The following is a 57,671-nucleotide window of genomic DNA, read 5'->3' on the forward strand; positions in this document are numbered from 1 at the left end:
CTTTCGTCGCGGCGGCGGCCGAACCCGACAACCCCGTGCTGATCTTCACCGGTGATCGCGCGCAGCGTCCCGAGGCCGATGACGTCGCGGCCGTTCGTCCCGAACTTCTTCAGTTTATCCGGGGCCGCCTGCGTGGCGGCGTGGTTCGCCGGCCGGCCAAGGGCAAGGTCAAGGCCCGCTCCAACGTGGTTGTGCCGAGCTTGGTTATTATGGGACGGAAGCGGCCGGCGGTCGTGCTCGGCAACGTCCGCGGCGGCTCGAAATATGTCGACAGGCTCGGCGCCTGGCTGTCGCCCGGCGCGCCAGTCATGGTGCCCTCAGGCAGGCCGAAGGTCGAGATCACCCATGCCGGCAAGGAGATCGTGCGATGATCGCCGGTTTTGGGGCCGCCCCGGACGGTGAGGGGGCGGTGAGGCCCTTGGGTGCCCAACCGCCCCGCGCCCGAAAGCCCAATTTCCTCGCGTCAAACAGCGCCGAGGAGCTGATCCGCCAATGTCGAAGGACGGCGCTGCTCCTGCCGGCGCTCGCCGATGCGCTCGCAGTCCAGAAGGCCGGCCGACCAGGTCGGCTGTTCGACGTCACCACCTATCCAGAGGACGACAGGGAGCTGATCACCCAGATTCTCGGTGAGGGAGAGGTTTCCGGCGTCGCGGTGTTGGGGCATGGCATCACCGCTCAGATGCAGGAGGCTGTCATGGCCGGCGTCTGGCGCATCCGCTTCACCGCCGGCGAGGGCCGGCTCGTTGCCGACTGTATCGAGGTGGGGAGCATTCCCGCCGCTGTCAGGCTTGCCTGTTCCCAATTACCGGCATCAATCAGCCACGGCGCCCCGCCTGCGGGCGCTATGAATGTCATGCCGGTGCTAACCGAGATCGGTGACCGCATCACCCGCCATCGCGACAGCGATCCGGCTCATGTCATCACCTTCTCGCTCTTGCCTATGAGCCCGGAAGACATGACCTTCCTGCAAAATTCACTGGGTGTCGGGCCGGTGCGGCTCACCTCGCGCGGATACGGAACCTGCCGCATCGTCGCGACAGCTGCACGCCATGCCTGGTCGGTGCAGTTCTATAACGCCACTGACACGATTATCCTCGATACGCTGGAGATCTGCGGCATACCCTCAATCGCCATTGCCGCCGAGGAGGATTTCCATGACTCGGAAATGCGTCTCCGTGAGATGGAGGAGGCCTATTTCAAATGAGAGGCTTCGAGAATTTCGGCAAGTGCGAGACCGTGTCCGGCGACCGGATGGAATGCGGTATCTGCTGGCATGTCTATGATCCTGCCGTCGGCGACTTGGTCTCTGAGATCCCACCGAGCACGCCGTTTGCCGAATTGCCCAAAAACTGGTGCTGCCCGAATTGCGATGCGTCGCAATCGAAGTTCATGAGGCTGGGCGATGGTCGCTGACGTCACCGAGGGGGCCGCGCTCGATCCGGCGCTGGCGCTCGGCCAACGGCTCCTGGTGTGCTATCGACACATTCACGCCACCGCCATGACTGACATGCCGATCTGCAATCCCGCGCTCAGGTTCGCCGCTACCGGCTTCCGGACCTATCGCGGCCGCGCCTTCGGCATCGTGACCACACCTTGGTTCATGAATCTCGTGGCCATGGATCTGCCTGACGGGGCACCTGCCGCGCCTGCCGCAAATGGCACTCCCCTGCGTATCGGCCTGCCTGCGGGTGAAGTCGAATTCATCGCCGGCGAGCTCCCTGGGATCGGCCGCGTCGATTCCTGCGCGCTGCTCTCGCCGGCCCTGGAATTCGCCAGGATGGAAGGGGCACTGGCAATCGCGGAGGAGGCCGCCCGCGCGTTCTTCAATCCCGCTACGCTCGAGCCGGCGCCGGCACCTGCCGCTGTCGTCAACCGGCGGGAACTGTTGCGCGGGCATTTCCACAGGTACGAGGAGGCCTCGCGATGACGTTCCTTCGCGGGCCAGGCACGATCAGGATTGACGTGACCGTGTCGCGCGCTGTTGCCTGTTCCGTCGCGGTGAAGGCGAACCGACCACAGGGGCTATCCCGCATGTTCGTCGGCCGCCGGCCAGAGGAGGCGCCCGCACTCGCACGACAGGTGCTTTCACTCTGCGGCTTCTCGCAATCGGTCGCCTCAAGGCTCGCTATCCTCAATGCGGCGGATCTGCCGATGGGTGAAGGGGAGCGCGTCGCCGCCGCAGCGGGTCTGCACGCCGAACGGATCTTCGAAACTCTGCGGGCGCTGATCGTCCATTGGCCGTCGCCCTTACCGAGCGAGCTCGCGACGGTCGTCGGCAGATGTCTGCGAAAGGCACGGGCTGCCTCACAGGCGATCATCGCGCCGGCGAGCAGCGGCAAGATCAACCCACAACATCTCGCTTCGGCGGTCGCCCGCCTCTGCTCAGTGGCCAGGGCGATCGGAATTTCCGACCGGGGCGACATGCCATTGCCGGGCTCGGCCTGTGCTGCAATGCTGCAGCACATAGTCGACGATCGCGTTTTTTCTGGCCGGCGGCCCGATGCGCTGACCGTCGAAGATGACCTGGAGGTCATCGCCCGCCTCTGTGATGAACCCGATTTCATCAACCTGCCGCATCTTCCTGGCCGGGTTGTCGAGACGGGGGCCTACGCCCGGCGCGCCGCCTGGGGATCTGGCGCGGGCTCTTATCTCGCGCATCGCTTCCTGGCCCGGATTGGCGAGGTCAGGTCCTGCCTCGGGCAACTGACGGCTCTCGCCGGCACCGGCGAAAATGACTGGGGCGAACATGACTGGGCAACGCTCGCCTGTGGTGCGCCGACGCCGGGGGCGGGCGGGTATGGAGCCGTGGAATGCGCGCGCGGCCGGCTCTATCATCAGGCCGAGATAGGCGACGACGGCAGGCTCTCGGCCTATCGCATCCTTGCCCCGACGCAATGGAACTTTCACCCTGCCGGCCCTTTCGTCGAAACGCTTCTGGGGTCGCGGATCGGCTCAGACGATTGCGCCGCCCGGTCTGTCTCCCGGCTCGCCGTCCTGTTCGACCCTTGCGTGGGTATCGAAGTCGGCATCCGTGAGGTCGCGCATGCATGAGATGTCGCTGATGGAAAGCGTGATCGATATCGTCTGCGAGACCGCGCGGCTGAATGGCGCAAGGCGGATCAGGTCGGTCCGTCTCGATGTTGGCGTGCTGAGCCACGTCGATCCTGACGCGTTGCTCTTCTGTTACGAAGCGGTGCGGCACGGCACGCTCGCGGGCCGGGCGAAGCTCGAGATCAATCGCATCGCCGGCGAGGGCTGGTGTCTCGATTGCGGCAAGACAGTAGCTTTGCAGGAACGGTTCGGCGCCTGCCCGGACTGCGGGCGGCATCGCGTCCAGATGACGGCAGGCGACGAATTGAAGATCAGGGACATGGAGGTGATTTGATGTGTACCGTATGCGGTTGTGGAACCTTACCCATCGAAGGCCACCATCATGATGCGGGCAGCCATGGTCATAGCCACGGCGGGGGGCTCGATCATGACCATCACCACCACGGCCACGATCATCATTCTGACGATCATGATCACCGCGACGTCGCGCATGATCCCCATCATGCAGAGGACGGCTCGGTCCACCGCAGCGACGGCATTGCGGGCGTGCATGTTCCCGGCATGAGCCAGGAACGGATCATCCAGGTCGAGAGGGAGATCCTCTCCAAGAACGACGCTTATGCCTCCGAAAATCGGAGGTACTTCCTGCGCCAGGGCATCTTCGCGCTCAACTTCGTCTCCAGCCCGGGCTCAGGCAAGACCAGCCTGCTTGTGCGCACGATCAGGGAGCTCAAGGATCGTGTTACGATCAATGTCATCGAAGGCGATCAGCAGACTTCGAGTGACGCGGCCCGCATTCGCGAGACAGGCGCCCGCGCTATCCAGATCAACACCGGCAAGGGCTGCCATCTCGATGCCCATATGGTCGGCCATGCGGTCGAGGACCTCGCGCCCGAGCCGGGCTCTGCGCTCTTCATCGAGAATGTCGGTAATCTTGTCTGTCCCGCCGCTTTCGATCTCGGCGAGGCTCACAAGGTCGTGGTGCTCTCGGTCACCGAGGGCGAGGACAAGCCGCTCAAATATCCCGACATGTTCGCCGCCGCGGACCTGATGATCCTCAACAAGGCGGACCTGCTCCCGCATCTTGATTTCAATGTCGAGCTTTGCATCACCAACGCGCTGCGTGTCAATCCGCGGCTGCAGACCGTGATTGTCTCCGCCCGCACGGGCGAGGGGATGGAAACCTTCTATGCTTGGCTCGAAGCAGCCGCTTTGCGGGGGGCCACGCGGTCGAAGGAGGTATGAACAATGGCGCGGGTGCCCGCAAGACCGATCGCAAGCCGGATCCGGCGGCTGAGGCTGCGGGTGCGCGGCACCGTACAGGGCGTCGGCTTCCGGCCTTTCGTCTACAGGCTAGCGCGCGAGATGCGGCTCTCGGGATTTGTCCTTAATGACAGTGCTGGCGTGCTGGTCGAGATCGAGGGCCTGGACGCAGACCACTTCCCCGAGGCGATCCGAACCCAGGCGCCGCCGCTCGCCCGCATCGAGGCCGTCGACGTGCTGGAGTTGGCGCCGGTCGGCGGCGATCGATTCGAGATCATCGAGAGCCTCGGCGGCAGGGGTGCGACCCGTATCGGCGCCGACGCCGCGATTTGCGGGCAATGCCAGCGGGAGCTCACGGATCCAGGAACCCGGTTTTTCGGCTATCCCTTCGTCAACTGTACCCAATGCGGCCCGCGCTTCACCATTACCCGCGCGCTTCCCTACGACCGGCCTCACACCTCGATGGCCTCGTTTTCCATGTGCGGTGCCTGCGCGGCGGACTATGGCGACCCGGAGAACCGGCGCTTCCATGCCGAGCCCGTTGCCTGTCCCGATTGTGGTCCGAGGCTCAGCCATCCGGTCACCGAGTTGGCGGCGCGGCTCGAAGGCGGCGCGATCATCGCACTGAAGGGGATCGGCGGATTCCACCTGCTCTGCGATGCCCGCAACGATGCGGCGATCGATCTCCTCAGGCTGCGCAAGGGCCGTGACCAGAAGCCCTTCGCCGTCATGGTGCGGGATATGGCGGCGGCACGGCAGCTCGCGCTTGTGACCGATGCCGAAGAGGAATTGCTGACCTCGGTGGCGAGCCCGATCGTTCTGGTCGCGGCCGTTGCCGGAGAACTCTCCACTCTCGTATCTCCCGGACTCGGGCGGATAGGTCTCATTCTCGCCTACGCACCGGCGCACCTCCTCCTTTTCGACGAACTCTCCCGTCTTTCGCCGGAATATCCCCCTGCGCTGGTTGCGACCAGCGCCAACGTCTGTGGTGAGCCGCTCGTCGCCGACAATGCGGATGCGGAACTTCGCCTTTCCGCGATCGCCGATCTGATCGTCACCCATAACCGCGATATCGTCGTCCGCGCCGACGATTCCGTTATGCAGGTGATTGACGGCGCGCCTGCCTTTATCCGCCGCGCCCGTGGCTTCGTGCCAGAGCCCATCGACCTCGGCGAAGACGGACCTTCCGTGATCGCCACCGGTACGGACCTCAAGAACACCGTCTGCATCACGCGCGGACGCGAGGCATTTCTGTCGCAACATGTGGGCTGCCTCGACAATAGGGAGGCGATACGCTTCCAGCGCGAGGCGGCCAGCCATCTCTGTTCGATTCTTGATGTAAAGTTGGAAATCGCGGCCTGCGACCTGCATCCGGATTTCCACTCGGTGCGGATGGCGGAGAGCTTCGGCCTGCCGGTCGTGCTGGTCCAGCACCATCTCGCTCATGTCGCTGCGGTGGCGGCGGAGCATGGACTCGCCGGACCGGTTCTCGGGCTCGCACTCGACGGCCACGGTTTTGGCACCGACGGCCGCAGTTGGGGCGGCGAGATGCTTGCGGTCGACGGACATCGCTGGCTGCGCGCGGGATCGCTTATGCCGCTGCCGCTGCCGGGTGGTGACCGCGCGGCGCGCGAACCCTGGCGCATGGGGGTAGCGGCGCTTCAGTCTGCGGGCCGTATCGACCTGGCGCTGGCGCTCGCGCCAGCGCATTCCGGCGTGGCGCAATTGACGGCGATGTTCAGCCGCGGCATGCGGCCCTCCGTTACGAGCAGCCTCGGCAGGCTCTTCGACGCCGTCGCGGCGATATCGGGGGTTCGCCTCGTCCAGTCCTATGAGGGACAGGCGGCGATGGAATTGGAGGCGCTGGTTCGGGCGCCGCGCTGCCTGCCGGGCGGATATGCCATAAAGGATGGGGTGCTCGACTTCCGCCCGCTCATCCTGCGCTTGGCGGAGGCAGGGATGGACGGCACCGATGCCGCCGACCTCTTCCATGGCACGCTGATTGCCGGCCTCGCGGATTGGTCCGCGAAGGGCGCGGCAAGCCTCGGCACGCGGCAGGTCGCGCTCGGTGGCGGATGTATGACGAATCGCGTCCTTGCGGCGGGTCTAGCACAGGCTCACAGGGAGCGCGGCCTCCAGCCATATCTGTCACGTCTGGCGCCTTCCAATGACGGCGGCGTAGCGCTTGGCCAAGCCGCCCATGCGCGACAAGTCATCATCAACAAGCATGCATCAGCGTTGGAGAGCCAGACATGTGCCTAGCCATACCGGTCCGGGTCACCGAAGTGCTTCCCGACAATATGGCGAAAGTCACGCTCGACGGCGTCTTGAAGGTCATCTCGACGGCGCTGATCGACGATGTCCGGCCGGGCGACTACGTCATCCTTCATGTCGGCTACGCGCTGACGAAGATCAATCCTGAGGAGGCGGAGCGGACGCTGGCGCTTATCCAAGAGGCTGCGATGAGTGACTTGACATGAAGTATATCGATGAATATCGCGATGGACGGCTTGCCAACGGTATTGCCCATCAGATCGCGGCGATCGCGGATGCGGCCCGCGCCTATGACTTCATGGAGTTCTGCGGCGGGCACACGCACACGATCGCCCGCTACGGCCTTGAGGATTTGCTACCCGACAATGTCCGGATGATCCATGGCCCAGGCTGTCCTGTTTGCGTGCTGCCGATGGGTAGGATCGAAGCGGCAATCGCGCTTGCGATGCGTTCCGAGATAACGCTCTGTATCTATGGCGACCTTATGCGTGTGCCGGGCACAAGCGGTTCGAGCCTGCTCAAGGCCAAGGCGGCCGGTGCCGATATTCGCATAGTCTACTCGACGCTCGATGCGCTGAGGATCGCCGAAGCTGAGCCGGAGCGCGAGGTGGTGTTCTTCGCGATCGGCTTCGAGACTACGACGCCGCCAACCGCTCTCGCACTCAAGACGGCGATCGCCAAGAAACTCGGCAATTTCTCGATCTTCTGCAACCATATGCTGACGCCGGCGGCAATCCACAACATTCTGGAAAACCCGGATGCCCGCAAGCTCGGCACGATCAAGATCGATGGGTTAATCGGCCCGGCTCATGTCAGCGCTGTGATTGGCACAAAGCCCTACGAATTCTTCGCCGAGAAATTCTGCAAGCCGGTCGTGGTGGCAGGCTTCGAGCCACTCGACGTCATGCAGGCGATCCTGATGCTGGTGCGCCAGATCAATGACGGCAGGCACGCGGTCGAGAACCAATATATCCGTGCGGTGACCAGACTCGGCAATGAGAAGGCGCAGGCGGAGCTGGCGAATTTCTTCGACCTGCGCGAGAGCTTCGAATGGCGAGGCCTCGGCGCGCTGCCTTACAGCGGGCTGCGGCTCCGGCCACAATATGAAGTGTACGATGCCGAGAAGCGCTTCTCGATGGTGACCTCCAGGGCCAGGGACAATTCGGCCTGTGAATGCGCCGCCATTCTGTGCGGCGTGAAAAAACCCGCCGAATGCAAGCTGTTCGGCACGGTCTGCACGCCCGATACGCCGATGGGGTCCTGCATGGTGTCGTCGGAAGGCGCCTGCGCCGCACACTGGACCTATCGCCGCTTCCGCGCAAAGGGGCGGCTGGCGGATGCCGGGAGGGCGGTCGCATAAACATGATGATCGAGGCCTGCAGGCGAATGCTCAACGTTGAGAACGGCCGGGTCGATCTCTCGCATGGCGCCGGCGGTCGCGCCATGCGACACCTCATCGAGGATATCTTCCACGACGCTTTCGACAATATATGGCTGCGCGCCGGCAACGACCAGTCAGCCTTCGCCGTTTCGGGCGGCCGAATGGTGATGACCACGGACGGCTATGTCGTCTCGCCGCTGTTCTTTCCGGGCGGGGATATCGGCTCGCTCGCGGTGCACGGCACGATCAACGATATCGCCATGGCCGCCGCTCGGCCGCTCTATCTTTCGGCGAGCTTCATCATCGAGGAGGGTTTTCCGCTCGCCGATCTCAAACGCATCGCCGAAAGCATGGGCGTGGCTTCGCGCGAGGCCGGTGTGCCGATTATCACGGGCGATACCAAGGTGGTCGAGCGAGGCAAAGCCGACGGTGTCTTCATCTCGACGGCCGGCGTCGGCATGGTTCCGGACGGGCTCGATCTGCGCGCGGATGCCGCCCGGCCGGGCGATGCGGTTATCATCTCCGGCTCGATCGGTGACCACGGCATGGCCGTGATGTCGAAACGCGAGAACCTGGAATTCGAAGCGGCGATCGTCTCCGATAGCGCCCCCCTGCACGGCCTGGTGGCGGCGATGGCCGAGGCCGGTGGCAGGCTTATCCGGTTGATGCGTGATCCCACGCGCGGCGGCATCGCGGCGACGCTTAACGAAATCGCGAGCCAGTCGAAGGTCGGCTTCCATATCGATGAGAATACTATCCCGGTCAAGCCGGAGGTGGCCGCGGCCTGCGAGTTGCTCGGGCTCGATCCGCTCAATGTCGCCAACGAGGGCAAGCTTGTCGCTGTCGCCGCGCCGGAAGGCGCCGAAGCAATTCTGGCTGCGATGCGTGCACATCCCCTCGGGCGTGAGGCGGCCCTCATCGGACGTGTCGTGGCTGACGACGATTGCTTCGTGCAGATGTCGACCTCCTTCGGCGGCTTCCGGATCGTCGACTGGCTGTCGGGTGAGCAATTGCCCAGGATCTGCTGAGAGAGGCGGCTGTCTACTGCTTCTCTGTTACCGCTTCAATTCTCTATTCCATCGGCTGCATGTCGACTTGCGATCGCTCGGTCTCAGCGCGTGGAGCGCCGCGAGCAGATTGAGGTCAAGGCCGTTGAAACGCATCAGCGTAATGCATCCATGACACAAATGGGTGTCATCCAAAGAATCAATTTTGCCAATCTGTTGAGTGCTATTAGAAAGCGCTGAAACTAACCAAAATCAAGTGCATCGCTCGCGGTAGGTCGATTGTCTGAACGAAGCTTCTACCGGCCGGCATTCCGTCGGCGCCGCGATTGACGACAGCAGGTGACGTGCACCGAAGTAACGATCGCCTGTGCGAGGCGACCGGGAGCTTTGATATGACCTCGCTCAGACGGGGAATTTGAGTACGCCGCGACGGGCGTGGAAGGAACGCGAAGAGGGATATGTGCGGGATTGTGGGTATCGTCGGGCAGCAGCCGGTCTCGGAGCGGCTGGTCGATGCGTTGAAACGCCTTGAATACCGGGGCTACGATTCGGCCGGCGTCGCGACAATCGACGGTGGAGCGCTTGATCGCCGGCGGGCCGAGGGGAAACTCGTCAATCTCGAGGCAAGGCTGAAAGAGGAGCCTCTGGCCGGCACCATCGGCATCGCTCATACGCGCTGGGCAACCCATGGCGCGCCGAACGAACGCAATGCCCATCCGCATTTCACCGACGGCGTCGCGGTCGTCCACAACGGCATCATCGAGAATTTTGCCGAGTTGAAGGATGAACTGGCCGCGGCCGGCGCCGAGTTCCAGACGGAGACCGACACAGAGGTCGTCGCGCATCTCCTGGCAAGGCTTCGCCGGGAGGGCATCGGACGACGCGAGGCGATGTTTGCGATGCTGAGGCGACTGAGGGGGGCCTACGCACTCGCCGTCCTTTTCGAAGACGATCCGTCGACGATCATGGCGGCCCGCAACGGTCCGCCGCTGGCGATCGGCCACGGCGATGGCGAGATGTTCCTGGGCTCCGACGCCATCGCGCTGGCGCCTTTCACCAATGAAATCACCTATCTGATCGATGGCGACTGGGCGGTGATCGGCAAGACCGGTGTCCATATCTTCGACCTGGACGGCAATCCCGTCACGCGGCCGCAACAGGTGTCCACGGCTGCGGCCTATATGGTCGACAAGGGCAACCACCGTCATTTCATGGAGAAGGAAATCTACGAGCAGCCGGAGGTCATCTCCCACGCTCTCGGCCATTATATCAACTTCATCGACAACCGCGTCGAGCCGGTTTCCGACGCCATCGACTTTGCCAAGCTACCGAGCCTGGCGATCTCCGCTTGCGGTACGGCCTATCTGGCCGGGCTGATCGGCAAATACTGGTTCGAACGCTATGCCCGACTGCCGGTCGAGATCGACGTCGCTTCGGAATTCCGATACCGCGAGATCCCGCTGTCGCCGCAATCGGCGGCCCTGTTCATCTCGCAGTCGGGCGAGACTGCCGACACGCTTGCGTCGCTGCGTTACTGCAAGGAACACGGCTTGAAGATCGGTGCGGTCGTGAACACCCGCGAATCGACGATTGCGCGGGAGTCCGACGCCGTCTTCCCGATCCTCGCCGGGCCCGAGATCGGTGTCGCATCGACCAAGGCCTTCACCTGCCAGCTCGCCGTTCTCGCCGCCCTTGCAGTGGGTGCGGGCAGGGCGCGCGGCACCGTCACCGAAGAGGAAGAACAGGCGCTGGTCAGGAACCTTGCCGAAATGCCGCGCATCATGGGGCAGGTGCTCAACAGCATACAGCCGAAGATCGAGTTCCTGTCGCGCGAACTGTCGAAGTGCCAGGACGTGCTTTATCTCGGCCGTGGCACCAGCTTCCCGCTCGCCATGGAAGGCGCCCTGAAGCTCAAGGAAATTTCCTACATCCACGCGGAAGGCTATGCCGCCGGCGAACTGAAGCACGGCCCGATTGCGCTGATCGACGAAAACATGCCGGTCATCGTGATTGCGCCGCATGACCGCTTCTTCGACAAGGCCGTCTCCAACATGCAGGAGGTGGCGGCTCGCGGCGGACGGATCATCCTGATCACCGATGAGAGAGGTGCTGCCGCGTCGAAGCTCGACACGATGCACACGATCGTGCTTCCGAACGTCGACGAGATCATCGCGCCGATGATCTTCTCGCTGCCGGTCCAACTGCTCGCCTATCACACGGCGGTCTTCATGGGTGCGGATGTGGACCAGCCGCGCAACCTGGCGAAATCGGTCACGGTCGAATGATCATCCGGCGGGAAACGGACGAAGTCCGGATTCCATGGCGGGTGCGACGGCGGCAGCGTTGCCGGGCGTCGAAGGAAGTTGCGGATGCGGCGTTTCTTGCGGGGTAATGCCGATCAGCATCAATCGATGTGTCGGTAATGCTCCAGAAGGCAGCTGAATTGAAGTAAGCGTGGGCGCGAATTTCGTTAGCGGGCGATGCGCCCCTGGCCTATGCGACGGCGTCATTTTTGGCCGGTTCATCTCCCCCATAACATCTCTAGAGCGGGATGCGCTCAGATACCTTCGCGCCGCCGCTCTAACTGTTTGTTTTTGCCGCATTTGTGCGACGTCAGGTGATTCCACCTGACTGCAAAATGCTCTAGCTTTAGGCACTGGCAGAATCCGCCAGACGAGGTCCGCCATTGCTCAATCCTCCGTTACGCGGATGAGCAGTTGTCGGCCGGCCGTTGTCGGGGTTGATCAGCTCCAACGCGCGATCGAAGTCACTGGCGCATCTGAAAACCGGTCGCGAGGCGCACCTCCTTGGAAATAGCGCCGGGAACGTCGAACTGGAAGGTATCAACTGGCACACCAGACCCGCACGACCGTGCCACCCGGTCGTACCAGATCAAAGAGGCCGTCAAGGAACCTGCTACCGAGCTTGGCGCGAAAGGCAAGATCGGAATGCCTGGCTCCATGCAGACGCGGTCGCCCGCCGTATGGTGTCGGACATTGGCGCCGACCTCTACGACCGTGCTTGCAGCCTCGTGGCCTTCCGCCATGGGCGCGCACACCAAATAGGGCCTCATCGCGCATTGGGTGCAGTGCAGGTCGCTATCGGAGATACGGCCCGAGCATTGCATGCTTCCTAAATGCCGGGTTCTCCAAGACGACAAAGCTCCAGGGCCCAAGCGCTGCAACCGGGCGGTGCCTCCATCTCAAATGACGGCGAAAAGACAGCACCACGAGGCAGTTGTGCAAGTTACACAACAGGGGCGACAGCTGTCTCAAACAGGGTTCAGCGTCACTTCAGACCGATCTCTTGCCAGCCGAAGCTGCAGGTTCTAACTCCGGTTTTCCCGTTTCTTGCCAAAGCCGGCCGCACGCGCGAGTGCGGAGCGTTGTTGCGCATAGTTAGGAGCAATCATCGGGTAGTCAGCGGGGAGATCCCATCTTGCACGATATTCCTCCGGTGTAAGCCCGTACTTTGCCATCAGGTGCCGCCTCAGAGATTTGAACTTTTGGCCGTCCTCGAGGCAAATGATGAACTCCGGTGTCACCGACTTCTTGATCGGAATGACGGGGCGACGTTCTTGAACGGCAGCTTCGGCCTTGTCTGGCTGCGATGTGCTGCTCAGTGAGGAATAGGTCTGCTCAATAAGATTGGGCAGATCCGCGACACGAACGGCATTGCGGCTCAGATAAGCCGCGACGATTCGGCTCGTCAGCTCGAGCCTCCGTTGCTCATTGCCCGAACTCAATTCGCTCAACGTCTTCTCCTTTGTTTTCATGTCGCAGCTTCGCTCAACGTGCAGGTATTTCGGTCGGAAGGAAGGCGGCGACAGACGCTGGTTTGTTTTTTGGCAGATTCGGATCTTTTTTTGTCTTGATCTGTCCACTTCATTCGCATTGCGCGTCCGATGCGTTTTCTATCATGGTGTCCCCGAAGCACGAGAACATTGCAGAGCGATGGCATCGATATGTTTTCTTCACCGTGTAAGGCAACCGAAGTTGTCATGAAGCTTCCGCCGTCGCTCAAGCGACGCGATGCGAAACGACTCGCTCAGGAAAACATGGCGCGCCTTCTGGAGGAAAGCGGAAACGACCGCGTGCTGCGCAAGCTTGTCGCCCAGCCCATCATGGACGCACCCAGCCCCAGGATTTCCTTGCACCGCAGTCATCACTGACACCGACAACGGGGGCCCGACCGCACCAAGGACGACATCATTGAAATCGGTGTCGTGGCGTTTACCTTGGATCACGGCGACCACCTCGGCGAGGTCACCGCCGTCTGAGGCGCATGCGCCCCCGTTCCCGATGAAATCATGCGCCTGACGGGAACAGCCAACGAGACGGGCGCCGGGCAAACATCAATCTCGGAGCGCTTCGAGCCTTAATTGGTCCGGCCGACCTCGCCATCGCCCACAGTGCCCGCCTCGACCGTCTTGGCGCCACGCCTCTGCACGCCACTTGACTCCTTCGCGGGAGAGGCAGACCAGCAGGAACGATCGGCGGCGTGACAGGTAGTTAGACCGCTGTAGCTCAGCGCCCGTCCAAGATCTTTCCTACCTTCAGCGACAACTCATCGAGCGTTGCCATAACTCGGTTCACCTGCGACAGCGTAGCGGTCATTTCAGGACCGTATCTTGTGACGAGATATTCTCTGTTAGAGGACAGAGTTTCCAGGTGCTTGGCCGTTCGCTTGCGCAAGATCAAGCCGGCGTCACTTGCTCTTCGTGATCGCTCGCCAATGTCGTGCTGAAGGCCACGAATGACCTTAGAGTCATGACCTTTGGCGAGCAGAAATGCGTTGAGGTAGAGCTCAATCGAGTGGAGGGCGAGAAACCGACGCGGAATGTGCTGCTTGCCGCGCGGCGCGTGTTCTTCAATCAATTTAGCGGCCATCCTGTAAAGCCCGGCCAGCTCAAGAATATCGTCGACGCTTGCTGCGTCTCCAGGATACGCTAAGTCCAACGAACGATCTCCCGTCACTGATGGCCGTGCCAAGCGCCACTGCAGTATCCGTCTAGCTTCCGGGTTCATGGAGCGGCGAGAGCTTGAAGGGTCTCACAGCGCAGGTTGCAGTCAAGGATTAGAGGCGCCGCCCAAATGGGTAACTGTGATTCTCAACGCAGGCTACTCACCTGTCAGGCCATCAAACACGTCCAGCAACGCGCGCCATCGCAAGCGCCGCGCCCTCCGCCGTCACAATTACCTGTATCCTCGACACGGAAACCGGCTTCATTCATCCGCAAGGACGTGATCATTGAGATTGGCGCTGTTGTGTGTGCGTTCACAGTCGAGGGAGCCGGCATGGTCCATGCCTGGAATACTCAAGGGCCGCACCCCACGCGAAATCGTCGATCCCGCATTTCGCCTCAATGTGATAAAGATGAAGACATGGAGCTCCAATTGCGAAGCCGGAAATCCTTCTTGCGACATCGCTCGATGTCGGCCCAGGCTAAAGATTAGGTATGCGAAAAGTAGGAGTTTGACGCTCTGTTGACTCTGTAGTTCACTCGGACCAAAAGAGGTGATGGCTAAAGAAGGGAACTGCTGATGGCTGACGAGAGTAACACGGGACCGATTGCTGCGGCTGCAGAGACGAATGCTGAAGTGAAAGCACCAAAATCCAAGAAAACAAGGTCGCCACGGCGCCCGAAGGCGGCTGTTGAACCTGTTCCAGCCCAATCAAAGGTGCCGGCCGCTAAACCAAGGCGGTATAGCGAAGAAGAGAGAAACGAGAAGCTCAAGCTGATCGAGACGCACGTCACCGAAGGCAAAAGCACACTTAAAGACGCCATCGGGAGCGCCGGCATATCGGAGCAGACCTACTATCAGTGGAAACGGACCGCAAAGCCCGCTGGGAAAAAGCCCGAGAAGACTGTTCCGACCGGCGGCGACGAGTTGGCAGATTTCGTTCGGCTTGACGAGGAAAACCAGAGGCTCCGCAAGCTTCTGGCGGAAAAGTTGCGAGCGGAAAATGCTGACCTGCGCAAAAGGCTCGGGCTGGATTAAGCCAGGTCGGGACTGCGCAGGCCGGTGATCCCGGGCCCGAATTTGTCCATAGCGGGCGATCAGTCACGCGAATGTTCCCGCGGTTCGCGCGCTGGTCAGTTGAAGCGCGAGGGGAGGACATATATGGGTCCGCAGCCAGGGGCGCATTGGTGCCGATTGGCATTGGTTTTCTTAGGGATGCTTAGGGTTCAGGGTATATGAAAGTGCCACAACGGAACTTCGTCATTGAATTCAAGTCCGGGCGTCGACAGCCGAAGGCGAGGACAAACTCGATTTGGGGAGACACAGACCTCAAGGCTTTGGCCCGTTCAGTAGAAGAAGAGGCGTCGCATCTGTTCAGTTCAACTGAAGTACCTGTCGCGCGTGACGCAGGTGGAGACATGTTATCTCAGCAGGTCGATTTGACAGGCGGTGGCGATGTTGCACCAGAAGCGCTGCCGTCGGCCGTTGCCGCAGGAATTGAAGTACAAAGGCAGCATGAAGCCGAGCGTCTGCCCGACGAGGCCATTGCATTGGTGCAAGAGATCCAGCCTGTGTCGGAGCCACAAACGACATCAAGGGGCGCTTCTCGAAAACGCGCCAAGCATTCGCCCGCCCGGGCGATTGCGCCTAGTTCGACGCGTGCGCACGAGGATCAACGCCGGCAATCTGCGACGGCTGACGATTCGAGCTCCGTGGACGAAGTGGCAGCCCTGGAGGCAGAAAACCAGCGGCTAAAGAGACTAGTGGCTGAACAGCTTTATGCACAGAACTTGCAGCTCAAGAGGATGCTTGCGCGGTTCGAAGTCTAGACGAGCGGGCCGCGCCGTCACAGCCGCCGCTCGGCGGAAAAGGTGGAAGGGGTGATCCGTTGCCGGGCCGCGCTTGTGGATCCGGGCGGGAAATACGCCCCCCGAAATCCTCGAGCAGGCGGATATTGTGCTGCCCGTCCGCCGGCAGGTAAAAATCTGCCTGCGATCGGAGCGGGCCAACTCATCGTCCTCTCGAAGCAACACTTCCTTCTCCCGGGAGGAGGCCTCTTCCTGAGCGCGCTTGTCGCTTGTCGGAACCGCTCGGCCGCCAGCTCGAAGGGGTGCGAATGTACGCAATCGCCGGTGCTTACAATTGGGGGCCATGCTCGCATCCTGGCGAAGGCGACAATAGAGGCTGCAGCAGTTGGTGCCACCGAATGAACCCAAGGGGACGCAGCTGGCATTGAGTGTGCCGGCGCCCGGGCGGTGGCATGAACGATTTTCGCTGATCCTACCGAGGCGAGGAGGCGAACCGGAGCGAGCCTCTCGATCGGTACTGAAACTTCTCACTGGTAGTGGCAGTAACTGCTGCCACGCCCCATATTCGAAGCGGTGTGATTTATCGGGAAAATTTGATTTCGCTCAAAGACCGGAGGCGACGTATGGGGATCAATTCAGGCGCTTTTGCAACGCCGAAGCCTGTCACATCCAGCAACTAATTTTGTGACATAACGCAACGGAACAGGCCTGGCCGCATTCTGCGACCACTCTCGGCAAGTTAAATATCTGGCCTGCTTCCAAGTGCTAACCAAGAGGAGGAGCGTGATATGGCCTACGCAGATGGAGGCTTTACGCCTGGCAAGGCGGGCACGGTGGAACTGACCGACCAAGGCTCTCCGGCCGCCGCGGATTTCCGCATCGAAAGAAAGGAGGCGCGAAAATGGCGCATCAGCCTCCTTTCGCTGAGGGCACGCCGCTGGTTCGAGATTAACTTCGTCAGGAGCACTCAAGACGGGCACGTGTTCGAGACTGGTCTTGCCGGGGCGAACGCCCTAATCCGAAAGGCGCGAATGGATGGCTTTAGAATCGAATATATCGGGCCGCTTGCACGATCATATTTCTAACACCTTGGCCGTTCTCTGGTCGATTTCACTTCACGTTGGGAAAGCCGCGACACCTCCGAAATTGCTCAGTCGGCGCCGCCGCTGGCCGCGCGAATAGCGGCCAGAAAGATTTCCTCGTTCGATACTCGACCCGCGGCCCTTGCGTAGGCAGAAGCTACCCTGTCCCGGAGGGTGACATGCTCAAGAGCCACGCTGACGGCTGGGAGCGTTTTGACATTGAGCTCTTTGGCTAGGCTTTTTGCCTGTCGAATGAAATCGTCCGGTGGACTTCTACCGAATGTTCGGCTGAACAGGTGCACGAGCCCATTCGTCGTTATCGTGGACAGGTTCAATGCATGCTTTGGCCGGATGGTCCGAACGCGCTCACGGATTGCGCTTGCAGTCAAGTCGGCCGCGGCGAGCGCTGTAGCCAGGTCGAACAGGCGAGCTTTAATCTCTTCCGGCGATCCTTCCGCCTGTAGATGTCGTCGTGTGAGAGTTCGGCCCACGCATCCTGCAGACGGGATCGCACCTGCACCTCGCAAGGAATGAAGTCTCGCGAAGCAGAGTGTTTGCCGACGTCGATGCGAAACTTCACATGAATCCCTCTGTAGCCGGTCGACTTCGGCTTGGCGATCTGGTCGCGAACTTCGATCCTGTCGGGAAAGGGAAGCGACTCCCTCAAGAGTTCGACAAACCGATAGACGTCCTCCAGATTGTTGCAAACCACACGGGACCCGACGAGATCTCGGCATTGCGACAGCGCGTCTTCCGCATCCCAGTTGTTCTTGGCTGCCTTCCGAGCCACGCTCGCGACAGACTTGACCCTAACGGATCGAAGCTCCGCACGAACCAGAGACTTGTCCTCGATCGAGGCGACCGCATTTCGGATGATCGTGCGCAGCCGGCCAACAGCGAAGTCCATCGACTTCCTGCGCTCTTTATAAAGTTGAATGAGCCTTTTGGTCGATTTATTGTCCCACGCCATGCCGTCTTCTTCATCGAGGTTCAAGCCGCCTTGGTGCCGGTTCGCGTCGATACGTCCAGATAGGCATCGAAAGCGGCAGCGATTGCGCGGATCAGGAATCGCCCTTCCTTCCGCAACCGGATGACCCCCGCCACGTTTTCAAGTATCCCGTCGCTCTCTAGCATGGCGAGCCTGTCATTCCCGTCGAGAAGCGCGCCTGGCTCGAAGCCATGTGCGACGGCAAGCGCCGGAACATCGACCCGGAAGTCGCACATCAGGCGCTCGATGATGTCTGCCCGCAGGCGGTCCTCGGCCGACAACCGGTAGCCTTTCACTATGGCAAAGTTCCCGGAAGCGATCCGTCGCGCATAGCGACCCGGGTGTACCTCGTTCTGAACATAGCCGCCTGCCACGCGGCCAATCGCCGATGCACCGAAGCCGATGAGCGTCTCGCAGGCGCTGGTCGTATAACCCTGGAAATTGCGGTGCAATTGCCCGTTTGCCTGCGCAATAGCCAGACTGTCGTCGGGCCGGGCGAAATGGTCGAGTCCGATGCGCCGGTAGCCGGCCGCAAGGAGGTGTTCCGCGATCGCTTCCTCCTGGGCAACCCGACCTTGCGAATTAGCGAGCGCGTTTTCGTCGATCAGCCTCTGATGCCTCTTCAGGAAAGGCACGTGGCCGTAGCCGAAAACAGCGAAACGATCCGGGCCCATCGCGATTGCGGCTCTCGTCGTCTCAATGCAGGATTCGACCGTCTGATGCGGCAGGCCGTAGACAAGATCGAAATTGATGCTGTCGACGCCCGCCCCACGCAGGCGGGAAACCGCATCCATCGTCTGTTCCTCACTCTGGGCGCGGTTTATTGCTGTCTGCACCACCGGATCGAAGCTCTGCACCCCCAAGCTTGCCCGGCTGACCCCCGCTTCTCCGAGTACCGCCGCCATCTCTTGCTCTAGCGACCTCGGATCGATCTCCAACGCGATTTGAACGGTACGATTAAAATCGAAATGCTCACGCAGAAGCCCGACCAACGCCAGCATTGCTTTCGGCTGCATGATTGTTGGCGTTCCTCCGCCAAAATGCACATGGTCGATGTTGAGCCGCCCTTTGGTCCTTGCGGATACGAGACATATCTCCTTGCCCAGCATTTGGAGGTAGTCGTGGATCGGCAGGTCACGCCGAGTGATTGTCGTGTGACAGGCGCAGTACCAGCACATCGACCGACAAAAAGGAATGTGCACGTAGAGCGACGCCGGCTTATCCAGCGGCAGGGTAGCAAGCCAGTCGTCATAAGTGCTGGCGTCCACTGCGGGTGAGAAGCGCGGCGACGTCGGATAGCTTGTGTAACGGGGGAGACGCGCATTGCCGTATTTTGCAACAAGAGCCGATTCCATGCGAAATCCTTCTCCAGAAACAGTTGGATGCGCCGAATTCTAGGCATGAGTTCGCGTAGCGCTTTGATCGAAAGCAAAGTTTGATTTGGACTCTCCTGGTTTATGCCCTGCGATGAAAATGTGCGCACATAGGCGCGCGGAACTTCAAATTGTCAGTTGCCAGGAACATTGTCGTCGTCGCGCCGAACCAGCCCGGCGGTCCTTGGCGTCGCCCTCGAGGTAGAAGGACACTCGACCGAGTCCTGCGAGTGTCCGGGGCGGAGGCTTCCATGATGAAGGCGCTCTGTCCCATCATCGACGGAGAGATATTAAACTCCGAGCCACAGACGGCAAAGTCTCTGGAGATCGCGTTGCCTGTCATCCTGCTTGTCGATGGTATGCCGCCGCTTAAAGAGCAAGGCGACACGCGATCATCAGTTCCGATATTCTCGCTTTGATGGACGGGTTGGCCGCAATCTTGCTTCAGAGAGACCGAGCCTCACCCGACGGCCAGGGAGCCCCCCTTTTAGCCGGCCTAGTAGGCTTAGCGGTGAAACGGAATTTTCGCCGAGGTGCGAATTGGCAACCTTATCTCGAGACGATCAGGGGATTATTGGAGATGTCGGCGACTTTGCAAACCGCAGTGCAGAATTCGGTAGCGTCTGAAAACATTGCAATGAAAAGTCCGGGAGCACACCGCGTTGTAACCTACAAGCCGGGCCAGGAGATTTATGCTGAAGGCGATGCCGTCAACAAGTGGTATCAGGTTGTAACTGGCGCTGTTCGCGTCCGCCGCTTGCTCTCGGATGGCCAACGGCAGGTCGTATCCGTTCATCTGTCAGGGGAGGTGTTCGGTTTCGAAGCGGGATCAACGCATGGCTTCTTCGCCGAGGCGATCGCCAAGACAAGTCTGGCCGTTTGTGAACGGCCCCCGATGGAGGAGCATTCGACGGAAGTGCTTGACGTTGCATTGCGTGTGGCGCCCGGCGGTGGCCAGCGCCAGGGCAAGTTGGAGATCCAACCATGACGTACACAGTCGAGATGATCGTGCTCGCCATCGGTGCCTTTCTGGCGCTGGTCGGCGCCGGCTTCGCTCAGGATCGCCTATTCGGCGGGCATATGTGGGTGCTGTTCTTCGTGCTGCTCGCCGCCACGTGGGCGCTCATGCACCGCACAGATTTCCGTCGGGTTCCCAGGCGTCATACTCCTCAAACGGAATATTTCGACCAGGTGGTCAAGTACGGCGTGATTGCCACGGTCTTCTGGGGCGTCGTCGGGTTCCTCGTTGGTGTCGCCGTGGCGCTGCAACTCGCCTTTCCCGACCTCAATATCGAGCCGTGGTTCAACTTCGGGCGGATGCGCCCGCTGCACACGTCGGCCGTTATCTTCGCGTTCGGCGGCAACGCGCTGATTGCCACCTCGTTCTACGTCGTGCAGCGCACCAGCCGCGCCCGGCTCTTCGGCGGCAATCTCGGCTGGTTCGTCTTCTGGGGCTACCAGCTCTTCATCGTGCTCGCCGCCACCGGCTATCTGCTCGGGATCACCCAGGGGCGCGAATATGCGGAACCGGAATGGTATGTCGACCTGTGGCTGACGATCGTCTGGGTCGCCTACCTGATTGTCTTCCTGGGCACGATCCTCGTGCGCAAGGAGCCGCACATCTACGTGGCGAACTGGTTCTATCTCGCCTTCATCGTCACGATCGCGATGCTCCACATCGTCAACAATCTAGCGATACCGGTCTCATTTCTCGGCTCCAAGAGCTACTCGGCCTTCGCGGGCGTGCAGGATGCGCTGACGCAATGGTGGTACGGCCACAATGCGGTCGGCTTCTTCCTGACCGCCGGCTTCCTGGCGATGATGTACTACTTCATCCCCAAGCAGGCGAACCGCCCCGTCTATTCCTACCGGCTGTCGATCATTCACTTCTGGTCGCTGATCTTCATGTATATCTGGGCCGGTCCGCATCACCTCCACTACACGGCGCTGCCCGACTGGGCGCAGACGCTCGGCATGGTCTTTTCCGTGATGCTCTGGATGCCCTCCTGGGGCGGCATGATCAACGGCCTGATGACGCTGTCGGGAGCCTGGGACAAGATCCGCACCGATCCGGTCGTCCGCATGATGGTCATGGCCGTCGCCTTCTACGGCATGGCGACCTTCGAAGGGCCCATGATGTCGATCAAGACCGTCAATTCGCTGAGCCACTACACCGACTGGACCATTGGCCACGTGCATTCCGGCGCCCTTGGCTGGAACGGCCTGATCACCTTCGGCGCCATCTACTACCTGGTGCCCAAGCTGTGGAACCGCGAACGGCTCTATAGCCTGCGCATGGTCAACTGGCACTTCTGGCTCGCCACCCTCGGCATCGTCGTCTACGCCGCCACCATGTGGGTCGCCGGCATCCAGGAAGGTTTGATGTGGCGCGAACACGACGATCAGGGCTTCCTCGTCTATTCCTTCGCGGAAACGGTCGCGGCGATGTTCCCCTACTATGTCATGCGGGCCGTTGGCGGCACTCTCTACCTCTGCGGCGCCGTGCTCATGGCCTTCAACGTAACAATGACGATCCTCGGCCGGGTCCGCGACGAAGCTCCTGTCCTTGGTTCCGCGCCCCTGGCGATGGCGGAATGAGAGGGCACAGCCGATGACCATTTTCTACAGGCACGCGAGCTCCGCCTTCCTCAACGAAACGCCATCGAGTAGATGGCGCCACGCATGCGCCTCGAGGCCGAAGGGTTCGACAATATACGCAAGCGTGTGGCCAAGCAGGTGATCGGGTTGCAACGGAGGGTGCGTCAATCATCTTTTTCGCAGCAGGCCAGGCTCGCGCCGTCGCTCATGCGGAGCCGGGTCACGCCAGTTGCGCCCTTTCTTAACTTTCCGGGGTCGCCGCCACGACCACTGCCTCGCAACTACCCTGATCTTCCGTTTTCCGGTCCATCTAGAGAAAGACCATCGGGCCTCCGTAGTCTTCTGCATTCAGGGCTACCGCCAGTTTCCTTCGCACTCGCTTGGGCAGCGGGTTAGACTCCAGAAAAACCAGGCACCCAGAGCCTAGCTGCGCCAGCAGTTTATCGGGCAGGCTGATCAACAGGTTGCACCTGGCGTTGAGCCTCCGGAGCCCAGCCGACAGATTGTTGGGCAGACCGGTCAGTTGGTTGTCGGCGGCGCCGAGCGTCTGCAGTCCGGCCGGGAGTTTATGGGGAAGGCCGGTGAGTTGATTGCCACTGGCATTTAGCGTCTGGAGCCCGGGCGGGAGATTGTCGGGAAGGCTGGTCAGTCTATTACCGTCGGCGTTGAGCGTCTTGAGCTGGGCCGGCAGGCTGGCGGGAAGGCCGGTGAGTTGATTGCCGTCAGCGTTGAGCGTCTGAAGCCCGGCCGGGAGGTTGTCTGGAAGGCTGGTCAAGTGATTTTCGCTGACGCCGAGCCACCGAAGCGTAGTCGAGAGGTCATGGGGCAGGCTGCTGAGCCGGTTGTAGCTGACCTCGAGGATCTGGAGTCCGGCCGGGAGGGTGTCGGGCAAGCTGGTCAACTGGTTGTACCTGGCGTTGAGCGCTTGAAGCTCGACCGGTAGCTCGGCCGGCAGGGTGGTCAGCTGATTGCAGTCGGCGTTGAGCCGCTGGAGGCCGGCCGGCAGCCCGGCGGGCAGGGTCCTTAGGCGCAGGCATGATAGATTCAGCGATGCATTGAGATCGGCGGCATCTACCCAAGCGCCGATTCGTCTCGATGCCTCTTGCCGACCCTCATCTTCCCCTTGATCCTTTTCGGCAGCCCAGGCGTCCACGATGTGCTCCAGCGATGTTGCTCGGAGGACTGGGGCGAGGTTCGGATTGTCGGCAAGGCCCTCTGACGATGCTCGTTCTCCCGTCAAGTTATCGATCGCGGCTGTGGTGAGATCACCTTTGGAGGTTGCACATTGCCGGCTGTTTGCCTTGGAAGTATTGCCATCGTATGGCTGAGCTCGTCCCGTTTTCACCATTAGCGTCTCTCCAGTGCTCACCAAGGAGGTGTAGGATGCTACTGAGCGACGACCGCTTCTCCATCCGCTGTTTCGCCGAAAACGGAGGCCGCATATATAGCGGACGGTTCCGGCTAATCATCGGCGAAGTAGAGGCAAAGGCTTGAGGCTCGAGCTCCTGTTTCCTTATGAAACAAAATGTACCCCTATGACTGAGTCTTAGTCACAGCCACCACCAACGCTCAAACCGCTGTTATTGACCACCGGTCTCGTCTGATTGACTTCATGCAACATTATTTCGGACTGGCACAATTGATTCTTTGGATGAGACCTATCGGCGTTATGGATAGAGGAGGCATGGCGTTTTCAGGGCTTTGGAGAACGGGAAATTCGGCGTCTGCCGGGTTGAGCCGCATTCGCGCAAATACGCTAGAACAGTACAGCCGGGGTCCGGCAGCACTTCCGCGGCGGTGAACTCAGCTCATGAGCAGGGTGACAAGCTGCTGCTAAGCAGTGGCGAAAACTTTAGTTCCCCAGGTGTCAAAAGCGGATGCGGTGGTGGCATGCTAGACCACAGCGTTTTGCCGCCGAGAATCAGGGGCCGGGGAGCGCACTTGTCCCCAAGAGCGCTCTGGCGATTTCAGAAGGAGCGAAGGAGCCGGTACGCGGGCTGCTCATGATGCGGCTGTCGGAGTCGCTTTCGCGGGATCTTTTAGGCACATGCGCTCCTGCCGCTCTCCAACCAGGCGGCATTTAGGAGTGCTCCATCATGATTCAGAAAATGCAGGGTTGACGTTTCTGGCCTGCGTTATAGCGCGCCTAACGGCCCTGTTCCCGCCCTTTCGCATATTTCCCTTGCAAAACTGCCTTTTGGCGTAGGATACGGCCAGGTGGGATGTTGCTCATTCCTTGGCCCTCACATTTCCGAGGTCTTCATCAATCCCGATCCGCGAGAGCCTTTAAGAGGCCGATGGCCCGGCTTCTGACGTTCGCATCCCCGATACGGGAGAAGGCCTTAATCAGTGCGAGCCCCTCGTCGCTCGACGCGAAGTCGATAATTTCAGATTGAATTTGGGACTTCACGGCGCCGCTTTCGACGCCGTTCGTGCCGGCGCCCGGCATTTCTTCGAAGAAGTAAGATGGCGGCACCTCCAGCGCGTCGGCGATCTGTTGCAGGCGACTCGCTCCGACTCGATTGGTGCCCTTCTCATATTTTTGCACCTGCTGGAACGTTACCCCGATTTGCTCGGCAAGGCTCGTCTGTGACAGTTCCATCCAAATTCGCCGCATACGAATTCGACGGCCGACGTGAATGTCAACAGGTTTGGGCGTCGCTTTTTTCTGTTCAGGGTTCGCAATAAGCATGCTTTTCTCCATGTTCATTTCGCGTTGGTATCCCTCCCTGACCTATCGGGTTCTGCTGTTGCTTCCGCCGTGATTCCGAGATTGGCGCCGGCCGCCCTTAATTAGGTTCTATCCGTCTACGATCCACCAGCGATAGCGAGTCGCTCTCGCCGGGAAGCCAAGCCTGTATAGCTGATAAAGATTCATTTTTTGAACCCTAAACTTGGCCGCATGATCAGCATGACTACTATAGCCAGGATGTAACTGGCTCGCCATGGTAGCGGCGCTTTGATGGTTTCGAGACACCAAATCCGACCTCCATCATCAGACGCGGCTTCTGTTTTGCCAACGTGCCCATGTGGAAGCCAAATGGATCTTCGACGAAGCCTGTGCCCGCCTTGCCGGTCAATGTGATGGCGTTTTCTTCGCCGTAGAAGTCCAGAACTTCCTCGGCGGGATGACCGACGAGCAGCGTCAGTTGATGCTTCAAGCGTCGGCGATTATGGCTGCCCCGCATATAAACATGAGGGCCGGAAGCGGCATCGACGTCGGACAGATAGAAGAAAAATTTCAGCATTCGCCAGTCATCGAGGTCGAAGTGGAACTTGAAGGAAGCACGGCTGAGATCCGCGTCTGAGGCATTTCGGGTCGGGAAGCTCCACCACGTCCGGGTCGTGATCAAACGGGCTTCGCCGCCGAGATAGTGCCTTGCCACATCGAGAAGTAGCGGGTCTTGCTGCACGGCTACGGCGGCGTCGCATTGCAGAATCCGTTCATAATGATGGCCGCTCAGAATAGTCCGGCCGAAGCGACGCTCAGCTTCGGCATGATCGCCCGCCAAGAACTCGAGCCTGCGTTCGAAATTGCCGAAGCAAGGGGTTTCATGCCCGAAGCGCGCAATTGCCTTGTGAATTGGGCCAGGCAGGGTCAGGCCCGCAAACATACCCGTTCTTCTCAGTTCCGCCGCGATCGCTTCCGCCTGGAGGTCGCCAAAAATGGAAGGCGTAACACTCTTTTCCCGCACCACTGGTCTTGCCGTTTGCCAATGCGCCTTGCGGAACGGCATCAAGCGCGCCAATAGGAACATCGGCAGCCAAGCCGGGTTCTCCCGAACATCCGTAAGATACGTAGGAACTCGGGCAGCTATTCGGCGGATCTTCCCGCCGCTGCGGGCGATCGCTTCGAGGTCCTTCGGATCAGGGTGAGCGGAGCTATGCATTCAATTGCCTTTCGTGCTGTTAGAACTTCCTGCCCCCGCGACTTCGTCCAGGCGAATGGCGCACAACAGGTCCCGAAACCCGGGCGAGCCGGTCGATCAAGCATTCGACATCGGCGACGTGAATGGTCGCACCGTTCGCGAGGATCGCGCGTTCGCCATCGCGGAGATCCCGGCTGCCGGGCTTGCGTCCACGTCTCAAATTCGTTTCGCAGTCGGCAGCATTTGATCCACCTGCGCTCGCGGCGTGGTTGTCCTAATGCAACATCCCTTAAGATCGGCAAAATCGAATCTTTGGATTGGAACACATCCAGGCAATGGATGGTCGGAAGGGGCGTATTTTAAGTGTATGAGTTCAGGTCGAACGGCGACTGTGCGCATGCGCCAACCGACACGTTGCATGTGAGCGCGCAGTTTCTTGCGGAAGTTCTCCGTGGGGGTTTCGGTACGAAGGACACTTTCGTCGGGCGAGTAAGCGGGCTCGCAGACATCCTTCAGTTCGCGTCGCTAACCGCGCGGAAAGTATGGCACATCTCGGCGGAGGTGAAACCCGTTTGATATGTCGAAGGGAGTCGACTGTAAGCCTGAGCCAATGCCCTCTTCGCCGGACCGCTGCTCATCGCCGGGATTGAATATCGCGCCGGGAGGAAGCTGCGGCATGCATCGTTCAGGTGGGTCAGAGAGCGGCTCGACGGCACGACAGTGTTTAGCTCTCGACCAAAGCCGTCCTGATTTTCGGAATTGCGCTCCATCCGACAGGTTATGATCGACGCGGTGAGGGCGAGAGTTAAGGTCATCGAAGAAAAAAGGGAGCCCGAAGTGGTTTTGGGGGACCAACGAGCTCTTAATTTAGGCCAATGATATATGGCCACGCTTATTATAACATTGCGACGGCATGATCGGTAGCGTTCAGTTTTTTCAATCGTTGGTCCTGAGTGGAGACGAACTTGCTCTCCCACTCGGGCTTCGTCCCGTCATGGGAGTTTCGCTCAAAATGGCTTTACGTTAGCGGCTGCTTCGATGCTTCGATCGTTCAGCTACCGCTGCAGTAAGCCCGAGGGGTCACCGTGCTTCGAGGTGACTGGAATGGGTGCTCCCAACCGGGCGTTCCCCAAAGCGAATTTGTTTTTGCCTTCCTGGGTGGAGGGGGCCACCGATACGAACCGGTGTCGGGCACGGCTCAATGCCACTATCCCGCAGCAGCGATTTGGTGTCCTTGGCGATGAAGCACGAGCCGTTGTCCGTCAGCCATTTGGAGGGCTTTGGAAGGATGTTGATGCCACCGAAGCGGTTCTCGACAGCGGTGATGACCAAGGCCTGAACGTTCCTCGCTCTTGATCCCTTCGGGTGTGGCGACGCGCGCGATGGCCTCACGGTCACAGCAGTCGAGAGCGGACCCGACGCGGACCTTCTCCCTGTTGTCGCAGCCATCTCGAAGCCGTCGGACCACCATCTGAGGTTCGACCGTTCAACCGCGACTTTACCCTCATGGCGGCGAGCATCAATGTCGCCGGTGTGCCGCTCCAGAAGAAGGCCCCGCAGCTTCATCACCCGATAGACGCGTTTAGCGTTTGGCCATGAGCAGCCATCAGCGCGGGCGTTGCGGCGCATGATGGCATGAACGCGGCGATAGCCATAAGTCGGCATATCGGCAATGATCGGCCTTGATCTCCTCCAGCAGGGATTGCTTCACGCGCTCGGCAATGTCTGCTCGGGCAACGCCCAGGGTTTCGCACACAGCCGTCATCGGTGGCGAAAGGGAGGGCGTTGCTGAGCTGAACATTACGTTGGCCCAGTCCCCGCAGCCTTCAGCTTTTCCAAGAGTGCTAAAACATCGGCTTGGATATCGAGACATAAATCCAGGTATTCAACTATCCGCTCGTTGCGATGAGGAATTTCCCTTCGGCGCCGTTCGAGCGTCTCGGCCGCTACAGCATAAGCTTCGAACAGGTCGTCCAACTCGCGGCTCTTCACGTGGTGGAGGAGCTCTCGATGTCGGGGCAGGGCGAGGGCCAACCGGGCCCTGCCACTCCGTAACAGTGACATTCGTTCAATCCAACAGCATAATTCTCGGCCCTAATGGTCGAGTTTGAGTGGCGCGATTGACCGTTTCGTGGTGCAGCCAGGAACCCTCGTGACTACCAGCGTCAGGCCGGGAAAGTTCGCAGGAGTTCGACGCCGCGCCGGGCGGAGATATAACGCCAGTTGGGGTGCGGCGTACATTTGACGAAACCTCAAAGCTGCGCAGAACGGGCCGCCGCTCTGGAACCCGCTGCGCGCTCGTACGATCGGCAAAGCCCCTCTAAATATAACGGATCCTTCGCGCATGCTCGCAGCTGCTTATGAACACACGTCCAGTCCACAACGACCACGATAACAAAATCGTTGCGGGGGGCCAACAGCTTAACGAAACGCCTTCATCTATCCATAGCGCGGATTTGGCCCATCCAAATAATCGATTTTACGAACTAGTCGGCAGCCCTCATTAGAAGGACATCAATGAAGGAAATCAACTACATCGACAGCACGCCGCAAGCCTAAGGGACGGAATTGCTTTGATATTGCTGCGGGCAGCGCTGGCTGAGTACGACCTTTCAGCTGGTCCACTCGAATCGAGAATTTTATCAGGTCCTCTAATGCCACGAGACTTTCGAGCCGATATCCAGGCCCTGCGGGGTCTCGCTGTTTTGCTGGTCGTCCTTTATCATGCCCATATCGGGCCGTTCGGTTATCTCGGCGTTGATATTTTCTTCGTGATTTCGGGCTTTCTGATCACCGGCCTCGTCAGGACGCAGCTTGAGCAATCACGATTCAGCTTTTGGGAATTCTATTATCGTCGTGCGAAGCGTCTGTTGCCGGCGGCCTATGTCGTCATTGCGCTCACAACGATCGTTGCGCCTTTCTTCCTGTCAGACGTGGGCCTTCGGGAGTTCCGTACTGAGGTCCTCGGGGCGCTCACGTTCACCGGCAACGTCGTTCTCTGGACTCAGTCGGACTATTTCGGCGGAGCCGCCGAAACGAAGCCTCTCCTGCATTTCTGGTCGCTCGCTGTCGAAGAACAGTATTATCTGCTGCTCCCTGCTTTTTTGGCCTTGGTTTCCAGGAAATGGTGGCTTTCAGGAGTTACTTCGCTCCTCGTTGCAAGTGTGGCGCTATGTCTCTACGTGGCCTTTCGTCACCCATCAGCTGCATTTTATCTTTTGCCGACCCGCTTTTGGGAAATGGCGATTGGTTCGCTCGGGGCTTTGCTTCCCGCCAGCCCTCGCCTGGCTGCCAAGCTTGCGACATTGCGCTTCCCGGCGCTCGGGCTTCTCCTTCTTATTCCCTTTGGACCTTCTGGTTTGCAAAACCCGATCGTGGATGCCGCATTGGTTTGCTTGGCAACCCTGATCCTCCTGCTTGCACCCCCCTGGAATAATGTCGCGGTTCGAGGCATGGCAAGGATCGGGGACATCTCGTACTCGCTCTATCTGATCCATTGGCCAGTGCTTGTCTATGTTCGGGCTGCTTGGGTGGCGGAGCCTCCCGCGCTTGCGATCTGTGCGGCAGTTGCCTTCTCAGTTGTAGCGAGCTTAGCTCTTCACCGTTTCGTTGAGGAGCCATTCCGGCAGGGGTTCGTCACGTCTCGTGGGCGGATGGCCTCAGGACTCGTTGCCGCAACGGCTCTTCTCAGTTTGGCCCCGTCAGTCGACCTTGGCGCAACCGAAAGCAGGCCTGGCTTTTCCGACGTCCGGCGGATCAATTACGGTCTGGGGAAAGCATGTGATATCACGCGTGGATCGCCCCCTCAGGGTATTCCGGAGGCCTGCCAGACGATGGACAGACCACAATTACTGGTCTGGGGCGATTCATTTGCCATGGCATTGGTTCCCGGCCTGGCCAAGACAGTTGGAAAAGCCGGACTGGTTCAGCTCACCATGAGCGGGTGCCTCCCCGCCATTGGTGTTGCTGCCTTCTCGAGGCGGGCAGCGTCTCCCTATCCCCGTGCTTTCGGCGAAGACTGTATTCGCTTCAATGACAGTGTTTTGGCTATCCTGAAAAGTCGCCCGGAAATAAGAACCGTTGCAATTTCAAGCCCATTTGACGCCCCTGTATCCAACGACTTCATGCTGCTTAACAGGCGTGATGGTACGTTCACGGAGGTTGAAACTTCGAAAGATGTAGCCGCCGAGGGTATCAAGGCTCTCGTCGAGGCCGTTCGCGCCTTGGGCAGGCGAGTGGTCGTTGTTGCTCCTCCGCCAGTCGCGAGCTTCGATATCGCCGATTGCCTTGAGCGAAAGGCGAGGGGAAGTGTTATGCTCGGGCGCTACAGTGATTGCAAAATATATGTCAGCGATTATCTTCGAATGCGATCCCGCACTCTCGAGCTCTTGAACCAGGTGGCCTCGAAGGCTGACGTAGAGGTTATCTCTTACCACGACTTTCTCTGTGACGACACGACATGCAAGACCGAGATCGACGGCAAGTTCCTCTACCGAGACAGCGGTCACCTTTCCTATGAAGGATCCGAGGTCATCGCTCGAAAGACAGGACTTGCTGAGAGGCTGATCAGGGCTGCTCGTTAGAGCCTTTTCGACCTGGATAAGTTCACCTTTCAACACTCGGTTTTCTTTGGTCGGAGTCAACCGCGCGTCAACATGCCAAAGAACTGGTCCGCCAAGTCCGTCACGCCGTCGCACAATGGATGAAAGCCCTCTTGAGCGTGCTTGCGGCGGCGCTGTCCTGCGGTGCGATACACAGCTCACTCTGCTTCTAACCCTCCGCCACAGCATCCAGCGGCCGTAACCCGGCATGCCGAGCCGAGGTCCCGGGTGCGGAAGTCGTAGCGGTGATTGTTGGTCCAGCGAATGCGTCCGAAGCTCCAGACACAGGCGATCGAGGCCTTTTGGCGGAGGCGCGCTGCGGGAGATGACGCGTGATGGCAGCCGGAGTTCTTGCCGCGGCCGTGAGGCCCCCGGCAGAGTGTCGAGCGCGACAGGGTGATGAGATCAAGGCGTTTGCAAGCGTTCCATAACGTGGATGGATGTCATCCAAACAATCGATTTTACGAATTATCGGACATGCTTCATTAGAAGAACACCAATTGACCGAAATCAAGTACACCGACACCTGCTGCCGGCGACTTCTTAATTGTGAGCGACTAAGCGGCTGACCGGCCGAAATCAATCCAGCGAATGAACCCGAACGGCACTCGTTTCCCATCCTTGCTGCGGACAGTTACGGCTTACCAACATGCTCAGTCTCAGTTCATCCAGGTAAATCGAGATTTTCATCAGGTCTTCTATGCCGCGAAACTTTCGAGCTGATATCCAGGCCCTGCGGGGTCTCGCTGTTCTGCTGGTCGTCCTTTATCATGCCCGTGTTGAGCCGTTCGCAGCGGGCTATCTTGGCGTTGATATTTTCTTTGTGATTTCGGGCTTTCTGATCACCGGCCTCGTCAGGACGCAGCTTGAGCAATCACGGTTCAGCTTTTGGGAATTCTATTATCGTCGTGCGAAGCGTCTCTTGCCGGCGGCCTATGTCGTCATTGCGCTCACAACGATCGCTGCGCCTTTCTTCCTGTCAGACGTGGGCCTGCGAGAGTTCCGCACTCAGGTTGTTGGGGCGCTCACGTTCACCGGGAACATCGTTTTCTGGTTTCAGTCGGACTATTTCGGCGGAGCCGCCGAAACGAAGCCTCTCCTGCATTTCTGGTCGCTCGCTGTCGAAGAGCAATATTATCTGCTGCTTCCTGCCTTCTTGGTCTTGGCTCCCAGGAGATGGTGGGTCACAGGAGTTACTTCGCTCCTCGTTGCAAGCCTGGTTTTATGTCTCTACGTGGCCTCCCGTGAACCATCCGCTGCATTTTATCTTTTGCCGACCCGCTTTTGGGAAATGGCGATTGGTTCGCTCGGGGCTTTGTTGCCCGCCAGCCCTCGCCTGGCTGCCAAGCTTGCGACATTGCGCTTCCCGGCGCTCGGGCTTCTCCTCCTTATTCCCATTGCCCCTATTGGTTCCCAGCACCCGGGCGTAGATGCCGCATTGGTTTGCTTGGCAACCCTGATCCTCCTGCTGTCGCCCAGCAGGGGTAATGTGGCGGTTCGAGGCATGGCAAGGATCGGGGACATCTCGTACTCGCTCTATCTGATCCATTGGCCGGTGCTTGTCTATGTACGGGCTGTTTGGCTGGCAGAGCCTCCCGCGCTCGCGATCTATGCGGCAGTTGCCTTCGCAGTTGTAGCGAGCTTAGCTCTTCACCGTTTCGTTGAGGAGCCATTCCGGCAGGGGTTCGTCACGTCTCGTGGGCGGATGGCCTCAGGACTCGTTGCCGTATCCGTTCTTCTCGGCTTCTCGCCCTCAGTCGCGATCGCCGCAACGCAGAGCAAGGTCGACTTTGCGCAGATCCGGCGGATCAATTACGGGTTGGGAAGCGCATGTGTTTTCAGTCCCGGATCGCCTCCTCAGGGTATTCCGGAAGACTGCCAGACGACGGACAGACCACAATTGCTGGTCTGGGGCGATTCGTTTGCGATGGCACTGGTTCCCGGCTTGGCCAAGACCGTCGGAAAAGCCGGACTGGCTCAGCTCACCATGAGCGGGTGCTTCCCCGCCATAGGTGTCGCTGCCTTCTCGAAGAGCTCGGCGACCGTACCGTACTATTCCCGTGGCTTCGGCAAGGACTGTATTCGCTTCAATAACAGTGTCTTGGGTATCCTGAAAGACCGGCCGGAGATAGGAACCGTTGTCATTTCAAGCCCCTTTGCCACCGCCGTATCGAAGGACTTTATGCTGCTCAAGAGGAGCGATGATACGTTTGCGGAGATTGAAGCTTCGGTAGATGGAGCCGCCGAAGGTATCAAGGCTCTCGTCGAGGCCGTTCGCGCCTTGGGCAGGCGAGTGGTCGTTGTTGCTCCTCCGCCAGTCGCAAGCTTCGATATCGCCGATTGCCTTGAGCGAAAGGCGAGGGGGAGTGTTATTCTCGGGCGATACAGTGATTGCAAAATATATATCGGCGATTACCTTCGAATGCGATCCCGCACTCTCGAGCTCTTGAACCAGGTGGCCTCGAAGGCTGACGTAGGGGTTATCTCTTACCACGACTTTCTCTGCGACGAGACGACATGCAGGACCGAGATCGACGGCAAGTTCCTCTACCGAGACAGCGGTCACCTTTCCTATGAAGGATCCGAGGTCATTGCTCGAAAGACAGGACTTGCTGAGAGGCTGATCAGGGCTGCTCGTTAGAGCGTTTTCCCCACAAATGGGTCCAAGTCACTGAAAGAACCAAGCTCTTTGTTTCGTCGAAGCGAATTGCTCGAAAACAAGCCCGGAAACTGTGCTGTCCAGTCCCTTTGAGCGTTGAGTGCAGACGATATTACTCGGATCACCTGCGTTCACGACGCATGATTAATGATGGATTCTGAAATGCCGCTCCTTCTTGCGAGCTTTCGAGCGGTCAGTACCCGCCGGGCGGGAAATATAGCACCGGCGCTCCTGAATGGATTTAGGACGCCTGGCTGCCGATTTCGAAGGTTCCAAGGAAGCAACATTCATGCATGATGCTGTCGTTATTCGTTCCGGTATTGCACAGGCAGTTGTCAACCGAAAAGGAGCAGAGCTAATTGGGTGGCAGGTTGGTGCAAACGACCTCCTTTGGCCGCGAGGCTCACCAGGTTGGAACCAAACTTGTCCCCTGATGTTCCCTTCATGCGGATGGAGTGAGTGTTCGATTGCCGAAATAAAAGGACAATATTATCCGATGCCTGTTCATGGCTTTATCAGGATGCAGGAATTTGACGTGGTTTTCAACTCAGAAAGTGAGGTGACATTGGAAACATCTGACGATGAATTCACGAAAACAATGTTTCCCTTTTATTTCCTATTCAGGATTACGTATAAAATTGTAGATAGTAAACTGAACATTGATATATCAGTAAAAAACAAGTCCTACAGTGCATTCCTCCCTTATTCCGTCGGAATACATCCGGGCTTCAGGTGGCCGTTACTGTCTTCCCGCAAAGATAGCTGGCGGCTGCAATTTGATAAATCGGAATCCCCTCTCGTCCCGTGCATATCTTCCCAGGGGCTAATTCAAGGTAATAAACGGAAAATTTCATTCAACGGACGTCGCCTTCATCTAAATGAAAGTCTTTTCCAAAATGAGGCCCTTTGTTTTTTAAATGCGAACAGTAAAAGGCTGTCTCTTGTTGGAGAGAAGGTAACAATTAGAATCGATGCGCCAGATGCACGTCACTGGGTTGTATGGTCTCTCCCACAGCAGGACTTTCTGGCATTGGAACCATGCACGGGTCACGGTGACATAGAGGGCAGACGCATTCCATTTGACGAGCGGGAATATAATGTCAATCTCGCCCCAGGAGAAGAGCAACAATTCCGCGTACGCTTTGAGTTTTTACAGCATAAAGATTAGTCCTGCACTATCGGCCATGTCAGCGGTGTTGCTTTCACTCTTCTATTTGGCCAGCTTGTACGCTGCCAACGAGCGAAGAGTGCGTGTGAGCATACTTTATGACGCGACCAAGCCGGTTACGACGCGAACATCGATATCGTCTCCTCGGTCGGCTGCGGCGTTGGAAGCAGGAGATGCCTTGGTCCCCAGGTCAAAGCGCGACATCGAGTGTATATGAAACTCGGCGACGAGAACCAGGCGTGTGCTGCCGACAATGCGGCGCAGGCGTTTGAATGGCGGCCAACATGGCCTTCGCTGGCGGATAAACAACAAAATGGGCGCGATCTGGGAAACCAGACCGCGCCGATCCGCACGAGTGTGCGGCAGTTGCCCTGGGAGGCATTACTCGGCTGGCTGGGCGACTGTCGGGTTGGGTTCAACCGGCGCTTCGCCTGCAAGCACGGCGGAAAGCTGCGCCTGGTGGAGCTCTCCTTCCCACTTCGCCACCACCAGCGTCGCAACCGCATTACCGACAATATTGGTAATTGCGCGGCATTCCGACATGAAGCGGTCGATGCCGAGGATCAGCGCCATGCCGGCGACCGGCACGGACGGAACGACGGAGAGCGTTGCGGCGAGCGTGATGAAGCCGGCGCCGGTGATGCCGGCCGCCCCCTTCGAACTCAGCATGGCGACGAGCAACAGCAGGATCTGGTCGCCGTAGGAGAGCGGCGTGTCGGTCGCCTGGGCGATGAAGAGCGCCGCCAGCGTCATGTAGATATTGGTGCCGTCGAGGTTGAAGGAATAGCCGGTCGGAATGACGAGACCGACGACCGAACGCTTGCAGCCGGCCTTCTCCATCTTGTTCATGAGGCCCGGCAATGCCGCCTCCGAGGACGATGTGCCGAGCACCAGCAGCAGCTCCTCCTTGATGTAGCGGATCAGTGCCACGATCGAGAAGCCGTTGTAGCGCGCCACCGCGCCGAGCACGACGAAGACGAACAGGAACGAGGTCAGATAGAAGGTGCCGATCAGCATGGCGAGGTTGGCGATCGAGGCGACGCCGTACTTGCCGATGGTAAACGCCATGGCGCCGAAGGCGCCGATCGGGGCGGCCTTCATCAAGATCGCCACCAGCCGGAAGATCGGCAGCGTCAGCGCCTGCAGGAAATCGACGACCGGCTCGGCCTTCTTGCCGACGATCGCGAGCGAAATGCCGAAGAGCACCGAGATGAACAGCACCTGCAGGATGTCGCCCTCGGCGAAGGCGCCGACGAGCGTCGTCGGAATGATGTTCATCAGGAAGCCGGTGACCGACTGCTCATGCGCCTTCGCCGCATAGGTGCTGATCGCCTTCGCGTCGAGCGAGGCCGGATCGATATGCATACCCGCACCCGGTTGCACGACATTGGCGACGATGAGGCCGATCACGAGCGCCAGCGTGGAGAAGGTCAGGAAGTAGATCATCGCCTTGCCGGCGACGCGGCCGACCTTGGCGAGATCGGTCATGCCGGCGATGCCGGTCGCGACCGTCAGGAAGATCACCGGCGCGATGATCATCTTGACGAGCTTGATGAAGGCGTCGCCGAGCGGCTTCAGCTGAGTACCGAGCTCGGGATAGAAATGTCCGAGCAGAATGCCCGCGGCGATCGCCGCCAGGACCTGGACATAGAGATGGCGGTAAAAGGGTGTCTTGCCGCGGACCTCCGCGGAATGTTCGATAATCATGTGATATCCTCCACTTAGGGCGCGCGCCCAGTCCGGCGACGTGCCGGGCCTCCCCGGGCCAATTTTCCGAAGATCGGCAGCAGCGCGCTGCCTTGTGGAGCTATCCGGCAAGGGCCGTGCCAACTGACCAGGGCCCTCATAGGCCCTGTGATAGCTGCGTTTTTTCTCGAGCGCTGGAGCGTACAACGCAAATCTGTGCGGAGATCCGCACAGATCGACTATTGCAATTGGGCGAGAACACACACTCTACTGTCTATTCAAACACCGCCGGCGATGACCAACCGTCTTAAGCGGCTCGCCAAAGGACTCCCGGCGCAACCGCAGCCGATAAGACGCGCGCGCTGCATCCGACATCCATTTGTAAACCGTCTTGTGCGAAACAGTCAGCCCATGTCGCTCGGCCGATTTTCTGCGTCAGCGTCGGACAGGATGGCAAGCGCTCGATTACGATCGGGTGAAACCGGCGCTCCCCGGCCCCGACCCGGCATGAAAGCCGTCGGTATTGCGTGATGGTCGATGGGTCGACGTGGCATCCGTTCAACGCAGGAGGTCGAAGCTCGTACATCGGCATTGCTTCGGCCTCGGACGGGTGGAGGACCGCGCCTCCTCGGATCGATTAACCGCAGTGTCGCACCCTCGACAATGTCGGACATAGAATAAGGCGCCATGAATGCGATCTCATTGTTTTAAAACAATGTTGCCGTGTGGCACAGTCTATGCTCCGCCATGGGCAGCGCTGCGCAGAGGAAGAGGAATCATTCCAGGATAGCTCGCAGAAGATGCGCTCGCGCCCGTGAATTGAGCCGGTGAAAGTTTCACATCAGCCCACCTTGCCGGCTGCGCCCGTGTGGTTTCTCGGAAAGGACAGGTAACCTGTTTAGGCCCTCGTCGAAGAGGGGCAACAGAAGGGGCCCTTGCCGGCGCTATCAACCTTCAGGAAAGGGGCAAATGACACTCCACATCGGCTTATGTCTGCAAAAAGCACGCGGGCGGCACGCGCGAAACGTGGCCGACACAGCAGCGTCCGGTTCTATTCCGCATCAAACACATCCCCATGACGTGATCCTGCAGGCGGGCAATCGGCAACAACGCGGAGCAGCGATGCTGGCTAGAAATTGGAAGTACTCCGTGCGGCCAAAGGCGCGCACCGCCGCCGTCACGATTAGCTTCACATCATCATTCGGGGTCTTTGTTTTCGGAGCCTTCTGCGCAACTTCTACAGTCGCCATAGCGGCGGAGGAAACCAGCTATGCCGTGCCCGACAGCAGCCTCGTCATGGGTTTGGGGTACACTTGGCTCAAGGGTAATGAGCTTGTTTACGACTCGGCGGGCAAGCGTATCAGCCACTTGATCTGGGAAACCGCTGCGCCAGTTCTGACGATGGGCTTCAAGGCTGAGCTTGTTGACAGCTGGACCATCTCAGCTGGGGCCGTTACCGGCTTTTCTGGCGATAGCCACATGGAGGACTATGATTGGGAGGAACCTTGGGGCTTTGATCGGGGGGACTGGTCGTCTCGATATATCAGCCCCGACACCAGGCTTGACCGTTACATCAATGTCGACATCGCCGCCGGTCGAGACTTCGCGATCAACGATGCCACGACCGTCAACCTGCATGGCGGCTTCAGGTACACCAACGTGAAGTGGACCGCTTATGGCGGCACATTCACGAGCAGTGACGGAGGCTTTCGAAACAAAAACATCATCTTTGAGCCCGGCGAACGCAAGATCAGCTACGAACAGCGGTATCCGGGCGTTTTCCTCGGCGCAGAAGTGACCACGAAAGTCGGCGATTGGACTTTATTGGGTTTGCTGCGCGGCGGCTTCAGCGTCGACGCCAGTGATATCGACCATCACTGGCCGGCCGTGCTTTACAAAGAAGCGTTTGGCACGCAGCCCTTCGTTTTAGTCGGCGCAAGAGCGGATTATCAGGTGAACGATCGCGTCAGTCTCTTCCTGGCCGGCAACTTCGATAAGTATTTCCGCGAGAAAGGCGACGTGACCCGGTACGACAGGTCGATGAAGCCAGTGGGAGCCAATTTCTACAAGAAAGCCGCCGGCATGGACCTTTACGCCTTTACCCTATCGGCCGGCTTCAAACTCACGTTCTAAGGAGCCGCCGTTGCACTTGGGACGGTGGTCAGCTGCAATACTAACTGCATTTACAAGCGCTGTTTCCGGCGGTTCTTGGGGTCCTGTCAATGTTTGTGGGTCAGGAAAGTGAACACAGCTCTCGTTACCGGCGGCTCGGGATATTTCGGGGAATTGTTGAGCAAACAGTTGCTTGAGCAAGGAACCGCCGTTCGCGTCTTCGACCTCAATCCCCCAAGCATGAGCCATCCTGACCTGGAATTTATCAAAGGGACAATCCTGGACCGAAACGCGGTACAACAAGCAATGACCGGCATGAGCAAGGTGTTCCACAATGTTGCGCAAGTCCCTTTGGCCAAGGACATAGACCTATTCTGGTCTGTGAACAGGGACGGCACTCGGATTATTGTTGACGCAGCAATCGCGGCTGGAGTCAAAAAGTTCGTCTATACGTCCTCGAGCGCCGTCTTCGGCGCGCCGAGATCGAACCCGGTAACAGAAGAGACAGAACCGCGCCCGGCGGAAGATTATGGACGGGCGAAGCTTGCGGGAGAAGTTATCTGTAAGGAAGCAGTGTGGCGTCACGGCCTGGATGTGGCGATTGTGCGTCCTCGCACTATTCTCGGACATGGGCGGTTGGGCGTCGTTCAAATCCTCTTTGACTGGATTGAACGCGGCCTCGATATTCCAGTGCTGGCTGGCGGGAACAACAAGTATCAGTTCGTGCACTCGGATGACCTAGCATCGGCATGTATTGCAGCATCGAATGTGAAAGGGTTTGCCATATACAATATTGGTGCTGCCGAATTCGGTACGATGCGGGAACTTCTTCAGGTTGTAATCGATCATGCCGGAACCGGGAGCCGGATCAAGTCCATTCCGATGGGGCCGACTGAACGAGTAGCGAACGTGGCAAGCGCGCTCGGCCTTTCTCCTCTGGGGCCGTACCATTCGCTGATGTACGGGCGACCTATGTATTTCGACATTTCAAAAGCCGAACAAGAACTTGGTTACGCACCAAGGTATTCAAATTCGCAGATGATCATTGAATCCTATGATTGGTACCAGTCAAACAAGGCCTCTCTCTCGAAAGCAGTAGCGTCACACCATAGCTCGCCAGTCAAACAGCAGATCCTAGCACTGCTTCCCCGCGTGCTGCGGATGATGCCGGGATGAACGCTCTGCCCATCATCCTGGTACTTGCTGCAGGCCTGAATTCCTGTATCGGCAATATATTGCTGAAATGGAGCCGCGCCTCGCTGCCTGCCGATGCCGGACTGGCCGACAAGTTTTTTTTCAATGAGCTTTATAGGCGGACTGGCATTTTACGGCGTCAACGTGGTGTTGTTTGCGAAGGCTCTCGATTCCATGGAAGTGTCCATCGCTTATCCTATTTTGGCAGGCTCCGGATTCGCGATGCTGATAGTTGCATCATATTGTGTTTTTGGAGAACCGTTTCCCCCATACAAATGGATCGGCCTTGCCCTTGTGCTGGTGGGGATTATCTTTCTGGCTCGAGCGGGCTGAAATGACGTTCGATCGAGTGATTGTTACAACGATGACGCCTTTCTGGCCACTACTCGACGGGGACGAAAAGGCAGCCGTAGTTACTGAGGTCGTCCGAGAGGTCACGCGTTCCCTTGCAGGTGCCCCCTTTCATATTCGCTTGGCGGTCAAAAGCCTTTCGATCTTCCTGAGCCTTGGCGTTGTGTTGATTACAGCCGGTGCAGGCGGTCCGCTGACACGCGCGAACCGCGCAGACAAGTTCTACCGTTTCCTGCAGAATTTGCCCGGTCCCCTCGGTTCCGTCCTGCGCCTTTACCGCTCGATGACGCTGCTTGCATTTTATGAGCAGACCCCCGTGGCGACAAAGCTGTTTTCCGCACGGCGTGCCCAGCACTCGAGGCGTTGCACATGAAAAGCAGTTTTTGTCGAACCAGCGAACGGCAGTTGGAAGCGGATGCGGTGATCATCGGCTCCGGTGCGGGCGGTGCCAGCGTTGCAGATGTACTGACAGCTGCCGGCTTGTGCGTGATCATGCTTGAAGAAGGCAAGCACGTTCCGGCGTCATCGGCTTCTCCTCTCGCAAGTGATGCATTCGCGGCAGCCTGGCGTAACGGCGGATTGACGGCCGCGATCGGGCAGCCCCCCATCGCTTATGCGGAAGGCCGCTGCGTTGGGGGAGGAACAGAAATCAACAGCGGTATCACCCAGCGAGCTGATGATGATCTCATTGATCAATGGCGCAAGCTTTACAAAATCGAGAACTTTACGCCGGACGAACTGGCGCAATACTACGAACGTGCGGAGACGGCGGTAAATGCAAGCTGGACCCCTGGTCCGCTCGGACGTGCCACCGGCATTCTCCAGCAGGGAGGTAAAGCGCTCGGCTGGGAAGTGTCGGAGCTGAAGCGGGGACAGCGTGGCTGCAAGGGCGCCAACCGGTGTTCTTTTGTTTGTCCGAGCCGCGCCAAGCAATCCATGGCGGTAACCCTTCTGCCAAAGGCGATGGGCCGTAGTATGCGACTTTATGCGCAAGCGCGTGTGGTCAAGATACACCTCGATAAAGGACGCGCTACAGAAGTCACCGCCCAGTCGCTGGATGCCGGCGGACAAGCCGTGCAATTGCGGGTAAAGGCGGGTTTGGTGTTTGTCTGCGCGGGAGCAATTCATACACCTGCGATTTTGCGCCGCTCTGGCCTGCGTAAACGCATTGGCAATACGCTGCGCGTTCATCCGACCATCAAAGCGACGGCCCTGTTTGATGACCCCGTTGATGCGCATCAGTCTCGCCTCCCGCTTGCAGCGGTCACCGAATTCATGCCGGAACAGCGCATCGGTGGGTCGGTGTTCACGCCGGCGGTCTTTGGCCTCTCGCTCGCGGAAGACTGGGCCAATCGCGGCGACCTTATGCAGCACTGGCGTTTTTGCGGCTCATATTACGGGATGATACGACCGCGCGGAGTTGGCTCGGTGAGATCTCTTTCCGGTATCAATGAACCGCTTGTCCGTTTCAAACTCGCCCCTGAGGACTGGATCGCTTTGGGCCAGGTTCTCACCCGCCTTGGCCAGGCCATGTTTGCGGCCAATGCCCGCAAGGTGTTCCCGAGCATATCCGGCCATGAGGGATGGACGAGCCCCGATCAGGCGCATGAATTCTGGCATAAGCCCCCGCCCAAACGGCGCAGCAATCTGTTGACCATACACCTGTTTTCCAGCTGCCCGCCCGGCGAAGATAGAGATGCCTGCGCCGTCGACAGTTACGGACGGGTGCGAGGCATCGAAAATCTTTTCGTCGCCGACGGCAGCCTCATCCCGGAGGCGCCGGGCATCAATCCCCAGATGACGATCATGGCCCTGGCATTCCGGGCTGCTGAAGCGGCACTCAGTCATTCCGCTCAAGAACGCGCCCGATCAGCCGCAAGAGAACGAAGTTAAAGCCATCGTGGTTGAGACCGAGACGGATTTTGAGGCCGGGTGAAGCATTACGGTCGGGAAACGTGGCGCGAACTCCGCGCCAAAGGCGCATTATCGATAAATGCGCCACGCGTCTTTCTCCTCGGAAACAAGCTTGTAAACGGAACTGTTGTCCAGCACTGGTTTGCCCCACAATCCATCTCTTGACGTGACGACAAGCGTCTTACAAAGATATTGCTCCTTCATGACTCTGAGCTGGTCCTCGGTAGCATTGCCCTTGAAAGCATCCACGAAAAACGCATAAGCGTCTGAAGCCTGCGTTGGCGTGAGTTGAGCAGCATAGGCGCGCAAAAAGCCCAGCGCCGTTGCACAATTCCGCCTTCGGGACAAAGTTGCCCAGGCGATGTTTCCTGGCATATGCGTTACACCTGCAAAATCAAGCGGGTTGTTGGCGACTGCTTCGTTTGATGGGGTTACTTGGCGGACGGCTGCCCACATCTCAGGCGCTGCCTTGAACGCTTTGCCCGTCTCTGTCTCAGGTCCTTCAACTCGAAATTTGAAATCGGCCAAATATACGGATTGGGCGCCAGCTACAATGGAAGGACCCAGCAATAGCATGGCGGTCATGGTGGTTAGACGCCCAACTGGCGTGCTTTTTCCCATTTGCGCGGAGAAAAGTGCAGCAGTCATCGCGGTCATAAGAAGTAGCGATGGAATGAGGACACGCCACCCTAAATCGTTATACATAATGACACTATGTAGGAACTGTGTGCATAATAGTGGCGCAAGCACTGCGGCAAATATCGCGCGGTCGATGTGTGCGTGTCCGATAGTGTCGTTTGAAAAGCTGGAGTAACTCCAGATGATGAATGATAAAAATACCATGCCAAATTCAAGAATCAGCAAAACAGCCCAAAATCCGGGAATGTCATAAAGCCAACTTCCACCAAGAAATATCGGGAAAACCCAGAACTCCACGGTCTTTCTGGTCTGTATTATGGAGGACTGTTCATAAACCAACACACCCGCGCAGAGTACGGCTGTGGCAACAGCGACCGAAAGTGAAAGGACAACTGCCAGCAGCCGCTTGGCCCTCAAAACATGCGGAACCGACAGCGCCCCCACAACAGGCAATATCAGAAGCAGCGAGAAGCCGCCCGCCCACATCGAGCTTCCAAAGGCAGAAGCCAACATCGCGCCCATAAATACTGCCAGAACCAGATCGCACCCGACGTCACAATAGAGAATTCGTAAATAGGCCAGGACAACAATCAAGGTCAGGGCTCCGGAAAATAGGTGCTGGGGCACCCATGCGGCCTGAATAATCCACGTTTGGAGTCCATGTTCGTGTGCCATCCATGTGTCGATCCACTTTCCGGAGACAAATCGCACGATTGACTTGAGCGAACCGGCGAGCAAGAGCGGGAGTATCCACCACGCGGCATTCGCGCTTCTGCTTCGGGCTACCGCCAGCCACGCTACGACAAACGTCGAGAACAGTGCCGTCAGGCCGGTAAGCGCAATGTCGGCCTCCCAGCCGCTCGCGCCTGTGACGACGGACGAACACGCGGCGATGAAGTGCCAGACGTAATAGTAAATAAGAGTGTAGGGAGTTCCGGCTTGGGAATAGAATGGATTGGCGGGAGGCAACCCGTTTTGAGCTATCTCATTTACGATGGCTATTTTCGCATGATCCCAGATCGGGTGCCCCACACCGACGCTTTCACCGTAATGCTGCGGAATGATCGCGAAAGTTGGCAAAAGACAGAGGAGAAATGAAACAGCAAACCAGGACAAGCCAGGACTGGTCGGCGAGCGAAAGAGCGGGTCGATGACGCCGTTCGCCAGCCGGAGTGCGACAGCGGAAAACGCAACGACGATCAGGATGAGATTGCTGGCGGTTAAAGGTAACAAGTGGAAAACGGAAACACCTGCAGCGCCGAATATTCCTAATCCGATGACCGGCGATATAAGCAGGCGCATCCGTATATTGCTTTCGAGGTACTTCGAAGCGGGCCATCCTATGGCATATCCTATGGCGCCTGAAACCAGTGCGCTGGAAATGACAGAAGATGTTTGTACCAGCACGTTGCCTCCGAATTCGTCGATGAGCGCTAGATCTTTTGGCCGTTCTTGAGGCACCAATCGATCGAAAATCGCATGCCTTCGCGTAACGCGATCCTGGGGGCGTAACCAAGCACCTTCCTGGCTTTGGTGATATCGCAGGCAATTGTCTTGTTCATTTCGGACAGAACATGTGCTTTCTGGAAATAGATGCCAGCATACTGGAGCGTCACATCGACCATAGTTGCGACATCGCCGACTATGCCAGGCAGCCGGAACTGGTTAGGCTTGACCGTCATGCGAAAATCTTCACGCAGTACTTGTCCGACGACCTCGACAATTTCATTCATGGTGTATGGAGTCTCGTCTGCAAGCCAGAAGATCTCCCCTGCGGCCCGCTCGTGAGCTGCGGCAAGAAGGATGCCTTGGGCGAGGTTGTCCGTGTAGCCCAAGGAGCGGCGGTTTCGCCCCGATCCAACGATGGGGAACCTGCCTTCCTTGATCATTTTGAAAAAGAGGGTTTGCCTCGGCGGCTGGTTGGGGCCGTAAAACCATGGCGCGCGGACGATGACGATTTGCATCGGGCCGCCAGCAGCAATTTCCGCACGCAGGGCTTTTTCCATCAGCATCTTGGAGCGGCCATAGCCGGCCGAAGGGTTATAGGGGCTTTCCTCCGTGAATCGGTGGTCCGGGTGTGGATTGCAGCCGATCGGCGAATTCGACGACATGACGACGGCGCGCTGCACACCTGCCCTTTGCGCTGCCGTAACAAGATTGATCGTGCCCTGTGTGTTAATCGCTTCAAACTGCGCAACCGTTTTGGGATGAATGACGCCTGCCATGTGGATCAATACGGCGCCCTGGGCGCCGGCCACGAATGCTCGGACAGATTTCATGTCCCGGATGTCGCCTGTCACGATCTCCAGTCCCTGTTCGCGCAGTTGCGATACGTCTTCTCCCGCAGGAACGAGCGCCCTTACAAGTAAGCCGCCGGCCGCGAGAAGCCCTGCTTCCGGCAAACCCCTCGTTAGCGCCGCCGCGACGCGCCTGCCCAACCAGCCGGAAGCTCCAGTCAGGAGAACGAGGGGTACATTCAGGGGTATCCGGTTCGTCGCTTTCATTCCGGCAAGCGCCTTACTTTACAAAGCCAGCCTAAACGCCAATACGATGACGGCGCCGATGAACAAGCTGGTCTTGTCCGTGAGCGCAAAGACGATAGGATCGTCGTGCAAATCCATGCGATGGCTCAAAAGCCAAATCCTTTGCAGCCATATGAAGACGCCCGCCGGCGCAACATAGAGCCATTCTGGGTGCTCATATGCTTGGGTTCCTCGGGCTTCGAGAGCAATGAAAAGCAGCATGATGACGATCGAAGCCGAGGCGGAAGCAACGCCATAGGCCAGGGTGAGCGGCCAATCCTCAGGCGAGTATCCGCGCCCTTTGATGGCGTCCTTCCCTTTTGAGCACGCGCGCATTGCTTCCACATGGCGCTTTGCCAGCGATAGCGACAAAAAGAGCATGGCTGAGAAGGACAAAAGCCAAGGCGAGAATGCCAGATCATTCAACACCTGGCCCATGACAATCCTCATCGTGAACAACACGCCGATGACCGTCACATCGAGCAACGCGTAACGCTTCAGTCGGAACGAATAGGCCAGTGTCAGCACCAGATAGACTGCGACAGCCAGTGCGAATTTTGGATGGAGAAGCAGGGCCACGCCAAAGCCCGTGGTCAGCATAAGTATGCTCGCGAAGAAGCCGCTCATGACACTGATTTTGCCTGCAGCAATCGCCCGGAAGCGCTTGGTCGCATGCGCCCGGTCCGCCTCCAGATCAGCCAGATCGTTGATGATATAGGTTGCCGAAGCAAACAAGCCGAAGGCGAAAAAGGCGACTACCGTTTTCAACACGGCATAGAAGTCACCCGCAAGGTGGCCGAGAAACAGGGGGACGAAAATCAGCACGTTTTTCGACCACTGGTGTATCCTGAGTTCAGACAGCCAATCCTTCACCCGGTTGCTTTTTTCGGGGCTAATCGTCCTGACCTCGACACCAGCCGCGCGGAGCTGGCGTGCGTATCTCACTCCGTTTCCAACCAGGACGGCTCCGGAAGCCGCCTCGAAGATGGGCAGGTCGGCGGCACTGTCGCCCGCATAGATGAAACCCTGAGGGAAGTTCGCCTGAAGCCACTTTAGTTTGTGACGACCCTTCAGGTTCGATGAGCCATTACTCCCCTTCGCGCCGTCGAACGTGCCGAGATAAGAAACGACATTGTCCGCTATGCTCTGGTCTGCTGCCGTCACGAGATAAATTTCGCGCCCGTCGGCTTTCGCGCCGCGGATCACTTCCAGTAACTCTTCACGGTAGGGAAGTGCCCGCCGCTCAATCGAACGGATGTTCGCCAGCGTTGCCTTCAGGGCCGCTCGACCCTTGAACCAGCTTGGAATTGCGCGAAGGAGCTGCTGCGGCGAATGAAAAAAGACTTCGAGCAAGTTCTCCTGAAGACTGTCGGTTTGTATCAGAGTGCCGTCCAAGTCACAAACCAAAGGCAGTTGACCATCAAAGCAGTCCAGATTGCGTATCTTCATCTCGTTCGACCGTTGCGGCTTCCTCAGAGAGGCAAACGTCCTCCAAGCGGACCTCCCTGTACGGCTCCAAAGTGCGGCCAGCATGTTTTGGGGAAGTGGTGAACTGACCGATCCGCGTTTTCTTGGGGAATGTGAGCGGACGCGGACCATGATGCTCTTCCCCTCTCTCCATCGAGCGCGATATCACTGATGAAATGGCCACAGGTCCGGCACCTCCAGCCGCATTGCGACAAACGGGGCATCAAGAACCGTGCCAACGTCGCGAAAAGCGTAGCTGAAGAGACATACTGTATATTGCTCAATGACCTGACGAGTGGCGGCGAAATGCTGTTGGACGGCCCTGTGTCGAGGATTCGACAAAATCGCGATATGTGTCGCATTTACCGTTGCGGGCAGACTAAGATTTGACTCAAGCGGCCGCGGCCAGGGCATCGTTTTGACGACTGCTAAAAGTCGAGGGCTGTCCTCAAACCAGCGGGCACGATCCCCATGAGCGTCCCTTAGGGACCGCAATGCTCTCGACTTCGCGAACCCGTCGTGATCGGACCCTCGACTGACCTGGCGGCGGTGAGCGGCGCCCAAATGAGAGCCGCACCAGCCCCGCAGGGGCGATGTCTGCCGGATGAAGCCGTGTCTTTGAGCTCGACTTCCTCCTTCAGCCGGTTCGGCATGAGGCTACGGTTGTGCCCATGCGGAGACGTGGGCCTCATGGGCCTCAGCGCCTTTTCAGCGCCCTGAATGCTGGGAGGTTTTCACCTCGATCAACGCGGCACCCGCATGACCTCGAATGCCAAGCGATCGCTCGCGCGCTTACTCAATATTACCCAGCAGATAGGCTCAGAGCCGTTGTACGCGTAATGCGGCTACCGTAGGTTTCCTATGTGGAGCAAGAGGAGAAGCGATCGGAGGGGTCGCGAATGCTCCGATACGGAGGAGAATATGAAACGTCGCACCTTTACCGTCGGCCTGGCGGCCCTGCCGTTCCTCGGCACCAGCCTCACCCGCGTTTTCGCACAAGCTGCCCCTGCTTCGCTCCCGAAAACCTATTCGGGGCAGAAGATCCGCGCTCTGGCCTCAACCGGCGCGGTGTGGGAGTCAATGGCAACCATCAGCCGGGAATTCACCGAGGCGACCGGCGTCGCGGTTGAATACGTCAATCTTTCCTACAATGAGCAGTACCAGAAGCTGATCCTCGATCTGACCAGCGGCGCGGCATCGTTCGACGTTTTCAATTTCGCTTATCAGTGGAAGTATGAGATCGAGCCTTATTCCGCCGATCTCGCGAACATCGCAACCGAAATCTCCGGCGCGCCGGACCTCGCCCTCGACGATTACCCCAAGCGCGCCTTGGACATCTACGGTCGCGTCAAAGACAAGCTTGTGGGTCTGCCGACGATCGGCGATGTCACCCTCTTCGTCTGGAACAAGGATGCCTACAAGGCTGCCGGACTGGACCCGGCCGTCGGACCGAAGACCTGGGACGAGGTCGCCGAGCGCGGTGCCAAGCTCGTCGGCAACGGCCAGTTCGGCTATGCCATGCCCGCAGGCAAGGGCATTCAGACGACGGTCACCTGGATCTTGATTTTCAAGTCGATGGGTGGCGAATATTTCGATGCCTCCGGCGCGCCGACCTTCGCCAGCGAAGCCGGCGTCAAGACAATGAAGTTCCTGGTCGAGAAACTGGCGCCGATCAGCCCGCCGGGCAATCTGACCTGGGATTTCCCGGAGATGTTCAACAGCCTCTCCACCGGTCAAGCCGGGCAATCGATGATGTGGCCCGGGGCGTTCGGCGATCTGCTCAATCCGAAAACGTCCCAGGTCCACGACAAGGTCGCCTGGTCGCCGACCCCACAGGCGTCACTGCTCGGTGGCTGGGCGATGGGCGTGAACGATGCCTCCCGTGCCAAGGACGCAGCCAAACTCTATGTTGCCTGGCTCACATCGCCTGACATCGTTCGTCGCATGGGCCTCATGGCCGGCGCTCCGGCCCGCATTTCGGCGCTTAAGGATCCGGAACTGGTCAAGCAGGCACCGAACCGGCCCGCGGTCCTTGCCGGCCTGCAGGGCGACGTTGCCGAATATCCCCCGATCAAGGAAGCCGAGCAGATCCACATCATGATCTATGATGAAGTGAATGCGGCGGTGGCGAAGATCAAGACCCCGGAACAGGCGGCCAGCGATCTCCAGGGCAAGGTGGAGTCCTTCATGCGGCGCCGCGGCTATCTCAAGACTTGAAGCCGCGCTTCCGCGAGGGGCAGGCGATCCTCCCCGCCTGCCCCTCCTTTTCAGAATGGCAATCTGCGGTGGTTACTTGATGACGATTTCACAGACAATTACCGGCGATCGAGCAACGCCCCGGCGTCGCCGCCGCATCCGTATGAGCTCGGTGTTCTGGTTTACACTACCGGCCGCGGCAATCATGCTGCTCGTGCTGGGCGTGCCGCTCGTCTATTCGCTCTACTACAGCTTCACGGGCTGGTCTCTCGTCATACCCGGCAGCGACCAGGACTTCATCGGGCTTCTCAACTACACCGACGTGCTCGGCAGCAGCGAGTTTTGGGCCGCAATCAGCGTGACGCTGATCTACGCTGTGGTGGCGGTCAGTCTGGAATGCGCCCTCGGCATCCTCTTCGCCATACTCCTGAACATGGAATTCTTCGGCAGGGGATTGTTCCGCTCCCTGATGCTGATCCCCATGGTGATCACCCCCGCGGTCGTCGGCATTTTCTGGAAGCTGCTCTATGAGCAGGATTCCGGCGTCTTCAACTATCTCCTCGGGACCGTTGGCTTCGAACCGGTGGCGTGGCTCAGTCTCACCTTTGCGCTCGCGTCGGTCATCATCATGGACGTTTGGCAGTCGACGCCATTCTTCACCCTGATCATTCTGGCCGGCCTGCAGTCGCTCGACCGGGATACGGTCAGCGCCGCGCAGGCAGACGGTGCCAATGCGCTTCAGGTCTTCCGCTATCTGACGTTACCGCACCTCGTCCCCTACATCATGATTGCAGCTGCGTTTCGCATTATCGGCGTTATGGCCGACTTCGACAAAATCTTCCTGTTGACGCTGGGCGGGCCTGGAAACGCCACGACGACGCTGAGCGTCTATGCCTACAACACAGGATTCAAAGTCTTCGACATTGGCCGAACCACCGCTATCTCCTGGATCTATGTCGTTTTCGTCCTTCTGGTCAGCGCTCCGCTGATATGGCGCCTGTTCCGCGGCGCCAGCGTCAACCGACATTAAGGAGGCCAGCTATGATCGCTGCAGCCATGGCCAATCGCTCCACCCGCAAGATGCTCCTGACACTCTTCTGGTGTGCGCTCGCCTTCGTTTATCTTTTTCCATACACATGGATGGTGCTGACCGGATTCCGGCATGGCGTCGATACGATCTCTGTGCCGCCACGCATCATCTTCCAGCCGACGCTCGATGGGTTCCGACACCTCTTTGAGGTGACCGGCTTCCAGAAATATCTCCTCAACAGTGCTGTGGTGACCATCGCGAGCGTCCTGCTGGTCATCGGCGTTTCGGCTCCCGCCTCTTATGCCCTTGCCCATCTCAGCAAGCGCAGCGGGGTCCTGCTGGTCGCAATTCTCGTCGCGCGGATCATCCCGGGCATCGCGATCGGTGTGCCGGTCTACCTGCTTGCGACCCGCCTGCATCAGCTCGATACCTACCAGGCGCTTGTCGTTATCAACGTCGCCGTCAACATCCCCTTTGCGATGTGGCTGATGCGCAGCTTCTTCATGGAGGTTCATCCGAGCCTGCGCGAGGCGGCGATCTCGGACGGCTGCAGTGAATGGCAGGTGTTTACGAAGATCATGTTGCCGCTTGTGCTTGGAGGAATGCTGGCCACCTCGGTGTTCGTGTTCATCGGAGTATGGAACGAGTTTCTGTTTGCGCTGATCCTGACCACCTCGGTCAGCCCAACGGCGCCGCTCGCAATGCTCGGCTTCAGGACCCAGTACGGTGTGCAATGGGATGCGGTGGGCGCTGCCGCGCTCCTGGTCTCGACGCCGGTGATCGTCTTCGCCTTCATCATGCAGCGTTATCTGGTGCAAGGCCTGACCATGGGATCCGTCAAATGACAGGCGTGGCTGAAAAATCTTCACAGAAAGGCCAAGCATACTATGACTGATGTGACTATCCACAATGTAACCAAGCGCTACGGCGCTCTGACCGTCATTCCTCAGCTTTCATTCAGGATCGAGGACGGGGAGTTTGTCGTGCTGGTCGGACCCTCGGGATGCGGCAAGTCCACCCTCTTGCGCATGCTGGCGGGGCTGGAGGAAATTTCCGGCGGCGAGCTCCTGATGGGAAAAGAAGTGATCAACGACCGTCCCGCAAAAGAGCGCGACATGGCGATCGTCTTCCAGAACTACGCGCTCTATCCCCATATGACGGTCGCCGAAAATATGGGATTTGCCCTGAAGCTGCGCAAACGGCCGCGGGCGGAGATCGACGAACGCGTCGGCAAAGCTGCGGCGATCCTCGGTCTCGGCAGTTTGCTCGACCGTTACCCACGCGCCCTTTCCGGCGGCCAGCGACAGCGGGTTGCAATGGGACGGGCGATCGTGCGCGATCCGCAAGTCTTCCTGTTCGATGAACCGCTCTCCAATCTCGACGCCAAGCTCAGGGTGCAGATGCGGGCCGAGATCAAGGCGTTGCACCAGAGGCTGAAGATTACCACCGTCTACGTGACGCACGATCAGATCGAGGCCATGACCATGGCCGACAAGATCGTGGTCATGAACGACGGGAGAGTGGAGCAGATGGGCACGCCCCTCGAACTCTATGATCGCCCGGCCAACATCTTCGTAGCCGGCTTTATCGGGTCGCCGGCGATGAACTTCCTACCCGCCAAGGTCGCGTCATCGGGCACTCCCGGCATGAAGACCCCCGAAGGCGTGGACCTGCCGATCAATGGCGGTATAACGCTCGCAGGACGGTCACAGGTGACCTACGGCATTCGGCCGGAGCACCTGCAGCTCGGTGAAACAGGCATCCCGGCGGAGGTCGTGGTGGTGGAGCCGACCGGCTCGGAAACGCAACTCTACCTCACCGTAGGAGGGCGCGACGTGGTCGCCGTCTTGCGGGACCGGGTCGACGTGCGGCCGGGCGAGAAAATCTGGCTCACGCCCAAATCCGGGTGCACGCACCTCTTCGATCCTGACACGGGGATGCGGATCACCGGCTGAAGTCGCGTTCACGCCCCGCCAACGGCGTCGGGAAGGCCAAATAGCCCTAGTCGGGTCTCATGCGCAAGCTCCGAGAGCTCGGCAAGCATGGCGTCATTCGCGTGCCGTGCCGCAATCAGTCCGCTGACGCCGATGGCGACGGCTTCCTGCGCCATGCCGAAACTGTCGACCAAGGCGAGTGCCGCGAACCCCTTCGCCACCGCCGCACGCAGCAGATTGATTTCGCTCGCCGCCCCGTATCCGAAGTCCTCGAGGCTGACGCGCATTTCGCCGTCGATTGCGGTCACGCTCGGAAAGTTGACGATGCCGGCGCAACCGGCGGTCTCAAGGGCCTTGAGGATGTCCGCGTGGCGGCGGAATGGATCGAGCGCCAGCACGCCTGCAAATATCTGGTTCGGGCGGGCAATGCCGCGCCTGAGTTCGGAGAGGAGTCGTCCGTTGGCGTCATGGATCGGAAGCAGCACGAGGCTGTCAAAGGCGCTGCCCCCCAGCCCTTCGCAAGAGGGGCAATAGACCGTGGCGGACTGAGGCGGCTCGTCTGAGATCTCGGCGAGATCCGTGACCATCTTGATCGGGCGAAGAGGGGAAGAAGAATGCATGTTGGACCTGCGAGATGATTACTCAATTCTACCCAAAACATCCGACTCCGCCAATTGATTTGCTGCAGGCGCGGCGACTATTTTGGTGAAGCGAGGAGGGCCGCCTAAAAGAATGACCGGAGGAGAACTATGAAAACAGTCTATGTGGTGGGTACCTGCGATACCAAGGGCAGTGAGCTGCGCTATCTCCGCGACCTTATTCGGAATGCGGGTTGTGACGTAGTTCTGGTCGACGTGTCCGTTTCGGAATTTCACGGCGAAGCCGCCGATGTCGACGTTCAGCCGTTGGAGGTGGCGCGTTTTCATCCGAACCCGCCGAAGGCCGAGGAACTCAAGGACCGAGGCAAGGCGGTCGCGGCGATGTCACAGGCCCTCGTCGAGTTCATTCGCTCGCGCGAGGACGTCGAGGGTATCATTGGTGCTGGCGGAACCGGCGGTACTGCTCTCATCGCCCCTGCCATGCGCGCTCTGCCGATCGGCACGCCGAAGGTGCTTGTTTCGACCGTCGCCTCCGGGAATGTTGCGCCCTATGTCGGGCCAACCGACATCTCCATGATGTATTCGGTGACGGACGTGTCGGGATTGAACCGCATCTCGCGGGTGGTCCTCGCCAACGCCGCCCACTCGATTGCCGGAATGGTGCTCAACAAGCCAACCGTCGCGTCGGATGAGCGGCCGGCGATCGGCCTGACGATGTTCGGTGTCACCACGCCCTGCGTCCAGGCAGTCACCCGGGCGTTGGAGTCAGAGTTTGACTGCCTGGTATTCCATGCCACCGGGACCGGCGGGCAATCTTTTGAGAAGCTCGCCGATTCCGGTCTGCTGGTCGGCGGGATCGATGTCTCCACCACGGAGGTCTGCGACTATCTCGTTGGCGGCGTCTTCCCATGTACCGCCGATCGCTTTGGTGCCTTCGCCCGGACCAAATTGCCCTATGTCGGCTCCTGCGGCGCGCTCGACATGGTCAATTTCGGGGCGATGGACACGGTCCCGATTGAGTTTCGCTCGCGCCGCCTGCATGTCCATAATCCCCAGGTCACGCTGATGCGGACGACCCCTGAGGAGTGCAACAGGATCGGCGAATGGATTGGCGAGCGGCTCAATCTTTGTGAGGGCCCGGTGCGCTTCCTGATGCCCGAACTGGGCGTCTCGGCGATCGATGCGCCCGGGCAACCCTTCCACGATCCCGAAGCCGATGCTGCTTTGTTCGCAGCTCTCGAACGCACAATCCGTCGCACTGGAAAGCGACAGCTGACGCGCATCCCTCTTCACATCAACCATCCGCAATTTGCGGAACTCCTTGTCACAAACTTGCATGAGGCCCTTCGTGAGCACTGATATTTCTGCCAAGCGTCCCACCCGTTCGGAGCTGCTCGAGCATTTCCAAAAGAAGATCCGCGCCGGCGAGCCGATCATCGGCGGCGGCGCCGGCACCGGCCTTTCCGCCAAGAGCGAGGAAGCCGGCGATATCGATCTCATCGTGATCTACAACTCGGGCCGCTATCGGATGGCCGGCCGGGGCTCGCTTGCCGGACTGCTCGCCTATGGCGACGCCAATCAGATCGTCGTCGACATGGCCTGCGAGGTCCTGCCGGTCGTGACGCGCACCCCGGTGCTTGCCGGCGTCAACGGCACGGATCCGTTCGTCGTCATGCCGGTCTTCCTGCGCCAGCTGAAGCAGATCGGCTTTGCCGGCGTGCAGAATTTCCCGACCGTTGGTCTGATAGACGGGCTCTTCCGCCAGAACCTCGAAGAAACCGGTATGAGCTATGCCCTGGAAGTTGAGATGATCGCCGAGGCGCATAAGCTGGATCTGCTGACGACGCCCTACGTGTTCAGCCCGGAAGATGCGGCGGCGATGACCAAGGCGGGGGCTGATATTCTGGTTTGCCATATGGGGCTGACGACGGGAGGAGCAATCGGTGCGCGTTCGGGCAAGTCGATGGAGGACTGCGTCGTTCTGATCAATCAATGCGTCAAGACGGCGAGAGAGATCCGCGACGACATCATCATCCTGTGCCATGGCGGTCCGATCGCCAATCCGGAGGACGCTCGCTTCATTCTCGATTCCTGCCCGGGATGCCACGGCTTCTACGGCGCAAGCAGCATGGAGCGGTTGCCGACCGAAGAGGCGATCAAGTCACAGACGCTCGCCTTCAAGGCAATCCGCCGCAAGACAGCCTGAGCCAGAAGGAAAGAGACAAGATGTCCGTCTTCAGAAGTGGAGATCAACCGCCAGCTTGGTGCGAACTCACCGGGTTCACGTTCGTTGATCTCGACGACCAGCCCGTGCCGATCGCAGTCGCCGCCGAAAGGCAGCGCGTGCTCGTCACGCGCGGATCGTGCCGCGTGACGAGCGCAAAGGGAGCGCAGGTGCTGAGCGAAGGCCAGTTCTTCGACATGGATGCGGCCGACGGTCCCTTCACCGCGGATGCCGGCGACGGCGCCGCACAGGTGCTCGTCTTTCATGGCAGGTGGGGCAAGGAACTTGGCGGGTGCGGGGTGTTCAAGCTCGCCCCCGACACGCCGGTTCCAGTCAAGGGCGATCCGGTCACCTATCCCAAGTCGACCAACTTCGATTCTCACTATCACGACTGCGACGAATACTGGGTGATCATCGAGGGGGCGGGCACCGTCGTCGTCGGAGCGCGCAGCTTCGAGGTCGACGTGGGTGACTGCGTCGCCATCGGCATGGGACACCATCATGATCTTTCCGAGGTTCGGGCCGACGTGAAGGGTGCCTATTTCGAGACGACGCTCGAAGGCAGGAAGCGCTTCGGTCACCTCTGGGAGCACACACACGGGCCTGCCGATGTTCGCCCGGAGCGGATTTAATCGATGTCGCAAGTTCCGACAATCGGAGATTTAATTGATGACATATAAGGTCCTGCATATCGGAGCCGGCGGTTTCGGAGAGCGCTGGTGCGATACGTTCCTGCCGCCGAACGTGGCAGACGGGACGATCGAGGTGGTCGGTCTCGTGGACATCGATGCCCAAGCGCTGGAGACCGGCCGCAAGCATCTCGGCTTGACGGCGGAACGGTGCTTCACCGCGGCCGCACAAGCCTTCCAGGCGGTAGATGCCGACTTCTGCACGATCGTTATCCCGCCCGCGCTGCACGAAGGGATCGTCGACCTGGCGCTTGCGCGCGGCATGCATATTTTGTCCGAGAAGCCGATCGCCGACACCATGGAGGCTTCTGTCCGTATCGCTGAAAAGGTAATGGCTGCGGACCGCAAAATGGGCGTGACGATGAGCCATCGGTACGATCAGGACAAGTCGACGCTAAGGGCGCTCGTCGGTGCGGACGCCATAGGCCGTGTTAATACGGTGTCATGTCGGTTCGCCGGCGACTTCCGCGTTTACGATTCCTGGGGGCGTTTTCGCCACGAAATGATGCATCCGATGCTCATCGAAGGTGCCGTACATCACCTGGATATCATGGCCGATCTCGCCGGGGCACCTTGTACGTCGATTTATGCCCGTACCTGGAAACCGGAATGGGCGGACTACAAAGGCGACACAGACGCCATAGTGTTGATGGATTTTGCCAACGGCGCTCGTGGCGTCTATGAAGGGTCGTCGGCACAAGCCACGGGCCTTAACGACTGGACATTCGAATATTTTCGAGTCGAAGGAGAAACCGGGACGGCCATCCTCGACCACCGCGAGATCGAGGTATTCCACCGTTACCCGATGCGACTTCGACAATCCAGCCGTCAGGGAAAAGGCCAGCAGGTGTCGCTGCTTCCTGGCCAGAAGTGGCAGAATACACTGCTGATCGAGGAATTCTGCCAGTGGCTCGACGGCGGCCCGCCGATGGCAACCAGCGTCTGGGATAACTTGCAGTCTGTCGCCCTGGTGTTTTCGGCGATCGAAAGCGCACGGCTGGGCCAGCCAGTGAGAGTACAGGAATTCCTCCAATCCTATCGCGAGAGGGCTTCGATTGAGCGTCAATAAGATGTAGGTTGGCCTGATAATGGCTGATCTGCTCGTTCACACTTCGGGGTCGCTTCCATCATCATCAGCTCGCGCACCCGCAAGAGCAGAGATCGTCGCGACGCTCAAATCTACCCTCGACAAGCCGAACACCACTCTCGTGGGCGCTGCAATCGGCACAGGATTGGCCGCCCAGGCTGCCTCGCGCGGTGGAGCAGACTTCATCCTCGCGCTGAATGCCGGGCGTTTGCGCAGCATGGGCGCCCCTTCCATTTTTTCCCTGCTCGCATTGCGAAGCAGCAACGACTTCGTCCTCGATTTCGCCCAATCGGAAATCCTGCCGCATGCCAAGGTCCCGGTGTTCTTCGGCGCCAGTGCCTTCGATCCCCGCTGCTCGATAGAGGCTGAACTGGAGAGAATTGCCGATGCCGGCTTCGGTGCGATCGTCAACTTCCCGACCGCCATCTTCCTTGATGGACGTTTTCGGGCTGACATCGAGCGAGCAGGGCTGGGATTCCAGCGTGAACTTGAAATGCTTCGTGCCGCCCAGAGAAGAAGCATGGCGACTCTCGCCTATGTTCGAACAGTGGCAGAGGCTCAGCAGGCCGCGGAGGCCGGTGTGGACATCATCAATCTCAATCTCGGCTGGAATGTCGGAGGAACCGTGGGGAGCCGCAGCGGGCTCAGCCTCACTCAAGCGGCCGAGTATGCCAAGATCGTCTTCCGTCGGATACGCAGCATTTCAGAGGATACTCTTTGTGTTCTGGAGGGCGGTCCCATCGTCAGCCCGGACCAAATGTACGAGGTATCGGCCGTGTCCAAAGCGGACGGATACATCGGCGGCTCTACCATTGATCGTGTGCCGCTCGAGGCCTCGATGGAGCAGATTACGTCCGCCTTCAAATCTGTCGGCACGTTGCAAAAGCGGATCGATGAACTGGAGCGCCAGCTCGAACATGTGCAGCGCGAATACTCAATCGTCGGTCGGTCACCGTCTATCCAGCAAATCAAGCAACGAATCGAAAAGCTCGCGGCGTCTCCGCTACCGGTTCTGATCACCGGGGGAGCCGGAACAGGCAAGAAGCTTCTGGCACGGGCCATCCAGGAAGCCGCCAGACGTCCCGGGAGCAAACTGATCAGCGCGAGCACCGCGGACGCCAGTGGAGAATCGCTGTTCGGCTTGGCCCCGAGCGACGGCGGTCGAAAGATGCTTGGGCTGCTTGCCTACCAGCCCAAGGCAACCCTGCTGGTCGAGAATGTCGAATGCCTGTGCGTCGATGCCCAGAAACGGCTGATGGAAGTCATCGAGACAGGGGTCTACCGGCGTCTCGGCGATAACGACAGAGGGCGGTTCGAGGGTCGCTTGATCCTGACATCGACGCGGCCGCTCTCTGAGCTCGACTCAAGCGGACAACTCATTCCTTCGCTGGAGTCGCGCCTGTCCCCCGGACACGTCTTCCTTCCCAATTTGCGCGATCGCCTCGAAGACCTTCCCCTCCTTGCCGAGCATTTCCTCCAGGCGCTCAGAAAGGATCGTCGCAGCCGAAAGCTGTCGGTGGATCACTCGGCCTATCGTGTTCTCATGACCTATGGCTGGCCCGAGAACATCCGTGAGCTGCGATCCGTGCTTGAAACTGCCGCCATTCGCTGCGAAGGCGACTGGATCAAGGCCGAGCATCTGCCGCCCTTGGGCGACGCCGACGCGCCGCAGCCGCATGCCGGAGACGAACGGGAATGGATTCTCGACGCGCTTCACCGCCATCGCTTCCGCCGCGGAGAAACGGCGCGTTATCTCGGAGTTTCGCGTAAGACGCTGTACAACAAGATGCGTGCTTATGGACTGCCATTGCAGCCACGGGAGAACCCACAGGAGCCTTTGTAGCTGCTGAGCGCCCCTATGCGGCGCAGGACCGGGCGCGTACGACGTCGAGTCTTTGATTTGGCCGTTCAAATTCGTCGATGGGTTTAGGGATATCGCGG

The 57,671-nt window shown here is 59.2% G+C and carries 48 protein-coding genes and 3 pseudogenes (1 of these 51 only partly in view); 36 read left to right on the top strand and 15 right to left on the bottom strand.

The genetic code is table 11. From position 1 onward, the window contains the following. The 12 genes from RHIBR816_RS0129875 to glmS all read left to right on the top strand — a co-directional run. A protein-coding gene (locus RHIBR816_RS0129875) for a hypothetical protein (RefSeq protein WP_018240260.1) crosses the window boundary here: on the top strand, positions 1-371 show its 3' portion. Its footprint begins 70 nt before the window's first position; 371 of the gene's 441 nt are visible here — the last part of the coding sequence; its start codon lies off the left edge, out of view; the stop codon is at positions 369-371. Next, a complete protein-coding gene (locus RHIBR816_RS0129880; protein WP_018240261.1) occupies positions 368-1,204 on the top strand; it encodes a hydrogenase expression/formation protein in 837 nt (278 codons plus the stop codon). The genes RHIBR816_RS0129875 and RHIBR816_RS0129880 overlap by 4 nt, the downstream gene beginning before the upstream one ends. Continuing rightward, on the top strand, positions 1,201-1,413 hold the full coding sequence (locus RHIBR816_RS0129885) for a rubredoxin (RefSeq protein ID WP_018240262.1): 213 nt from the start codon (positions 1,201-1,203) through the stop codon (positions 1,411-1,413). Before RHIBR816_RS0129880 ends, RHIBR816_RS0129885 begins: the two co-directional genes overlap by 4 nt. Next, positions 1,403-1,927 (top strand): [NiFe]-hydrogenase assembly chaperone HybE, encoded by a 525-nt coding sequence (gene hybE, locus RHIBR816_RS0129890; protein WP_018240263.1) that lies wholly within the window; start codon positions 1,403-1,405, stop codon positions 1,925-1,927. Before RHIBR816_RS0129885 ends, hybE begins: the two co-directional genes overlap by 11 nt. After that, positions 1,924-3,051: a nickel-dependent hydrogenase large subunit gene (locus tag RHIBR816_RS0129895; protein ID WP_018240264.1), complete on the top strand. Its 1,128-nt coding sequence runs from the start codon at positions 1,924-1,926 to the stop codon at positions 3,049-3,051. The genes hybE and RHIBR816_RS0129895 overlap by 4 nt, the downstream gene beginning before the upstream one ends. Then, positions 3,044-3,385 carry a hydrogenase maturation nickel metallochaperone HypA gene (hypA, locus tag RHIBR816_RS0129900; protein ID WP_018240265.1) on the top strand — a complete coding sequence of 114 codons (342 nt, stop codon included), beginning with the start codon at positions 3,044-3,046 and terminating at the stop codon, positions 3,383-3,385. Before RHIBR816_RS0129895 ends, hypA begins: the two co-directional genes overlap by 8 nt. Next, positions 3,385-4,296: a hydrogenase nickel incorporation protein HypB gene (gene hypB, locus RHIBR816_RS0129905; protein WP_026187591.1), complete on the top strand. Its 912-nt coding sequence runs from the start codon at positions 3,385-3,387 to the stop codon at positions 4,294-4,296. The genes hypA and hypB overlap by 1 nt, the downstream gene beginning before the upstream one ends. 3 nt (positions 4,297-4,299) lie before the next feature. Next, on the top strand, positions 4,300-6,576 hold the full coding sequence (gene hypF / locus RHIBR816_RS0129910) for a carbamoyltransferase HypF (protein WP_018240268.1): 2,277 nt from the start codon (positions 4,300-4,302) through the stop codon (positions 6,574-6,576). Beyond that, positions 6,567-6,794 carry a HypC/HybG/HupF family hydrogenase formation chaperone gene (locus RHIBR816_RS0129915; protein ID WP_018240269.1) on the top strand — a complete coding sequence of 76 codons (228 nt, stop codon included), beginning with the start codon at positions 6,567-6,569 and terminating at the stop codon, positions 6,792-6,794. The genes hypF and RHIBR816_RS0129915 overlap by 10 nt, the downstream gene beginning before the upstream one ends. After that, positions 6,791-7,948 carry a hydrogenase formation protein HypD gene (gene hypD / locus RHIBR816_RS0129920; protein ID WP_018240270.1) on the top strand — a complete coding sequence of 386 codons (1,158 nt, stop codon included), beginning with the start codon at positions 6,791-6,793 and terminating at the stop codon, positions 7,946-7,948. The genes RHIBR816_RS0129915 and hypD overlap by 4 nt, the downstream gene beginning before the upstream one ends. Further along, on the top strand, positions 7,945-8,997 hold the full coding sequence (gene hypE / locus RHIBR816_RS0129925; protein WP_245262791.1) for a hydrogenase expression/formation protein HypE: 1,053 nt from the start codon (positions 7,945-7,947) through the stop codon (positions 8,995-8,997). The genes hypD and hypE overlap by 4 nt, the downstream gene beginning before the upstream one ends. Positions 8,998-9,434: 437 nt before the next feature. Further along, positions 9,435-11,261: a glutamine--fructose-6-phosphate transaminase (isomerizing) gene (gene glmS, locus RHIBR816_RS0129930; RefSeq protein ID WP_018240272.1), complete on the top strand. Its 1,827-nt coding sequence runs from the start codon at positions 9,435-9,437 to the stop codon at positions 11,259-11,261. A gap of 659 nt (positions 11,262-11,920) precedes the next feature. Here glmS and RHIBR816_RS38635 read toward each other — a convergent pair. Next, positions 11,921-12,085, bottom strand: a pseudogene (locus tag RHIBR816_RS38635) (alcohol dehydrogenase catalytic domain-containing protein); the annotation flags it as partial. 219 nt (positions 12,086-12,304) lie between these two features. Then, a complete protein-coding gene (locus RHIBR816_RS0129945) occupies positions 12,305-12,751 on the bottom strand; it encodes a MucR family transcriptional regulator (protein WP_018240275.1) in 447 nt (148 codons plus the stop codon). A gap of 168 nt (positions 12,752-12,919) precedes the next feature. Between RHIBR816_RS0129945 and RHIBR816_RS37705 the strand changes: the two genes are divergently transcribed. Next, on the top strand, positions 12,920-13,147 hold the full coding sequence (locus RHIBR816_RS37705; protein WP_157628268.1) for a hypothetical protein: 228 nt from the start codon (positions 12,920-12,922) through the stop codon (positions 13,145-13,147). Between the two features lie 355 nt (positions 13,148-13,502). On the opposite strand, the gene RHIBR816_RS0129955 is transcribed toward RHIBR816_RS37705, so the two are convergent. Further along, positions 13,503-13,934: a hypothetical protein gene (locus RHIBR816_RS0129955; protein WP_018240277.1), complete on the bottom strand. Its 432-nt coding sequence runs from the start codon at positions 13,932-13,934 to the stop codon at positions 13,503-13,505. Between the two features lie 585 nt (positions 13,935-14,519). Between RHIBR816_RS0129955 and RHIBR816_RS0129960 the strand changes: the two genes are divergently transcribed. From RHIBR816_RS0129960 to RHIBR816_RS0129970, 3 genes are all read left to right on the top strand, one after another. Then, entirely contained in the window at positions 14,520-14,978 is a 459-nt protein-coding gene (locus tag RHIBR816_RS0129960; protein WP_018240278.1) for a transposase, read from the top strand. A gap of 197 nt (positions 14,979-15,175) precedes the next feature. After that, positions 15,176-15,769: a hypothetical protein gene (locus RHIBR816_RS0129965; RefSeq protein ID WP_026187593.1), complete on the top strand. Its 594-nt coding sequence runs from the start codon at positions 15,176-15,178 to the stop codon at positions 15,767-15,769. 767 nt (positions 15,770-16,536) lie between these two features. Continuing rightward, positions 16,537-16,833 carry a hypothetical protein gene (locus tag RHIBR816_RS0129970; RefSeq protein WP_018240280.1) on the top strand — a complete coding sequence of 99 codons (297 nt, stop codon included), beginning with the start codon at positions 16,537-16,539 and terminating at the stop codon, positions 16,831-16,833. A 382-nt stretch (positions 16,834-17,215) separates the two neighbouring features. Here the strand turns inward: RHIBR816_RS0129970 and RHIBR816_RS35395 are convergent, their stop codons facing one another. Further along, entirely contained in the window at positions 17,216-17,737 is a 522-nt protein-coding gene (locus tag RHIBR816_RS35395) for a GTP pyrophosphokinase family protein (RefSeq protein ID WP_018240281.1), read from the bottom strand. 83 nt (positions 17,738-17,820) lie between these two features. Further along, positions 17,821-19,173 carry an oxygen-independent coproporphyrinogen III oxidase gene (hemN, locus tag RHIBR816_RS0129980; protein WP_026187595.1) on the bottom strand — a complete coding sequence of 451 codons (1,353 nt, stop codon included), beginning with the start codon at positions 19,171-19,173 and terminating at the stop codon, positions 17,821-17,823. 269 nt (positions 19,174-19,442) lie between these two features. Between hemN and RHIBR816_RS37710 the strand changes: the two genes are divergently transcribed. From RHIBR816_RS37710 to ccoN, 3 genes and pseudogenes are all read left to right on the top strand, one after another. Further along, the gene (locus tag RHIBR816_RS37710) at positions 19,443-19,610 is read left to right on the top strand and encodes a hypothetical protein (protein ID WP_018240283.1); all 168 of its coding nucleotides are present in this window, start codon (positions 19,443-19,445) and stop codon (positions 19,608-19,610) included. Positions 19,611-19,828: 218 nt separating this feature from the next. Beyond that, positions 19,829-20,125, top strand: a pseudogene (locus RHIBR816_RS34745) (cyclic nucleotide-binding domain-containing protein); the annotation flags it as partial. Positions 20,126-20,175: 50 nt separating this feature from the next. Then, positions 20,176-21,789 carry a cytochrome-c oxidase, cbb3-type subunit I gene (ccoN, locus tag RHIBR816_RS0129995; protein ID WP_018240285.1) on the top strand — a complete coding sequence of 538 codons (1,614 nt, stop codon included), beginning with the start codon at positions 20,176-20,178 and terminating at the stop codon, positions 21,787-21,789. A 310-nt stretch (positions 21,790-22,099) separates the two neighbouring features. On the opposite strand, the gene RHIBR816_RS34750 is transcribed toward ccoN, so the two are convergent. The 5 genes and pseudogenes from RHIBR816_RS34750 to RHIBR816_RS0130035 all read right to left on the bottom strand — a co-directional run bounded on the left by RHIBR816_RS34750 (position 22,100) and on the right by RHIBR816_RS0130035 (position 27,635). Beyond that, a complete protein-coding gene (locus RHIBR816_RS34750; protein WP_018240286.1) occupies positions 22,100-23,137 on the bottom strand; it encodes a hypothetical protein in 1,038 nt (345 codons plus the stop codon). 915 nt (positions 23,138-24,052) lie between these two features. Next, on the bottom strand, positions 24,053-24,481 hold the full coding sequence (locus RHIBR816_RS0130010; protein WP_026187596.1) for a helix-turn-helix domain-containing protein: 429 nt from the start codon (positions 24,479-24,481) through the stop codon (positions 24,053-24,055). Positions 24,482-24,707: 226 nt separating this feature from the next. Next, positions 24,708-25,679: a hypothetical protein gene (locus RHIBR816_RS0130015; RefSeq protein WP_026187597.1), complete on the bottom strand. Its 972-nt coding sequence runs from the start codon at positions 25,677-25,679 to the stop codon at positions 24,708-24,710. A gap of 1,155 nt (positions 25,680-26,834) precedes the next feature. Continuing rightward, a pseudogene (locus RHIBR816_RS36605) lies at positions 26,835-27,423 on the bottom strand (DDE-type integrase/transposase/recombinase); the annotation flags it as partial. Positions 27,424-27,458: 35 nt separating this feature from the next. Beyond that, on the bottom strand, positions 27,459-27,635 hold the full coding sequence (locus tag RHIBR816_RS0130035) for a hypothetical protein (RefSeq protein WP_245262769.1): 177 nt from the start codon (positions 27,633-27,635) through the stop codon (positions 27,459-27,461). Positions 27,636-28,312: 677 nt separating this feature from the next. Here RHIBR816_RS0130035 and RHIBR816_RS0130040 point away from each other — a divergent pair. The 3 genes from RHIBR816_RS0130040 (at position 28,313) to RHIBR816_RS36610 (ending at position 34,086) form a co-directional block, all read left to right on the top strand. Further along, complete coding sequence (locus RHIBR816_RS0130040) at positions 28,313-30,241, top strand: acyltransferase family protein (RefSeq protein ID WP_018240294.1); 1,929 nt, start codon at positions 28,313-28,315, stop codon at positions 30,239-30,241. A 718-nt stretch (positions 30,242-30,959) separates the two neighbouring features. Beyond that, on the top strand, positions 30,960-32,900 hold the full coding sequence (locus tag RHIBR816_RS0130045) for an acyltransferase family protein (protein WP_018240295.1): 1,941 nt from the start codon (positions 30,960-30,962) through the stop codon (positions 32,898-32,900). A 253-nt stretch (positions 32,901-33,153) separates the two neighbouring features. Beyond that, a complete protein-coding gene (locus RHIBR816_RS36610) occupies positions 33,154-34,086 on the top strand; it encodes a hypothetical protein (RefSeq protein WP_084811350.1) in 933 nt (310 codons plus the stop codon). Between the two features lie 381 nt (positions 34,087-34,467). On the opposite strand, the gene RHIBR816_RS0130050 is transcribed toward RHIBR816_RS36610, so the two are convergent. Further along, positions 34,468-35,793 (bottom strand): dicarboxylate/amino acid:cation symporter, encoded by a 1,326-nt coding sequence (locus RHIBR816_RS0130050; protein ID WP_018240296.1) that lies wholly within the window; start codon positions 35,791-35,793, stop codon positions 34,468-34,470. 948 nt (positions 35,794-36,741) lie between these two features. Between RHIBR816_RS0130050 and RHIBR816_RS0130055 the strand changes: the two genes are divergently transcribed. From RHIBR816_RS0130055 to RHIBR816_RS0130075, 5 genes are all read left to right on the top strand, one after another. Continuing rightward, positions 36,742-37,905 (top strand): omptin family outer membrane protease, encoded by a 1,164-nt coding sequence (locus RHIBR816_RS0130055; RefSeq protein WP_018240297.1) that lies wholly within the window; start codon positions 36,742-36,744, stop codon positions 37,903-37,905. A gap of 108 nt (positions 37,906-38,013) precedes the next feature. Next, positions 38,014-39,060 carry an NAD-dependent epimerase/dehydratase family protein gene (locus RHIBR816_RS0130060; protein WP_018240298.1) on the top strand — a complete coding sequence of 349 codons (1,047 nt, stop codon included), beginning with the start codon at positions 38,014-38,016 and terminating at the stop codon, positions 39,058-39,060. A gap of 123 nt (positions 39,061-39,183) precedes the next feature. Further along, complete coding sequence (locus RHIBR816_RS38640; RefSeq protein ID WP_245262770.1) at positions 39,184-39,411, top strand: multidrug efflux SMR transporter; 228 nt, start codon at positions 39,184-39,186, stop codon at positions 39,409-39,411. A gap of 1 nt (position 39,412) precedes the next feature. After that, positions 39,413-39,802 (top strand): hypothetical protein, encoded by a 390-nt coding sequence (locus RHIBR816_RS0130070; RefSeq protein WP_245262771.1) that lies wholly within the window; start codon positions 39,413-39,415, stop codon positions 39,800-39,802. Continuing rightward, a complete protein-coding gene (locus RHIBR816_RS0130075) occupies positions 39,799-41,322 on the top strand; it encodes a GMC family oxidoreductase N-terminal domain-containing protein (RefSeq protein ID WP_026187599.1) in 1,524 nt (507 codons plus the stop codon). Before RHIBR816_RS0130070 ends, RHIBR816_RS0130075 begins: the two co-directional genes overlap by 4 nt. A 90-nt stretch (positions 41,323-41,412) precedes the next feature. Here the strand turns inward: RHIBR816_RS0130075 and RHIBR816_RS0130080 are convergent, their stop codons facing one another. The 3 genes from RHIBR816_RS0130080 to RHIBR816_RS0130090 are packed head-to-tail and all read right to left on the bottom strand — an operon-like array spanning position 41,413 to position 45,953. After that, a complete protein-coding gene (locus RHIBR816_RS0130080) occupies positions 41,413-43,389 on the bottom strand; it encodes a hypothetical protein (RefSeq protein ID WP_026187600.1) in 1,977 nt (658 codons plus the stop codon). A 26-nt stretch (positions 43,390-43,415) separates the two neighbouring features. Continuing rightward, complete coding sequence (locus RHIBR816_RS0130085) at positions 43,416-44,486, bottom strand: NAD(P)-dependent oxidoreductase (protein ID WP_052522764.1); 1,071 nt, start codon at positions 44,484-44,486, stop codon at positions 43,416-43,418. A gap of 18 nt (positions 44,487-44,504) precedes the next feature. Then, complete coding sequence (locus RHIBR816_RS0130090; RefSeq protein ID WP_034817249.1) at positions 44,505-45,953, bottom strand: UbiA family prenyltransferase; 1,449 nt, start codon at positions 45,951-45,953, stop codon at positions 44,505-44,507. A gap of 939 nt (positions 45,954-46,892) precedes the next feature. On the opposite strand from RHIBR816_RS0130090, the gene RHIBR816_RS0130095 reads away from it, so the two are divergent. The 4 genes from RHIBR816_RS0130095 to RHIBR816_RS0130110 all read left to right on the top strand — a co-directional run bounded on the left by RHIBR816_RS0130095 (position 46,893) and on the right by RHIBR816_RS0130110 (position 51,152). Further along, entirely contained in the window at positions 46,893-48,188 is a 1,296-nt protein-coding gene (locus tag RHIBR816_RS0130095; RefSeq protein ID WP_018240305.1) for an extracellular solute-binding protein, read from the top strand. 79 nt (positions 48,189-48,267) lie between these two features. After that, positions 48,268-49,197, top strand: a complete 930-nt coding sequence (locus tag RHIBR816_RS0130100) for a carbohydrate ABC transporter permease (RefSeq protein WP_026187603.1) — start codon at positions 48,268-48,270, stop codon at positions 49,195-49,197. A gap of 11 nt (positions 49,198-49,208) precedes the next feature. Next, positions 49,209-50,042: a carbohydrate ABC transporter permease gene (locus tag RHIBR816_RS0130105; RefSeq protein WP_018240307.1), complete on the top strand. Its 834-nt coding sequence runs from the start codon at positions 49,209-49,211 to the stop codon at positions 50,040-50,042. Positions 50,043-50,084: 42 nt separating this feature from the next. Beyond that, a complete protein-coding gene (locus tag RHIBR816_RS0130110) occupies positions 50,085-51,152 on the top strand; it encodes an ABC transporter ATP-binding protein (protein WP_018240308.1) in 1,068 nt (355 codons plus the stop codon). 8 nt (positions 51,153-51,160) lie between these two features. Here the strand turns inward: RHIBR816_RS0130110 and RHIBR816_RS0130115 are convergent, their stop codons facing one another. Further along, complete coding sequence (locus RHIBR816_RS0130115) at positions 51,161-51,751, bottom strand: phosphoenolpyruvate hydrolase family protein (RefSeq protein WP_018240309.1); 591 nt, start codon at positions 51,749-51,751, stop codon at positions 51,161-51,163. 129 nt (positions 51,752-51,880) lie between these two features. Between RHIBR816_RS0130115 and RHIBR816_RS0130120 the strand changes: the two genes are divergently transcribed. From RHIBR816_RS0130120 to RHIBR816_RS0130140, 5 genes are read left to right on the top strand one after another with little or no spacing between them, the layout of a single operon-like run. Next, positions 51,881-53,089, top strand: a complete 1,209-nt coding sequence (locus RHIBR816_RS0130120; RefSeq protein ID WP_018240310.1) for a Tm-1-like ATP-binding domain-containing protein — start codon at positions 51,881-51,883, stop codon at positions 53,087-53,089. Beyond that, on the top strand, positions 53,079-53,936 hold the full coding sequence (locus RHIBR816_RS0130125) for a phosphoenolpyruvate hydrolase family protein (protein ID WP_084811388.1): 858 nt from the start codon (positions 53,079-53,081) through the stop codon (positions 53,934-53,936). Before RHIBR816_RS0130120 ends, RHIBR816_RS0130125 begins: the two co-directional genes overlap by 11 nt. A 20-nt stretch (positions 53,937-53,956) precedes the next feature. After that, complete coding sequence (locus RHIBR816_RS0130130; protein ID WP_018240312.1) at positions 53,957-54,586, top strand: cupin domain-containing protein; 630 nt, start codon at positions 53,957-53,959, stop codon at positions 54,584-54,586. A 37-nt stretch (positions 54,587-54,623) separates the two neighbouring features. Beyond that, positions 54,624-55,712, top strand: coding sequence for a Gfo/Idh/MocA family protein (locus tag RHIBR816_RS0130135; RefSeq protein ID WP_018240313.1), 1,089 nt, complete (start codon positions 54,624-54,626; stop codon positions 55,710-55,712). 19 nt (positions 55,713-55,731) lie between these two features. After that, positions 55,732-57,573, top strand: a complete 1,842-nt coding sequence (locus RHIBR816_RS0130140; RefSeq protein ID WP_026187605.1) for a sigma-54-dependent Fis family transcriptional regulator — start codon at positions 55,732-55,734, stop codon at positions 57,571-57,573. The last annotated feature ends 98 nt before the right edge of the window (positions 57,574-57,671 follow it).

The organism is Ensifer sp. BR816, assembly GCF_000378985.1.
Classification (GTDB): Bacteria; Pseudomonadota; Alphaproteobacteria; order Rhizobiales; family Rhizobiaceae; genus Sinorhizobium.

Excerpts from the sequence above, each read along its gene's own strand:
- RHIBR816_RS0129965 (WP_026187593.1), top strand. The coding sequence starts at position 15,176 with ATGAAAGTGCCACAACGGAACTTCGTCATTGAATTCAAGTCCGGGCGT.
- glmS (WP_018240272.1), top strand. The coding sequence starts at position 9,435 with ATGTGCGGGATTGTGGGTATCGTCGGGCAGCAGCCGGTCTCGGAGCGG.
- RHIBR816_RS0130050 (WP_018240296.1), bottom strand. The coding sequence starts at position 35,793 with ATGATTATCGAACATTCCGCGGAGGTCCGCGGCAAGACACCCTTTTAC.
- RHIBR816_RS0129885 (WP_018240262.1), top strand. The coding sequence starts at position 1,201 with ATGAGAGGCTTCGAGAATTTCGGCAAGTGCGAGACCGTGTCCGGCGAC.
- hypF (WP_018240268.1), top strand. The coding sequence starts at position 4,300 with ATGGCGCGGGTGCCCGCAAGACCGATCGCAAGCCGGATCCGGCGGCTG.
- hypD (WP_018240270.1), top strand. The coding sequence starts at position 6,791 with ATGAAGTATATCGATGAATATCGCGATGGACGGCTTGCCAACGGTATT.
- RHIBR816_RS0130045 (WP_018240295.1), top strand. The coding sequence starts at position 30,960 with ATGCCGCGAAACTTTCGAGCTGATATCCAGGCCCTGCGGGGTCTCGCT.
- ccoN (WP_018240285.1), top strand. The coding sequence starts at position 20,176 with ATGACGTACACAGTCGAGATGATCGTGCTCGCCATCGGTGCCTTTCTG.
- RHIBR816_RS0130015 (WP_026187597.1), bottom strand. The coding sequence starts at position 25,679 with ATGCATAGCTCCGCTCACCCTGATCCGAAGGACCTCGAAGCGATCGCC.
- RHIBR816_RS0130070 (WP_245262771.1), top strand. The coding sequence starts at position 39,413 with ATGACGTTCGATCGAGTGATTGTTACAACGATGACGCCTTTCTGGCCA.
- RHIBR816_RS0130115 (WP_018240309.1), bottom strand. The coding sequence starts at position 51,751 with ATGCATTCTTCTTCCCCTCTTCGCCCGATCAAGATGGTCACGGATCTC.
- RHIBR816_RS0129880 (WP_018240261.1), top strand. The coding sequence starts at position 368 with ATGATCGCCGGTTTTGGGGCCGCCCCGGACGGTGAGGGGGCGGTGAGG.
- RHIBR816_RS0130130 (WP_018240312.1), top strand. The coding sequence starts at position 53,957 with ATGTCCGTCTTCAGAAGTGGAGATCAACCGCCAGCTTGGTGCGAACTC.
- RHIBR816_RS0129915 (WP_018240269.1), top strand. The coding sequence starts at position 6,567 with ATGTGCCTAGCCATACCGGTCCGGGTCACCGAAGTGCTTCCCGACAAT.
- RHIBR816_RS0130135 (WP_018240313.1), top strand. The coding sequence starts at position 54,624 with ATGACATATAAGGTCCTGCATATCGGAGCCGGCGGTTTCGGAGAGCGC.
- hybE (WP_018240263.1), top strand. The coding sequence starts at position 1,403 with ATGGTCGCTGACGTCACCGAGGGGGCCGCGCTCGATCCGGCGCTGGCG.
- RHIBR816_RS0130100 (WP_026187603.1), top strand. The coding sequence starts at position 48,268 with ATGACGATTTCACAGACAATTACCGGCGATCGAGCAACGCCCCGGCGT.
- RHIBR816_RS0129970 (WP_018240280.1), top strand. The coding sequence starts at position 16,537 with ATGGCCTACGCAGATGGAGGCTTTACGCCTGGCAAGGCGGGCACGGTG.
- RHIBR816_RS0130090 (WP_034817249.1), bottom strand. The coding sequence starts at position 45,953 with ATGAAGATACGCAATCTGGACTGCTTTGATGGTCAACTGCCTTTGGTT.
- RHIBR816_RS0130075 (WP_026187599.1), top strand. The coding sequence starts at position 39,799 with ATGAAAAGCAGTTTTTGTCGAACCAGCGAACGGCAGTTGGAAGCGGAT.
- RHIBR816_RS0130140 (WP_026187605.1), top strand. The coding sequence starts at position 55,732 with ATGGCTGATCTGCTCGTTCACACTTCGGGGTCGCTTCCATCATCATCA.
- RHIBR816_RS0129895 (WP_018240264.1), top strand. The coding sequence starts at position 1,924 with ATGACGTTCCTTCGCGGGCCAGGCACGATCAGGATTGACGTGACCGTG.
- RHIBR816_RS37710 (WP_018240283.1), top strand. The coding sequence starts at position 19,443 with ATGATGAAGGCGCTCTGTCCCATCATCGACGGAGAGATATTAAACTCC.
- RHIBR816_RS35395 (WP_018240281.1), bottom strand. The coding sequence starts at position 17,737 with ATGGACTTCGCTGTTGGCCGGCTGCGCACGATCATCCGAAATGCGGTC.
- RHIBR816_RS0129960 (WP_018240278.1), top strand. The coding sequence starts at position 14,520 with ATGGCTGACGAGAGTAACACGGGACCGATTGCTGCGGCTGCAGAGACG.
- RHIBR816_RS38640 (WP_245262770.1), top strand. The coding sequence starts at position 39,184 with ATGAGCTTTATAGGCGGACTGGCATTTTACGGCGTCAACGTGGTGTTG.
- RHIBR816_RS34750 (WP_018240286.1), bottom strand. The coding sequence starts at position 23,137 with ATGGTGAAAACGGGACGAGCTCAGCCATACGATGGCAATACTTCCAAG.
- hypA (WP_018240265.1), top strand. The coding sequence starts at position 3,044 with ATGCATGAGATGTCGCTGATGGAAAGCGTGATCGATATCGTCTGCGAG.
- RHIBR816_RS0130085 (WP_052522764.1), bottom strand. The coding sequence starts at position 44,486 with ATGAAAGCGACGAACCGGATACCCCTGAATGTACCCCTCGTTCTCCTG.
- RHIBR816_RS0130120 (WP_018240310.1), top strand. The coding sequence starts at position 51,881 with ATGAAAACAGTCTATGTGGTGGGTACCTGCGATACCAAGGGCAGTGAG.
- RHIBR816_RS0130110 (WP_018240308.1), top strand. The coding sequence starts at position 50,085 with ATGACTGATGTGACTATCCACAATGTAACCAAGCGCTACGGCGCTCTG.
- RHIBR816_RS0130105 (WP_018240307.1), top strand. The coding sequence starts at position 49,209 with ATGATCGCTGCAGCCATGGCCAATCGCTCCACCCGCAAGATGCTCCTG.
- RHIBR816_RS0130010 (WP_026187596.1), bottom strand. The coding sequence starts at position 24,481 with ATGCTTATTGCGAACCCTGAACAGAAAAAAGCGACGCCCAAACCTGTT.
- hemN (WP_026187595.1), bottom strand. The coding sequence starts at position 19,173 with ATGGAATCGGCTCTTGTTGCAAAATACGGCAATGCGCGTCTCCCCCGT.
- hypB (WP_026187591.1), top strand. The coding sequence starts at position 3,385 with ATGTGTACCGTATGCGGTTGTGGAACCTTACCCATCGAAGGCCACCAT.
- RHIBR816_RS0130055 (WP_018240297.1), top strand. The coding sequence starts at position 36,742 with ATGACACTCCACATCGGCTTATGTCTGCAAAAAGCACGCGGGCGGCAC.
- RHIBR816_RS0130040 (WP_018240294.1), top strand. The coding sequence starts at position 28,313 with ATGCCACGAGACTTTCGAGCCGATATCCAGGCCCTGCGGGGTCTCGCT.
- RHIBR816_RS0129945 (WP_018240275.1), bottom strand. The coding sequence starts at position 12,751 with ATGAAAACAAAGGAGAAGACGTTGAGCGAATTGAGTTCGGGCAATGAG.
- RHIBR816_RS0130095 (WP_018240305.1), top strand. The coding sequence starts at position 46,893 with ATGAAACGTCGCACCTTTACCGTCGGCCTGGCGGCCCTGCCGTTCCTC.
- RHIBR816_RS36610 (WP_084811350.1), top strand. The coding sequence starts at position 33,154 with ATGGATTTAGGACGCCTGGCTGCCGATTTCGAAGGTTCCAAGGAAGCA.